The organism is Arcobacter sp. L, from assembly GCF_000284235.1.
Taxonomy (GTDB): domain Bacteria; phylum Campylobacterota; class Campylobacteria; order Campylobacterales; family Arcobacteraceae; genus Aliarcobacter; species Aliarcobacter defluvii.
This window is the reverse complement of the sequence record NC_017192.1, coordinates 2,537,545-2,595,215: the sequence shown is the minus strand read 5'-3', so window position 1 is coordinate 2,595,215 and position 57,671 is coordinate 2,537,545. Positions and strand designations below refer to the sequence as shown.

The window sequence follows — 57,671 nt, the reverse complement described above, 5'->3', positions numbered from 1 at the left end:
CAAAATAATTTTTGTTTTATTTAATATAATTGAATTAGTATCAAATTTATTATTATCTTTATTTAATCCTAAAAAGGTATAAATCTTTTTTATTTCATCTATTTTTTCAGCTGAAATATCTCCTAATAAACCTTCATTATATTTTGATAGCTTTTTTAAAATTTTACCTTCATATATTAAATCTTCTAAACTTTTATTTTGAGTATTATATTTTTCAAAAATTATTTTTGCTGTTTCTTCAATATTTTCAAAAGCATATTTCCATCCTTTTAAAGAGGCTTCATTAAAATCTTGAACTCTAATTGAATTGTTTAATAATTCTTTTTTTGATGTAAATAAAATACCTTCATAAAAATTAAAATTATATTCATTTGGATCAATAATATTATATTCTATATTTCTTTTTTCCAAAATATGTGGTTCATTTGAAAGATAACAAGCCATAACATCAGTTTTTCCATTTATTAAATCTTCAATATTAAAAGTATGTTTTTGAATTTTTATATCATTTAAATTTAGATTTTGAGATGTAATCATTGATTTTATTGATGTAGCTTCAATTGCATCATTTGTAATCATTATTTTTTTATTTTTTAAATCTTTTATAGTTTTTATATTAAGACTTTTTAGACTTAATAGAACTAAAGGAGAACTTTGATAAATACTAGATAATAAAATAATATCTTTTCCACTTAATGTATCTAGTATAAGTGATGATTTCCCAATACCATAGCTATTTTCATTATTAATTACTTTATCTAAAATATTTATATCTTTATTTGATTCTTTTATTTCAACATTTAAGCCTATATTCTCATAATAGCCTTTTTCTTTTGCAATATAATAACCTGCAAATTGGAATTGATTTCCCCAATCTAAATAGAGAGTTATATTTTGATTTGCATTAATTTGAGCATTAAAGATAAACAATAATAAAATAATAAGTAATTTTTTAATAATCATAAAATGATTTTACTATATAAAAAATAAATTTATTATTTTATAATTATTAAAATTTTAGGATTTCACCATTGAATTTATATTTTATTTTTTGTCCTATCTTCAAATTATCATCAAAACTATGAACTAATAATTCTTTTTTATTTGAAATAATTAGAACCTCGTAAAAACTTCCATAAAAAGTTATTTCTTTAATAATAGCTTCAAATTCACCATCAAAACAAATCTCTATATGTTCAGGTCTTATATATGAATTAGTTTCAATTTGAGTCATCTTACCTAAAAAGTTTGCACAATATAAATCATTTGGATGGTGATAAATCTCTTTTGCTGTTCCAACTTGTAAAATATTACCGCCATGCATAATAGCAATTCTATCAGATAAATAAAAGGCATCTTCTTTATCATGAGTTATAAATAAAGCTGTAATATTAAAAGCTTTAATCATCTCTTTTAATTCAACTCTTAAATGACTTCGTAATTCTGTATCGATATTACTTAAAGGTTCATCTAGAAGTAAGATTTTTGGTTTATTGATAATTGCACGAGCTAGCGCAACTCTTTGTTGTTGACCTCCACTTAATTCGTGAGGAAATTTATTTTCTTGTCCTTTTAATTTTGTTTTTTCTAAAACTTCATCTAAATCTTTTTTTGAAGCTTTGCTTCCAAAAGTAATATTTGAAGCAATTGTAAGATGTGGTAAAAGAGCATAGTTTTGAAATACAACAGCAACTTCTCTATCTTTTGGCTCTAAATTTTTATTTTTTGAAAAAACTGTATTATTGTCTATAATAATTTCACCATCATCAGGAGTTTCAAGTCCAGCAATCATTCTTAAAAAAGTAGTTTTTCCACTTCCACTTTTTCCAAGAATTGTGAATATTTCACCTTCTTGGATTGACAAATTTATATTATTTGCAATACAAATATTTCCTTTACAAAATATTTTTTGTAATTTTTTTATTTGAACTATATCATTCATATTTTTCTTCTCACAAATTTAGAGTTTAAAAGTAAAACTGCAATAGCAGTTGTTAAAACAAGTACCAGTGAAGGAAAACCTGTTTTATAAAGCATTTCATTACTTGCAAGGTGGCTAATTTGAATTGCAAGTGTATCAAAATTAAATGGTCTTAAAATAAGAGTTGCGGGTAATTCTTTTGCAATATCTATATATAAAATTAAAAAACCACTTAAAATATAAGGTTTCATTAGAGGTAAATAAACTTTTATAATATTACTTATTTCACTTTTTCCAAAAATTTTACTAGCATCATCAATACTTGAATCAATTTTGCTAAAACCATTTTCTATTGAACCAATACTTGAGGCAAAATATCTAGTTGTATATGCTAAGACTAAAAGTAAAAAAGTTCCACTAAGCAAAACATGATTTAAAGCTTTATCAATAAAGTTACTTATAACTAATAATCCAATACCAACAATTGCTCCAGGAATTGAATATCCTAAAATTGATAGTTTATGTGTAAAGTTACCAATTTTAGATGGATAAAATCTAAGCATATAAACAACAAAAAATGATAAAAGAATAATCACTATTGAAGAGATAAAATTTAATGTTAAAGTATTTGATAAAAATTGAAAAGTTTCAAAATCAAGTGTGTGAATATCAAGAATAAACCAATAAACTAATATTGTTGTTGGAATAAATAGAGTTATTAGTGAAATAACAAAAGATATAAAAAATGCTATAAAATTATATTTTCCAGTAAGTTTTATTTTTGGTGCTTTTTTCCCACTAAATGTAGAACTTACAAATCTATATTTTTTTCTTATTAAACTCTCAACCCATAAAATTGCAAATACAAAAATTAATAACATAATTGCAACATTTATTGATTGTAAAAAATCTCCATATCCAAACCAACTTTTAAATATTCCAATACTAAAAGTATCTATTCCAAAATATAAAACAGTTCCATAATCACTTAAAGTTTCTAAGATTGCTAAAAGACAACCTGCAAAAATAGCTGGATATGCTAAAGGAAGATATACTTTGAAAAAAGCTTTTATAGGATTTATTTTGTGTAAAGAGATAAGTTCAGTTACAGTTGATGAAATTGAACCAAAAGATACTTTCCCTAAAATATATACATAAGGAAACATTGCAATTCCAAAGATAAAAATCGCTCCATACATATTTAATATATCAAGTCTAACACTTTTACTTCCAACAATCTCAGATAATATTCCTCGAAATTCAAAAAAACCTACATAAGTATAACCTAAAATATATGCAGGATAAGCAAGAGGTAAGATAAAACAGATTGCAAAAAATTTGCTTCCAAAGTATTCAAATCTAGCACTTAAATATGAAGTAATTGTTCCAATAACTAAAACAGAAAAAAAAGTTCCAATAACTAATATTGTAGTATTAGTTATATATTGTTTCATTAATTTTCCAAATAGAAAATCAAAGTCAAACTCATTTTTAAAAATAAAATATAATAAAAGAGCTAATATTGGTGAAGCGATACAAACTCCAATAAATGGAGCAATATATCGTTTAAATTTATTTATTTCCAATCTGCTTCCGTCGCTATTTCAACAGCTTTTTTAGTATATTTCCCAACTTCATTTAATGAAATTGTATCTTCTTTAAATGCTCCCCAAGATTGTACAATTTGTGAGGCTTTTGCATTTGGATTTACTGGGAATTCTTGATTTGCTTCTGCAAATACTTCTTGTGCTTCTATTGAACTTAGATATTCAATAAATTTGATAGCATTTTCTTTGTTTGAAGCAAAATTTGTAACACCAGCACCTGTAATATTCATATGAGTTCCTGTTGTCTCTTGAGCTGGAAAAAAGATTTTTAAACTTTTTGCAATTTCTTGGTCTTTTTTATCTTTACTTATTAACATTACACCTAAGTAATAAGTATTTACAATTGCAATATCAGCATCACCAGCACCAACTGCAATAATTTGGTCTTTATCGGCACCTTTTGGATTATAAGGCATATTTGAAACTAAACCTTTTGCAAAAGCTAAAGCTTTTTCTTCTCCATAGTTTGCAATAATTGAAGCTAATAAAGATTTATTATAACCACTTGTTGAAGAACGTGTTACAACTTTATCTTTAAATTTTGGATCAGCAAGGCTTAAATAATCACTTAAATCAGCTGGATTTACTGTTTTTGGATTATAAACAAAAACTCTTGCTCTTTTTGTAAGTGCAAACCAATTATTGTCTGGATCTCTTAAATTTTCAGGAATATTTTCGTTTAATACTTTTGATTCGATTGGTTGTAAAAGATGTCTTTTTTTTGCTTGATATAAATTTCCAATATCTGCTGTTATTAAAACATCAGCTGGTGTATTTGCACCTTCAATTGCTAGTTTTGCAACAAGCTCTTCAGCTTGTGCTGTTATTACATTTACCTTAATACCTGTTTCTTCTTCAAATTTTTTATAAATTATCTTATCTGAATCATAATGTCTTTGAGAATATACATTTACTTCATTTGAAGCGAACAAAGAACTTGCTAAAACAACTGCACATAAGGCTAATTTTTTTATCATAATTGCACTCACTTTTTCTATATTAATAATTATTATTGAAATGATATAGTTTTAAAACTTTAATCATTCTTATATATTAAGAATGATTATCATAAAATAAAAAATTCTAATTTAACGTAAACAAATTATATTGTTGTTATAATACTTTAACTAAAAAATAGGAATAAATTAAACATGATATTAATGATTGATAATTATGATTCATTTACTTACAATATTGTTCAATATTGTTTAGAATTAGGTGCAAATTTAAAAATTATTAGAAATGATGAATTGAGCATTGAAGAAATTGAAGCTTTAAATCCTGAAAAAATTATAATTTCTCCAGGTCCAGCAACTCCTGATGATGCTGGGGTTTGTTTAGAAGTAATTAAATATTTTGCAGGTAAAAAACCAATATTTGGTATTTGTTTAGGACATCAAGCAATAGGACAAGTTTTTGGAGCAGATGTTGTAAGAGCAAAAAATATGATGCATGGAAAAACTTCATTAATAAAAGTAGATAAAGATACAAAAATTTTTGATGGTCTTCCAAAAGAGTTTACTCAAACAAGATATCACTCTTTAATTGTTTCAAAAGAAAATTTACCAAAAGATATAATCGTAACTTCTCATAGTGAAGATGACAATGAAATTATGTCTTTAGAAATAAAAGATAAACAAATTTATGGTGTGCAATTTCACCCTGAATCAATAATGAGTGAGCATGGATATAAAATCATTGATAATTTTCTAAAATTATAGATTGATATGATTGCTAATTACAAATATAGCTACTATTTTTATACTTTTCTAATTATATTAATTTGTACTTTATTAATAAAAGCAGATTTATCTCTTAGTATTTCTTATAAAGAAGCTTTAAATGTATTTGTAAATAATTCAATTTTAACAATTATTACAAATACATCAATGTATTTTTTTGGTCAAAATGATATAGCTTTAAGACTACCTTTTATACTTTTTTATTTTTTCAGTGTAATTTTAATGTATAAGATAACTGATAATTATTTTAAAAATGAAAAAGATAGATTATTATCAATTATCATTTTTATGTTATTACCTGGAGTTTTAAGTGCATCATTATTAGTTAATAGTGCCATAATAGTTATATTTTGCACACTTTTATATTTATATTACTTTCAGAAATATAATAAACAATCATATTTATTATTGATTCTTTTCCTTTTTGTTGATAATTCATTTGCAATTTTATATTTAGCATTGTTTTTCTTCTCAATAAAAAACAAAGATAAAAAATTATTGTATTTTTCTTCAATATTCTTTATTATCTCAATGTATATATATGGTTTTTCAACAGATGGAAAACCAAAAGGATTTTTAGTCGATACCGTTGCAGTTTATGCAACAATTTTTTCTCCTATTTTATTTTTATATTTTATTTATGCAATTTATAGAGCAGGTATTAAAAATGAAAAGAGTTTAAGTTGGTATATATCATTTACAGCATTATTATTATCTATTATTATATCTTTTAGACAAAAAGTTTATATTGAGGATTTTGCGCCTTATGTTGTGATTTCTATTCCTTTAATGATAAAAACATTTTTACATTCATATAGAGTTAGACTAAGAGAATTTAGGAAAATATATAATATTTTAGCAATATCAATAATATTAATGTTAACTATAAATGTAATGTTAACTTTTGTAAATAAACCTTTATATATGTTTCTACCAAATCCAACAAAACACTTTGTTTATCAATATCATTTTGTAAAAGAATTATCAGAAGAATTGAAAAAAAGAAATATAGATGGAATAATAAGTGAGAACGATGAATTGTTATTAAGATTGAGATTTTACAATATTCATCAAGGCGATAAATATTATATATCAACAAAAGAATTTTATAATTATGATGAGAAAATTACAATAAAATATTACGGAAGAGAACTTTTTGTTGTTTATTTGAAAAAAATAAAATGAAAAAATCTTTTTCATTTTTAGAAATCATTATAGTATTAACATTAATATCTTTTTTATATACACAATTCATCCCCAAAAGTAAAATCAATAAACTTGATGAAATTACAAATAGATTAACTCTTTATTTATCATATACAAGATTAAAAGCATTATTAGATGACAAATATGATGAAAATGATTCTTTATGGCATAAAAAAAAATGGACTATAAAATTCTTTAGATGCAGAGAAGCAGAAGATGGTATTTATTTTACAATATATAGTGATAAAAATAAAACAGGACATCCTAGTATTGAAGATACATTAAAAGATCCATTAACAAATAAAAATATTTATAGTTCAAATTATTGTGAAGAAAATGATAAAAATAGTAAATATACATTATTAACAAAAACATTTGATATAAAAGATGTTAATGTAAGTTGTAATAATACATCGTCTTTAGGTCAAATATCTTTTGGTAATGATGGAAAAATATTTTCAAAACTTTCAGCTTTTGAAAATGAATTTAATGAATATGAAATTGAAAATCCATGTATAATTAAACTAATTAGTAAAAATAATGATAGCAAAGAGATAAAAATTTATCCAAAAAGTGGATATTTAGAAAAAATAAATAATAAATAGAGATATATTTATGGAAAAAAGTACTAAAACACAATTTAAACATAGTGAAAATTTAAAAATTATAAAAAAAATAAAAATTTATACAAAATACTATTGACAAGCTAATAAAAATCTATTATAATTCCCGTCCAATTTGACTGGAACGCTTCAAACGAAAAGTGAGAAGAGAGACGCTTCAATCGAGAGGGAATGATCTTTAAAAATAATTATAAACGTTTGTAAAGTAATCTTTATAAACCGAATATGAGACTCTTATAAAAATCTATGTTTGTTTAGATTAAAAATAAGAATAAATGTTAAATAAAAATATAAAAACAAGAGAATTTGGTAAAACAAATACTTGTCTATAAAATTTGAGTGATAATTTTGTAATTGAAGAGTTATAAAATTTGTCAGTTTCAAAAGCTCTATAATTTATGGAGAGTTTGATCCTGGCTCAGAGTGAACGCTGGCGGCGTGCTTAACACATGCAAGTCGAACGAGAACGGATTATAGCTTGCTATAATTGTCAGCTAAGTGGCGCACGGGTGAGTAATGTATAGATAACCTGCCCTCTAGAAAGGAATAACAGATGGAAACGTCTGCTAATGCCCTATATGCCTTTAATACATAAGTATGCAAGGGAAACGCTTTAGTGCTAGAGGATGGGTCTGTATGGTATCAGCTTGTTGGTGAGGTAATGGCTCACCAAGGCAATGACGCCTAACTGGTTTGAGAGGATGATCAGTCACACTGGAACTGAGACACGGTCCAGACTCCTACGGGAGGCAGCAGTGGGGAATATTGCACAATGGACGAAAGTCTGATGCAGCAACGCCGCGTGGAGGATGACACATTTCGGTGCGTAAACTCCTTTTATATAGGAAGATAATGACGGTACTATATGAATAAGCACCGGCTAACTCCGTGCCAGCAGCCGCGGTAATACGGAGGGTGCAAGCGTTACTCGGAATCACTGGGCGTAAAGAGCGTGTAGGCGGGTATATAAGTCAGAAGTGAAATCCAATAGCTTAACTATTGAACTGCTTTTGAAACTGTATACCTAGAATGTGGGAGAGGTAGATGGAATTTCTGGTGTAGGGGTAAAATCCGTAGAGATCAGAAGGAATACCGATTGCGAAGGCGATCTACTGGAACATTATTGACGCTGAGACGCGAAAGCGTGGGGAGCAAACAGGATTAGATACCCTGGTAGTCCACGCCCTAAACGATGTACACTAGTTGTTGTGAGGCTCGACCTTGCAGTAATGCAGTTAACACATTAAGTGTACCGCCTGGGGAGTACGGTCGCAAGATTAAAACTCAAAGGAATAGACGGGGACCCGCACAAGCGGTGGAGCATGTGGTTTAATTCGACGATACACGAAGAACCTTACCTGGACTTGACATAGTAAGAACTTTCTAGAGATAGATTGGTGTCTGCTTGCAGAAACTTATATACAGGTGCTGCACGGCTGTCGTCAGCTCGTGTCGTGAGATGTTGGGTTAAGTCCCGCAACGAGCGCAACCCTCGTCATTAGTTGCTAACAGTTCGGCTGAGAACTCTAATGAGACTGCCTACGCAAGTAGGAGGAAGGTGAGGACGACGTCAAGTCATCATGGCCCTTACGTCCAGGGCTACACACGTGCTACAATGGGGTATACAAAGAGCAGCAATACAGTGATGTGGAGCAAATCTCAAAAATATCTCCCAGTTCGGATTGTAGTCTGCAACTCGACTACATGAAGTTGGAATCGCTAGTAATCGTAGATCAGCTATGCTACGGTGAATACGTTCCCGGGTCTTGTACTCACCGCCCGTCACACCATGGGAGTTGAACTCATTCGAAGCGGGGATGCTAAAGTAGCTACCTTCCACAGTGGATTCAGCGACTGGGGTGAAGTCGTAACAAGGTAACCGTAGGAGAACCTGCGGTTGGATCACCTCCTTTCAGAGAATTAAGTTAAGATTCGATTCTTAACTTAAAACTAAAAAGAAAGAGTTTTTATATTCGGTTTATAAAGATTATTTAAATAGGTAGTAAAAGGGGCCTATAGCTCAGCTGGCTAGAGCGCTCGACTGATAATCGTGAGGTCTCAGGTTCAAGTCCTGATAGGCCCACCATTAAATAATCTAGAAAGATTAATTTAGGTTGGGGAATTAGCTCAGCTGGGAGAGCGCCTGCTTTGCACGCAGGAGGTCAGCGGTTCGATCCCGCTATTCTCCACCACCTATTAAGAGTAAATGCGTAATAATTAATTTATAGAGTGATAAAGAAGTTAAATATAAGTTCAAAGGATATTGAATTTATATTTGATTTTCGAATCAAAATGATATTTAAAAATATAATGTTAAAGTCTTTAATTTTTTCGTAAGAATTAGATAACAGAAATGTTAAATAATTTAAAACAAAAAAAATTTCATATCTAAGAAATTAGATAGAACACAACATTATTTTATTGGATATATTTTAAATAATATGTTTAATAAGATAGTAGCCAAAGAATATTATCAAAAAGCGATAGAGTTTAACTCTATTTATTAATAAGCTATTAAGGGCTAATGGTGGATGCCTAGACTGTAAGAGGCGATGAAAGACGTATTAGGCTGCGATAAGCCTCGGGGAGCTGCCAAAGAGCTTTGATCCGGGGATTTCTGAATGGGGCAACCCAGTATATAGAGATATATATTACCCTACGGGGAGCTAACCTGGTGAAGTGAAACATCTCAGTAGCCAGAGGAAGAGAAATCAAACGAGATTCCGTCAGTAGCGGCGAGCGAAAGCGGATTAGGACAAACCCAATGCTTGCATTGGGGGTTGTAGGACCATAATGTGAGACTAAAGAGGATAGATGAAATACTTGGAAAAGTGTAGCATAGAAGGTGAAACTCCTGTAATTTAAATTCTCAATAGCTCTAATGGTATCCTGAGTAGGTCGGAACACGTGATATTTTGACTGAAACTGGGGGGACCACCCTCCAATCCTAAATACTACTTACAGATCGATAGTGAACAAGTACCGTGAGGGAAAGGTGAAAAGTACTCCAGCGAGGAGAGTGAAATAGAACCTGAAACCATTAGCTTACAATCATTCAGAGCCCTATGATTTATCAGGGTGATGGACTGCCTTTTGCATAATGAGCCTGCGAGTTGTGGTATCTGGCAAGGTTAAGTCAAGTACGAAGCCGTAGCGAAAGCGAGTCTTAATAGGGCGAATTAGTCAGATGCTGCAGACCCGAAACGAAGTGATCTATCCATGAGCAGGTTGAAGCTGGTGTAAGAGCCAGTGGAGGACCGAACCGATAGGCGTTGAAAAGTCTCCGGATGACTTGTGGATAGGGGTGAAAGGCCAATCAAACTTCGTGATAGCTGGTTCTCTCCGAAATATATTTAGGTATAGCCTTGTGTTGTAGCATATGGGGGTAGAGCACTGAATGGGCTAGGGCTGCTTACCGCGGTACCAAACCCTATCAAACTATGAATACCATATGTGGAATCACAGGAGTCAGGCGGTGGGTGATAAAATCAATCGTCGAGAGGGGAACAACCCAGACTAACAGCTAAGGTCCCTAAGTTACATCTAAGTGGAAAACGATGTGGAGTTACTGTGACAACCAGGAGGTTGGCTTAGAAGCAGCCATCCTTTAAAGAAAGCGTAACAGCTCACTGGTCTAGTGATTCTGCGCGGAAAATATAACGGGGCTAAGATGTACACCGAAGCTTTAGATTCAATTTTAATTGAGTGGTAGGAGAGCGTTCTATTCAGCGTAGAAGATGTACCGGTAAGGAGCGTTGGAGCGGATAGAAGTGAGCATGCAGGCATGAGTAGCGATAATTGAGGTGAGAATCCTCAACGCCGAAAACCCAAGGTTTCCTACGCGATGCTCGTCATCGTAGGGTTAGTCGGGACCTAAGTCGAGTCCGAAAGGGGTAGACGATGGCAAATTGATTAATATTTCAATACCAACATATAAGCGCGATGTGGGGACGCATAGAGTTAATCGAGGTCACTGATGGAATAGTGGCTCGAAGGACGTAGGCTGTTACTTAGGCAAATCCGGGTAACGTTAGGCCGAGATCTTACAGGCTCTTGACACTCTTCGGAGGAGATGGAGAATCGATGATACTGTCGTGCCAAGAAAAGCCACTAAGTATATTATATGTTGCCCGTACCGTAAACCGACACAGGTGGGTGGGATGAGTATTCTAAGGCGCGTGGAAGAACCCTGGTTAAGGAACTCTGCAAACTAGCACCGTATCTTCGGTATAAGGTGTGCCTACTATTGTATATGGACTTGCTCCAAAAAGCGATAGAGGTTGCAACAAAGAGTCCCTCCCGACTGTTTACCAAAAACACAGCACTTTGCTAACACGTAAGTGGATGTATAAGGTGTGACGCCTGCCCGGTGCTCGAAGGTTAACTGATGATGTCAGCGCAAGCGAAGCATTTGATTGAAGCCCGAGTAAACGGCGGCCGTAACTATAACGGTCCTAAGGTAGCGAAATTCCTTGTCGGTTAAATACCGACCTGCATGAATGGCGTAACGAGATGGGAGCTGTCTCAACCAGGGATCCAGTGAAATTGTAGTGGAGGTGAAAATTCCTCCTACCCGCGGAAAGACGGAAAGACCCCGTGCACCTTTACTACAGCTTGACACTGTAGCTTGGATATTCATGTGCAGGATAGGTGGGAGGCTATGATATATGGACGCAAGTACATATGGAGCCATCCTTGAGATACCACCCTTGAATATTTGAGTTACTAACTGCGTACAATTATCTTGTATCAGGACAATGTCTGGTGGGTAGTTTGACTGGGGCGGTCGCCTCCTAAAAAGTAACGGAGGCTTACAAAGGTTAGTTCATGGCGGATGGAAATCGCCAGTTGAGTATAATGGCATAAACTAGCTTGACTGTGAGACATACAAGTCGAACAGAGACGAAAGTCGGTCATAGTGATCCGGTGGTTCTGTGTGGAAGGGCCATCGCTCAAAGGATAAAAGGTACGCCGGGGATAACAGGCTGATCTCCCCCAAGAGCTCACATCGACGGGGAGGTTTGGCACCTCGATGTCGGCTCATCGCATCCTGGGGCTGAAGTAGGTCCCAAGGGTATGGCTGTTCGCCATTTAAAGCGGTACGCGAGCTGGGTTCAGAACGTCGTGAGACAGTTCGGTCCCTATCTTCCGTGGGCGTAGGAAAGTTGAAGAGATTTGTCCCTAGTACGAGAGGACCGGGATGAACGTACCACTGGTGTACCAATTGTTCTGCCAAGAGCATCGTTGGGTAGCTACGTACGGATGTGATAAGAGCTGAAAGCATCTAAGCTCGAAGCCAACTCTAAGATTAACTTTCCCTGAAGTTCCCAGCAAGACTAGCTGGTTGATAGGCTGGATGTGTAAGCGTTGTAAGGCGTTTAGCTGACCAGTACTAATAGAACGTTTGGCTTATTTTAAACAATTCTTTGGTTTACTATCTTATTAAATATATTTCTTATATTTAATATATATTGTGAAAAGACTTTAACATTATTTTTTCTTAACTCCTTTATGAGTTGAGTGTAAAGAGTATTTACATATTGAATCTTTCTTTATGTTTCTTCTTACTTTTTTCACTCAACTTTGCTGGTGGCTATAGAGAAGTGGAAATACCCAGTCCCATTCCGAACCTGGAAGTCAAGCACTTCATCGCCGATAATACTGCCGGGTCCCCTGGTGGAAACGTAGGCCGCTGCCAGCTCTTGAGTTTTTTATTTACCAAGCTTTTACTAATTTGAACTTCTTTACAGTTCTTCTTAGCAAAAGCTTTTTTTTTGCCCCTCTATCCTCTCCCTCTCTTCATCCTTTGTTGGTTTTTATCCTTTTATTTGGTTTGTTTATTTCCTCATTACATAATAGTTATTTCCATTTTATTTATTTTACAATGCATTATTTTTTAGATTTTATTTTATTTAGTTCTAGATGAACTATATTTAGCTTAGAAGGGCATTTCTTCTTTTAGGAGTACTTTTTTATTGAATTATTACTTATTATACTTTTTAGGGATTTATTTATTATTTGGAGGTCTTTTATATTTTTATATTTTTACATAAAAAAAGGGAAGAAATTATTCATTCCTCCCCCTTCTTCTTTACAAATCAAAGTAGTTATTAATTTCTTTTCTCAAAAATTTCAATAGAAACAATTTTATCATTTTGTTTGATTGCATCAAGTGTTGCGAAGCTATCAGAATCATTTTCTTCAATTCCACCAAATACTGTATGATGATTATTTAAATGAGGGCAAGGAACAAAACATATAAAAAATTGACTTCCTCCTGTGTTTCTACCTGCATGAGCCATAGATAAAGAACCTCTATTATGTATTTGTTTTGGTGCATCAATTTCACATTTTATAGACCATCCTGGTCCACCCATTCCAGAACCTTCTGGACAACCACCTTGAGCCATAAATCCTGGAATTACTCTGTGAAAATTTAATCCATTATAAAAACCATCATTAGCTAAAGTTGAAAAATTTGAAACTGCTATAGGTGTTTCTTCATTAAAAAGTTTTACCCAAATTACACCTTTTTCAGTTGTAATTTTTGCATAATTAAATTTTGATAATTCTTCTTTTGAATAATTGTATTCTTTTAATTCTTTTTTGAATCCAAACATTATTAACCTTTATTATTTTTCTGGAATTATACCTTCTTTAGGTGATAAATAGTTTAATTTAACTAGGTTTTGTATGATTTCTTTAAATACAGGTACAGCTGACCAAGAAGCATAATAATAATACCAATGTGTTCCTGTTGAAATCGGATTAATAACAGTTACACCAATTGTATATGAGTTTCCTTTTTCATCATTTACAAATCCAAAAAATGAAGATATATATTTTTTAAGATATTTCCCACCTCTTGCAATTTGTGCTGTACCTGTTTTCCCACCAATTTCTAAACCATCAATTTTTGCTGCTCTTCCTGTTCCATCAGTTACTGTTTTTATTAGCATCTTCTTCATTGCATCAGCAGTTTCTTTTGATAGTATTTTTTCTGCTTTATCATCATATGGTTTATATTTATTATTATCATAAGTAAGTGAAGATACTATTCTTGGGGTAATCATTTCTCCATCATTATTAAATACAGAATAAGCTTTTAAAAGTTGAATAAAAGTTGCTGTCATACCTTGTCCAAAAGAAACTGTTGCTTTAAAAACATTATCTTTTTTTTCTTTATCTCCAGCAGAAAATTGCCAAACCTTTGGCATTACACCTTTTTTTTCATATGGCAAATCAATTCCTGTTTTTCTTGTAAAACCAAATCTTTTCATACCTTCAAAAAATTCAGGACCTGTTAATCTTTGAGCAATTTGTAAAGTTCCTATATTAGAAGAAAACATAACTATCTCATCTAATGTTAAATAATGCTTATCAAATTTATGGTCATCTTTTATATTAAATCTTCCAATTTTATATGAACCTTTTCCTCCATTTGTATTATATGCAGGAAAATTTTCATTTTTTTTAATTAATCCTTTATCCATTGCAATAGATATAGAAAGAGGTTTTACAACAGAACCTGGTTCAAATTGATATTCTACTGCATTAACATTTAACGAACCTATATCTTCTTTTCTAATTTTTTCTGGATTGAATCTGTTTGATGAAGCCATTGTTAGGATTTTTCCTGTTTTATTTTCCATTATTGCAACAATAATTTCATCAGCACCTAATTTTTCTTTATATAAATCTAAAGTTGTTTCATTGTTTTTTTGTAATTTTAATGGAATATTTAGATTTAATGTAGCGCCATCAATTCGTTTTCTAATGATAGAATTTTTATCAAAAGATATATAAGATAATACATCTCTATCACCTTGTAAAACACCATCTTTTGATTGATTTAAAACTTTATTATAATGTTTTTCTAAACCTTTAATTCCATTAACTTTAGTTTTCCCAAATTCTGATTCATACTTTGAAATATATCCAACTACAGGTGTTAAAGTATCATTATATGAAAAAGTTCTTTTTTCACCACTTTCACTAATGGTCAAACCTCTTAATATTTTGCTTCCATTTACTTGACGGCTAATGAATACATCTAGCTGAACAAGTTTAAAAGCTAATTCTTTTAGATTTTTTGCCGATCTTGAATCTATTCCATAAGATAAAACTAAATTTCCAGGACTTTTTTTCCCTTCATCTAATCTATCTTTTAATATTTTATAATCAATATTACTATAAATTGAAAATAACCTAAGAAATAACTCTTCTTTTGTAGGATCAAGATGTCTTGTATCTATTGCAGCTTTATAAAGTTTTTTAGATGATGCAATTTTAAAGTTATCTGCACTTATAATATCACCTCTTACTGCAAGTTCATTTTTTTCACCTTTGAGTGAAGGTAAATGTCTCTTTTCAGTTATCGTTCTAAAAACAGAAATCATAAGAATAGTTAAGAATAAGAAAATTAGTAAAAATAGAATAACTATTTTTTTTGTTTTATCGACTTTTTCAATTTTATTTGAAGACATATTTATCCATATTATTATATAATGAGAAATGAATTTTAACAAAAGTAAGATTAAATCAATTAATAATAATTTGAATAATACAGAAGCCGATTATACATTGTTTATATTAGTGTCATTATTGATAATAATAAGTATAATTTTCTCATATTCTTTAACAATATATACTGTAGAATTTTTTGGTTATGACCAATTCCATTTTTTTATAAGACAAGGATTAGTTGGAATAGTTTCTATTTTTATAATGTGGTATTTTTCTATGAAAGATCCCGATAAATTGATAGAAAAAGTTGGGATGACACTATTTATAGTGTTTTTTTTATTAATGTTAGCAATGCCATTTTTGCCAGCAGCATTAGTTACAGCATCAGGAGGAGCTAATAGATGGATTAGGCTTCCTGGTTTTTCTTTGTCTCCTGTTGAGTTTTTTAAAATAGGATTTATTTATTTTCTATCTTGGTCTTTTCATAGAAAAGTTATATTTCAACCCAAAAAGATTGGATTAAAAGATGAAGTATTACTTCTTGCTCCGTATTTTTTAACTTTTTTTGTAGTTGTTTTTATAATTGCATTTTTACAAAAAGATTTAGGACAAGTTGTTCTTCTTGGATTAATTTTAGTTGTTTTATTGATTTTTGCAAATAGATCTTTTAAAATTTTCTTAGCATTAGGTGCAATAGCCTTAGTTGGATTAGTAGGTTTAATTATTGCAGCACCTCATAGAATTAAAAGAATTCATTCTTGGTGGGCAATGGTTCAAGATGGAATTCTATCTGTTTTACCTTCTTGGGCAGAACCATATCTTAGAATTGATGAATTACCTGAACCATATCAAGTTTCTCACTCATTAAATGCTATTCATAATGGTGGTTTTTTTGGTCAAGGAGTTGCATTGGGTGATATTAAAGTTGGTTTTTTATCTGAAGTTCATACAGACTTTGTTCTTGCTGGAATAACAGAAGAGGTTGGATTATTTGGATTGATGGCTTTTACAACTATTTTATTTATTGTTATTTGGAGAATTTTCAGAATAAGTCGAAGAGTTGAAAATCCAATTTATCATCTATTTACTCTTGGAATCGCATTAATGATTATTATTGCATTTTTGATAAATTCTTATGGAATTTCTGGAATGATACCAATAAAAGGTATTGCTGTTCCATTTTTATCTTATGGAGGTTCATCAATGCTTGCAATGGCGGTATCCATGGGATTAGTATTATCTATTAGTAGAGTAGTAAAAGATGAAGATGTTAAGAAAAAGGTAAAAATTAAATGATTGAAACAGTTGTTGTTACTGGTGGTGGAACAGGTGGGCATTTAAAAGTTGCAGATGCTTTTATTGAAGAGTTTCATAATAGAGGAATAAATGTAATTTTTATTGGTTCCTCTAATGGTCAAGATAAAGCTTGGTTTGAACATGATAGAAGATTAAAAAAAGCAATTTTTTTAGATACTAAAGGCGTAGTAAATAAAAAAGGTTTTGGTAAATTTATCTCTTTATTTAATATTTTTTCAAAAACATTATATTGTTTGAGTTTGTATTCAAAATACAAAATTAAAACAGTTATTAGTGTTGGAGGATTTTCTGCTGCTGCTGCAACTTTTGCTTCAATTTTAAAAATGAATTGTAAATTATATATTCATGAACAAAATTCTAAAATGGGTAAATTAAATCAAATTACATCAAAATTTGCAACTGAGATTTTTTCATCTTTTGATGAAAATTCTTTAGTTAGAGACTATCCTGTATCAAATGAATTTTTTAATTGTGCAAGAGTTAGAGAAAAAATTAAAACAATAGCTTTTTTTGGTGGTTCACAAGGAGCTATTTGTATAAATGATTTCGCTTTAAAAGTTGCTCCTAAACTTAATGAAATGGGAATTAGTATTATTCATCAAACAGGGAAAAGTGATTTTGAAAGAGTAAAAAAAGAGTATGAAAAATTAAATATAAATGCTGATGTTTTTGATTTCTCAAAAGAAATACCTTCAAAAATGTCAAAAGCTGATTTTGCAGTAAGTAGGGCAGGAGCTTCAACTCTTTGGGAATTATGTGCAAATTCATTACCAACTTTTTTTATACCTTATAAACATGCAGCAGGTGATCATCAATATTATAATGCAAAGTTTTTAAAAGATAAAGGTTTGTGTTTTTTACAAAGAGAAGATGAATTGAGTGAAGAGTATTTTTTTGAGGTTTTAAAATCAGATATTCATAAAATTAGCATTGAACTTATAAGTTCTATAAGTCCAAATGCTATTGCTTTAATAGTAAATATTATTTTAGAAAATAATAAGAAGTAAGATTCCAAAAACTATTCTATAAATTCCAAAAGCAACAAATGTAAAGTTTTCAAGGAATTTTAGAAATAGTTTTATTGCAAGAAATGCAATAATAAAAGATACAACAAATCCAGTTGCTAAATTTAAAAAATTTCCTCCAACTAAAATTTCATCATGATGTTTTAATAAATCATAGGCTGTTGTTGCGCACATAACTGGAAAGGCGAGTAAAAAAGAAAATTCAGCACTTGTTTTCCTATTTAATCCAACAAGCATAGCTCCAATGATACTTGAACCAGCTCTAGAAGTTCCTGGAATTAATGCAAATATTTGCGCAAATCCAATCCAAGTTGCTTGTTTATATGTAATATTCTCAACATCTAAAGTGTGAGTTGCTTTTTCATCATAGAATTTTTCAACAATTAAAAATACAATTCCTCCTATGATAAACATCCATGCAACGATTTCTATAGAAAATAATTCTTTGACTTGTTTTGAAAAAATAAAACCAATAATTGCAATAGGTAAAAAAGCAATTAAAACTTTTGTCCATAAATTTATATGTGAAAATGTAAATTTTGATGGATAGCTTAGAATAACTGCTAATATTGCAGCAAATTGAATGATTACTTCAAAAGCTTTATTTATATTTGTTTGTTCTAAACCTAAAAATTCACTTGCAACAATCAAATGTCCAGTTGAAGATATTGGTAAAAATTCTGTTATACCTTCAATTATTCCCAAAATTAGAGAATCAAATAATGTCATTTATATCCTTTTTTCTTTAGTTAAATTTAGAAAAAGTTTTAAAGCTCGTTTTTCTTTATAACCCAAATCATAGTCGATTTTTTCTAAGTATTTTAAAATATTTTCTTTTGATACACCACTTCTTTTTGAATATTGTTCTAAAATGTATTGAGGTATTTTTATATATTTTTTATTGAAATTTTTTGTCAATTTTTTTAATCTTTTTTCATGTTTGTTATAACATAAAACAGCAAATACAAAGGGAAGATTATATTTTTTTTGCCACTCTTTGGCTAAATCTAATTTTAAACTATTTGGGTTATCGTGATAAAACTTTAAAGCTTTATCTCCAATAATTACTTCACCTTTTAAATTTAAAACATCTGCAAGTGCATTTGAAGTTTTTGATTGATAATCTTTTGCTTCAATTCCTGGAATTAAAAGAACAGATAAAACTTCATTTCGTGCAACAATTCCAAAATCTAAAAATTTCTCATTTCTTGATGCAATTGAAGAAATAAACGCACTATCTACTTTTCTTTTTTTAAATTTATTACTAATATATGAAGGATAAGATTTTTTATATTCTATTATTGATTTTAATTGAGATGATTTAATAGTCTTTTTTATAAAAATATGAAAAGGCAATAAATTTATAAAATCTATTTTTGAAAATATCATAAAGTTTTTGTCCTTATTATGTTAAAATGAAGCCAGTATAATAATATAAATATCATAAGAAGGGATTAAAATGGTTAAAGTAGAATTTTTAGGACCAATTAATAAAGAAGATATGAATTTAGAAATTAATAATCTTAAACAATTGAGTGAAATTTTAAAAAATGATAGTTCAGTTTCTACTTGGCTTGAAACTTGTGCTGTTGCAGTGAATGATACATTAATTAATTCAAAAGATATAATTTTAAATGATGGTGATAAAATTTCACTATTACCTCCTGTTTGTGGTGGATGATATGGAAAATAGAAAAGAGTTTTTAGAACTATTTGATGGGAGTTTGCCTGTTGAAGAGATTACAAATAAATGGTATAAAAAATACAAAAACTCAAATTATGGAGCTATTATAACTTTTGTTGGAGTTGTAAGAGATGAAAATCAAATAGAAGGTTTAAGTTTTGATATATATGAACCAATCTTAAATAATTGGTTTGATGAATGGCAAAAAAAAGCAAATAAAAAAGATGCAATAGTTTTAATGGCTCATAGTCGTGGTGATGTTTTAAATCATGAAAGTTCTTATATTGCAGCTGTTTGTAGTCCTAAAAGAAGAGTTGCATTAGAATTGATAGATGAATTTGTTGAAGATTTTAAAGCTCAAGCTCCAATATGGAAATATGATATTATAAATAATCAAAGAGTTTATGCAAAAGATAGAAGTACAACAATAAAAGGTTCTGGAATCTTATTATGAAATATAAAGTTTTAATAGTTGATGATAGTATATCTGTTTGTAATACTTTAAAAAGTCTCATTGAAAGTGATTTTGATATAGATATTTTTATTGCAAAAAGTATGAAAGAAAGTGCAAATCTACTTCTACAAGAAAAAGGGAAATTTGATATTGTTTTAGCTGATTTAGGTTTACCTGATGCTCCAGATGGTGAGATTATTGATTTTCTTTCAAAATTTAAAATTCCAATTGTAATTCTAACAGGAACTGAAAGTATAGATATTGAAGAAAAATTCAGAGATAAAAATATTGTTGATTATATAATTAAAGATGGACTTTCAGCATTAACTTATGCTACATCAATTGTTAAAAGAATTATGCACAATAAGGATATAAAAGTTTTGGTTGTTGATGATTCAAAATTATTTGTTGATAAATCAATAGAATTATTAAGTAGATATAAAATTGTTGCTTTAAGTGCTTATGATGGAGATGAAGCATTTGAAACTTTAAAACAAAATAGTGATATAAAAATTGTTTTAACTGATTATTTAATGCCAAAAATGAATGGTTTAGAATTGACTAAAAGAATTAGAAAAGATTATAGTAAAGATGAATTATCAATAATCGTTACTTCAAATGATTCAAGTAAAAAAATACCTGCAAAATTTTTAAAATACGGAGCAAATGATTTTTTATATAAAGGTTTTTCAAATGAAGAATTTTTTGCAAGAATAAATTCAAATATAGAAATTTTGGAGTTATTTGATGAGATTAAAAATAAAGCAAACAAAGATTACTTAACTGGATTATATAATAGAAGATATTTATTTGATATAGGAAATAAATTATATGAAGATTGTAAACTTAATAATAAAACTTTTGCAATTGCAATTATTGATATTGATAATTTTAAAAATATAAATGATACATATGGACATGATATTGGTGATATTGCTTTAAAAGAAGTTTCTAAAGTTTTGAATAATAATATTAGTTCAAATGCATTGATTAGTAGATTAGGTGGAGAAGAATTTTGTATATGTTTCTACAATAGAAGTGAAAGTGAAATTACTGAGCTTTTAGAATATATAAGAAAAGAATTTGAAAATAATGTTATTAAAATTGGAAAATTAAATATACAATATACAATATCAATTGGTTATAGTTTAGAATTTGGGAAAAATATTGATTGTATGATACAAAATGCAGATAAATATTTATATTTAGCAAAAAAAGAAGGAAGGAATAGAGTAAGAAGAGATGAGAGTAGATTTACATAATCACACAATTTTATGTAATCATGCAACAGGAAGTGTTGATGATTATATACAAAAAGCAATAGAAATAGGTATCGATGAATATGGTTTTTCTGATCATGCTCCAATGAATTATGATCCAAAATATAGAATGGATATAACACAAAAAAATCTTTATGAAAGATGGATACTTGATGCAAAAGAAAAATATAAAAATCAAATAAAGATTCTCTTAGGATATGAAGTTGATTATTTGGATGGATATTTATTGGATGAAATAGTAAATGCTAAAGTTGATTATCTTATAGGTTCTGTTCATTTTTTAAAAAATAAAGATGATATGTGGGGATTTGATAATCCAGAATTTATTGGCGTGTATAAATCAAAAGATATAGATACCATTTGGATTGAATATTTTGATGCAATAGAATCAATGGCAAAAACAGGTTTATTTGATATTGTAGGGCATTTTGATTTGATAAAAGTATTTAAGTTTTTACCTAAAAAAGATATTAGAATTTTGGCAAAAAATGCATTAAATCAAATTAAAAAATCAAATATGGTTTTAGAAATTAATCCAGCAGGACTTAGAAAACCAATAAATGAATCTTATCCTTCAAAACAGTTATTAGAAATTGCTTATGAATTAGGAATTGATATTACTTTTGGTTCTGATGCACATAATCTTGAACAAATTGGATTTAAATATGATGAAGTTACAAGCTTGGCAAAGGAAATAGGATATGCTAAATGTGTAACTTTTGAGTGTCGAGATAAAAAAAATATTGAATTTTAATTAGTTATATTATTTTGAATATAATTGTATAAAAAATATACAGCTGTTTTATTTTAATTTTTATATTTTTGGATACAATTATTGAAATAATTTGAAGGAGTTAAACCTATGGGTAAGTTCGTTAATAGTATCGAAGAATTTTTTGAGTATAGTAAAGCAAATGAAGTTAATTTTGTAGATTTTAGATTTACAGATATGAAAGGTATGTGGCATCATGTTACATATAAATTTAATGCAGTAAGTGCTTCTAGTTTAGAAAATGGTATGCCATTTGATGGTTCATCAATTGAAGCTTGGCAACCAATTCACAGATCAGATATGCTTTTAAAACCAGATGTACAAACTGCATTTTTAGATCCATTTACAGCTGATTCAACAATCATTGTTATTTGTGATGTTTATGATATTTACAAAAATGAAATGTATGAAAAATGTCCAAGATCAATCGCTAAAAAAGCGTTAAAACATTTATCAGAATCTGGATTAGGAGATGTTGCATACTTTGGACCTGAAAATGAGTTCTTTGTATTTGAAGATGTAAAAATTAAAGATACAATTAATGAGTCTTATTATAGAGTTGATTCAGAAGATGGTGAATGGAATGATTCAACAGATTATGAAGGTGGAAATATGGGTCATAGACCAAGAACTAAAGGTGGATATTTCCCTGTAGCTCCAATTGATAATGGTGTAGATTTAAGAGCTGAAATGATGCAAGTATTAGAGCAAGTTGGATTAGAAGTTGTTTTAGGTCACCACGAAGTTGCACAAGGTCAACATGAAATCGGTATTGTATTTGGAGATTTAATTGAAGCTTCTGATAACGTACAAAAATTAAAATATGTTATCAAAATGGTAGCTCACTTAAATGGTAAATCAGCTACATTTATGCCAAAACCATTATATGGTGATAATGGAAATGGAATGCACGTACACCAATCAATCTGGAAAGAAGGTAAAAACTTATTTTACAAACAAGGTGAATATGGTAATTTAAGTGAAACTGCTAGACATTATGTTGGTGGAGTATTTAAACACGCTAGAGCTGTTGCAGCATTTACTAATGCATCAACTAACTCATATAAAAGATTAATTCCAGGATTTGAAGCTCCTTCAATCTTAACTTATTCATCACAAAATAGATCTGCATCTTGTAGAATTCCTTACGGTGCTGGTGAAAAAGCAACTAGAATTGAAATGAGATTCCCAGATTCAACTTCTTGTCCATACTTAGCATTTGCTGCTATGCTAATGGCTGGATTAGACGGTATTAAAAATAAATATGAGCCAGTAGGTCCAATGGATGACGATTTATTTGAATTATCTTTAGATGAAATTAGAGAAAGACAAATTCCTCAAATGCCTCATACATTAAGAGGAGCTTTAGAAGCTTTAATTAGAGATTGTGATTTCTTAAAACCTGTGTTCTCTCAAGATATGATTGATACATACCAACACTATAAATTTGAAACTCAAGTTTGGCCTTATGAAGCAAGACCAACTGCATTTGAATTTAAAACAACTTATTCTTGTTAATAAGAATTTAGTTATATAAAAAGGGGCAAGTTCTTATGAACTTGCCCCTTTTTTAATGGAAAAAATATTTATTAAGTTAGATTAGAAATTAATATAAACAAATAGAAGTTTTAGAATTCTAAAACTTCTTCATTTGGATTTATTGGTTGTTGAATAATTTGTGTATCAATTTCAGGAAGAGGTGATTTTTCAGTATAAAGTTCTTCCTTTCCATTTATATTTGTTGTATAAACATTTTCAGGTCTAATAAAAGTTCTTGGAATTTCTGGATGCAATTCTAAATATTTTTTAAAGAAATAAGAAAATACAGGTGCTGCAATTTTTCCACCACCTTCAGTTCTTCTCATTGGCATATTATTATCATTACCAAACCAAATAATTGTTTGAATTGAAGGTGAATATCCACAAAACCAAGCATCAACATTGTTATTTGTTGTTCCTGTTTTTCCTGCTAATTCAATACCTTCAACTTTTGCAGCTTTTCCTGTTCCTCTATTTACCACATCAGTTAAAATTGATGTCATGAGATAATTTTGTTCAGGTGTGTTAATCTCTTTTGTTTGTGGTCCAAAATTAACACTTTCACCATTTTTATTTACAATTTGTTCGATGATATATGGTTTAACTTGTATACCATTATTTGCAAAAGCACTATATGCTTCGCTAAATTCAACTAAAGAAACACTCATTGATCCTAAAGTAATAGATAAATTATCAACTAAATCTTTAAATCCATATTTTTTTAATTCTTCCATTACTATGGGTACACCAACATCTGTTACCAAGTTTAATGTTGATAAATTTCTTGATGCAACTAATGAATCTCTTAAACTTACAATTCCTTGGAAATTCCCACTATAATTTTTTGGTTGCCATTTTTTCTGAACACCACCAACTGTGTAGTTATATGTTCTTGAAATATCAAATAATTGAGAAGCTGGATTATATCCTTCATTCAAGGCAGTTTGATATAAAAATGGCTTAATTGCACTTCCTGCTTGTCTTTTTGATTGAAATGCTCTATTAAATACAGATTGATTATAATCAACTCCTCCAACAAAGGCTAGAATTTTACCCGTATTACTTTCAAGAGAAATCATTGCTCCATTTAATTCTTTAACATAAGAATCATCATCTGGATTTTTAGAAGATTTTCTAAAATTTAAATCTCTCTTAATAGCTTCGTCATAAGAAGCTTTTAGAGCTTCTTTCGCTATTTCTTGTGCATCTATGTCAATAGTTAAATAAATTTTATATCCACCATATAGAATATCAGGAATATCATTTATTAATTGACTTATTGCATAATCAACAGCATAAGGTGCTTTATTTTTTGTCAAAGTCTGATTATAAATAATAGGAGTTTCTTTCATTGATTCTTCGTATTGTTCTTTATTAATCCATCCAAGAGTATTTAATCTTGTGATAACTTGATTTGCACGAGCTAGTGAGATTTTAAGATTTTTTGTTGGGTCATAAAAACTTGGAGCTCTTGGAAGTCCAACAAGAATAGCCATCTCTTTTAAAGATAATTCATATAAATCTTTATTAAAATATCCTTTTGCAGCTGTTTTTATTCCGTAATATCCATGTCCAAAATATACATGATTTAAATATCGCTCAAGTATTTCTTCTTTTGTAAGAACAGTTTCTAACCTAATAGCTAGTAGTGCTTCTTTTACTTTTCTCATCAATTTTTTTTCTCTTGTCAAAACAAGCATTTTTATTAATTGTTGAGTTAATGTACTTGCTCCTTCAACATATCCACCTGCTTTAATATTTTTTATCATTGCACGGCTAATAGCATCGGGATTAATACCTGAGTGTTCAAAAAATTGTGTATCTTCAATGGCAACTAATCCTTCGATTATTCTTGCAGGAATGTCATCATATTTTACATATTCTCTGTTTTCATCTTTAAATGTATTTGCAATAAGCTTTCCATCTTTATCAAAAAATTGAGTACTTTGTTTTGGTGAATAATTTACAACAGCATCAACATCATGTTTAATTTCATCATATAAATTGTATAACCAGCCACAAACTACTAATCCTACAATAACAAAAAGACCAAAAATATATTTCATCATATTTAATTCCTAAAATCTTTATTTTTAAAAGTTGAGTTAATCAATTTTTTAGTGTAATCTTCCTTTGGTGAAGATAAAATATCTTTCGTCGAACCTTTTTCAACTATAATTCCATCTTTTATAATAACAATATTTTTACAAATTTCTTTAATTGAATTTATATCATGAGTTACAAAAAGAATTAATATATTTAAACGTTTTTTTAAATCATTAATAATATTGATAATATTATTTTTATTTTCCTCATCAAGTGCAGTTGTAGGTTCATCTAACAAAAGTAGTTTTATATTTCTACTTATTGCAATTGCAATTACAACTCTTTGAATTTGTCCTCCACTTAATTGTGTAGGGAATTTATTTAATATTGACTCATCTAAAGCTAATAATTTTAAAACTTCTTCTTTTTTTTCATCTGAACAAAAAAATTGGTTTTTTATTTTTGTCATTGATGATAAAGAAGTAAAAGGATTTTGTGGTATAAACCCAATAGTGTCATAATTTAATTTAAAATTAGAGTCTATAACTTTTTCTGTTTTCATAAAAGATGGAAGAAGATTTAATAAAGATTTCAATGTTAAAGATTTTCCACTTCCACTTTCTCCAATTAGAGCTGTTGAATCAGTGATATCAAATGAAATATTAACTAAAGTTTTTTCATTTGCATCAATTATTAATTTATTAATTTTTATATATAGCACAAATTATCTTTTATATTAATGGTTTGTCCATCTCTTTAGGAATCTCTATATTCATCAATTTTAAAACTGTAGGAGCGATATTATTTAAACTTCCAGTTTTAACCTCTTTTACACCATTTGCATAAACAAAACAATAAACATCTCCAACAGTATGATTTGTTAGAATATTTCCATCTTCATCTTTCATCATTTCACAATTTCCATGATCAGATGTTAATATAATATTGTAATTTTGTTTTTTTGCAAGTTCAAAAATTAAACCTAATTCAAAATCAACAGCTTCAACAGCTTTTACAGCTGCATCAAATACACCTGTATGTCCAACCATATCACCATTTGCAAAGTTAACAACGATAAAATCTATATTGTTATTCATAGCTGTTCTAACAGCATCTCCCACTTGAGGTGCAGACATTTCAGGTTGTAAATCATATGTTGCAACTTGAGGTGAAGGAATTAAAACTCTTGTTTCATTTAACATAGGTTCTTCAACTCCGCCATTAAAGAAAAATGTAACGTGAGCGTATTTTTCTGTTTCAGCTGTATGAAGTTGAGATAAACCAGCATTTGAAATCACTTCAGCTAAAGTATTTTTTGGAGATTCTTTTGGAAATAAAATAGCAATAGGTGTATTTTTATCATATTGTGTCATAGTTGCAAGATTTAGTGAACCTTTAAACGTATCAAATTCATTAAAGTTTTTATTTGCAAAAACAGAAGAAATTTCTCTCATTCTATCACTTCTAAAATTACAGAAAATTATTCCATCATTCTCTTTTATTCCTTCATATCCACTAAATGCAGTTGGAAGAATAAATTCATCAAAGATTTGGTTCTCATATGAATCTTTTAAATAAGATGAAATGTCACTTGTAGTTGATGGAGTTGCAAAAGTTATCGCATCATAACCTTTTTTTACTCTATCCCATCTATTATCTCTATCCATTATGTAGTATCTTCCTGCAATTGTTGCAATTTTTATATCTTTATCACAAATCTCTAAAATTTGATTTATATATTTTTGTGCACAATCAGGAGCTACATCTCTACCATCTGTAATAATATGTATAAATACTTTTTTATTAGATTGTTTTGCAATTGTTGCCATTGCAATAATATGGTCAATATGAGAATGAACTCCTCCATCACTTAATAATCCTAATAAATGAATATTATTTGATACTTCGATAATATTTTTTAAAACTTCATTATCTTTTAAAGTATTGTTTTCAATTGCAATATTTATTTTTACTAAATCTTGATATAAAATTCTACCACTACCAATAGTCATATGTCCCACTTCACTATTTCCCATTTGTCCATCTGGTAATCCAACAAATTTACCATAAGTATGAATTAATGAATAAGGAACGTTTTTAAATAAATAATCATAAGTTGGAGTATTTGCACTAGAAAAAGCATTAAATTTATCTGAAGGATTGTATCCTATTCCATCAGTTATTATAAGTAGTGTTTTATTTGTCATTATTTAAACCTTTTAAAAAGTATTATATATTATAATCGCGCAATTATATCAAAATCAAGGTTCAAGTTTGTTTTATTGGTTTTATAGACACCTAGAGATTAACATCTTTCAATATATTTCAGTGAGAGCTGGAATGAGTTTTTTTATAGCTTTTGTTTTAACAATGTATTTAATGCCAAAGTTTATTAGTTGGGCGAAAAAAAAGAAAGCATCGCAGCCAATTTATGAACTTGCGCCTGAAAGTCATCAAACAAAAGTTGGAACCCCAACTATGGGTGGAGTAGTTTTTATTTTTTCAACAATAATTGCTACAGTTCTTACTGCAAAATTAAGTAATTATTATGTTGCAGGTGGTTTATTATGCTTAGCTCTTTTTTCATTAATTGGTATGCAAGATGATTATTCTAAAATATCAAAAGATAAAAATTCAGCAGGTTTGAGTGCAAGAGCAAAACTAATATTACAATTTCTTTGTGCTGCAATTATTGCTTTTATAGCTTATCATTATGGACATTCAAGTGAATTATATACACCTTTTTATAAATACCCTTTATTTAATATGGGAATTTTAGCAGTAGTTTTTTGGATGTTTATTATTGTAGGGTCTTCCAATGCTGTTAATCTAACTGATGGATTAGATGGTTTAGCAACAGTTCCTTCTATAATGGCATTTTTTACTTTATCAGTATTAGCATATGTTACTGGACATGCAGTTTTTTCAACATATTTATTGTTACCAAATATTCAAACTGTAGGTGAATTAGCGATTATGGGAAGTGCAATATGTGGAGCTTTGATTGGATTCTTATGGTTTAACTCTCATCCAGCAGAGATATTTATGGGTGATTCAGGTTCTTTACCTTTAGGGGCATTTATGGGCTATATGGCAATTGTTGCGAAATCAGAAATATTATTATTAGCAATTGGATTTATTTTTGTTTTAGAAACAGTATCTGTAATATTACAAGTTGGTTCTTATAAGTTAAGACAAAAAAGAATATTTTTAATGGCACCTATTCATCACCATTTTGAGAAAAAAGGTTGGAAAGAAAATAAAATTATAGTAAGATTTTGGATTATTGCATTTATGACAAATTTAGTAGCTTTATTAAGTTTAAAAATCAGATAAAGAAAAAGTAATGAAAATAAATAACAAAAAAATAAGAATTTTAGGCAAAGGTATCACTGCATTAGCTTTAAAAGATAAATTTCCTAACGCTACATTATATGACGACAAAGATTTTGATACTTATGATAAAAGTAGTGATGAATTAACTGTTGTAAGTCCTGGAATTCCACCTTATAATAAAATGGTTTTAAATTCAAATAATGTAATTAGTGACTATGATTTATTTCAAGATATTATGCCTTTTTCTATTTGGATATCTGGAACAAATGGAAAAACAACTACAACACAAATGTGTCAACACTTATTAAATGAATATGATTCGGTTTGTGGTGGAAATATTGGAATACCATTAAGTCATTTAGATGAAAATAAAAAGATATGGATTTTAGAAACTTCATCTTTTACTTTACATTATACTTATAAGTCAAAACCTAATATTTATTTATTATTGCCAATAACAGAAGATCATATAACTTGGCATGGTTGTTTTGAAGAGTATAAAAATGCAAAATTAAAACCTCTTGAGTTAATGAATGAGAACGATGTAGCAATAATTCCTTCTGAATTTAAAGATTTTAAAACAGATGCTTTTGTTATAACATATAATAATAGTGATGATTTATGTAATCATTTTGGTTTTGATAAATCTAAAATTAATTTTAAAGAGCCATTTCTTTTAGATGCAATTTTAGCAATGGTTACAAGAAAAATTATATTTGATGAAATTAATTATGATTTAATAAACCAATTTAAAATAGATAAACATAAAGTCGAAGAATTTTTTGATAAAAAAAATAGATTATGGATTGATGATAGCAAAGCAACAAATGTTGATGCGACTATAAATGGTTTAACTCCATATAGAAAAGATAATTTACATCTTATATTAGGTGGAGATGATAAAGGTGCAAATTTAAAACCTTTGTTTGAAAATATAAACAATCTAGATTTAATTGTTTATGCAATTGGAAGTAACACAGATAAAATAGTTGATTATTGTAATGAATATTCAATAAAAGTAGAAAAATGTAATTATTTATATATTGCAGTAGAAAAAATGAGTAATAATATGAAAGAAAAAAGTATAGGTATTTTATCTCCAGCTGCTGCATCATTGGATCAATTTAAGTCTTATGCACATCGCGGTAATGAATTTAAAGAATTAGTAAATAGTTTAAGCTAATATTAATAAAATTACTTGTATAATCTCACTCCAATTTGCATTGGTTCGATAGCTCAGTCGGTAGAGCAAAGGATTGAAAATCCTTGTGTCGACAGTTCGATTCTGTCTCGAACCACCATTTTATTTTTGGTGCTGGTGTAGCTCAGTTGGCTAGAGCAGCTGATTTGTAATCAGCAGGTCGGGGGTTCGACTCCCTTCACCAGCTCCATTTTTATGTCGTGCGTAATCTAAAAGACAGCGCTTGACCAGAACAATAATATTTTTCAACGGTGAGGTTGGAGAGTGGTCAAATCCTGCGGACTGTAAATCCGCCGCCTTAGGCTTCGAAGGTTCGAATCCTTCTCTCACCACCACGCAATGTTGCGGGAGTAGCTCAGTTGGCTAGAGCTTCTGCCTTCCAAGCAGACTGTCGCGAGTTCGAGTCTCGTCTCCCGCTCCATATTTTATTGATTACTGGGAGCTGAGTTATAAGCACAATTTTTTTATAACTCTTTATTTATTTAACTCCCATTAAAGTTTTTTTTAGTATTTATTAAATATAATACGCAACGCAATTTTAAATTGCAAAAATTAATAATAAAATCCCCTCTGAATAGAGAAGCCTAGTGGGCTTATCTACTCAGAGGGCAATAACCAAAAATTTAGAAGGGGAATTCTATGGCAAAAGAAAAATTTTCAAGAAATAAGCCACACGTTAACATCGGTACAATTGGACACGTTGACCACGGTAAAACTACTTTAACAGCTGCTATTTCTGCTGTTCTTGCAGTAAAATATGGTGGAGAAATGAAAGATTATGATCAAATCGACAATGCTCCAGAAGAAAGAGAAAGAGGTATTACAATTGCTACTTCTCATATCGAGTATGAAACTGATAAAAGACACTATGCACACGTTGATTGTCCAGGACACGCGGATTATGTTAAAAACATGATTACTGGTGCTGCACAAATGGATGGAGCAATCTTAGTTATTGCTGCAACTGATGGACCAATGGCTCAAACAAGAGAGCATATCTTATTATCAAAACAAGTTGGAGTTCCATATATCGTTGTATTTATGAACAAAGAAGATCAACTTGATGAGCAAGATAAAGACGAAATGTTAGAACTTGTTGAAATGGAAATTAGAGAATTATTATCTACATATGATTTCCCAGGTGATGACACTCCAATTATTGCAGGTTCTGCATTTCAAGCATTAGAAGAAGCTAAAGCTGGAACTGTTGGCCCATGGGGAGAAAAAGTTGTAGCTTTAATGGATGCAGTTGATTCTTATATTCCAACTCCAGAAAGAGATGTTGATCAAGATTTCTTAATGCCAGTTGAAGATGTATTCTCTATCTCAGGAAGAGGAACAGTTGTTACTGGAAGAATTGAAAAAGGAACAATTAAAGTAGGTGAGACTATTGAAATCGTTGGATTCTCTGATACTAAAACAACTACTGTAACTGGTGTTGAAATGTTTAGAAAAGAAATGGAACAAGGTCAAGCTGGAGATAACTGCGGTATTCTTTTAAGAGGTATCAAAAAAGAAGAAGTAGAAAGAGGACAAGTTTTATGTAAACCTAAAACAATTACTCCACATACAAAATTCAGATGTGAAGTGTATATCCTTTCTAAAGAGGAAGGTGGTAGACATACTCCATTCTTCTCAGGATATAGACCACAATTTTATGTAAGAACAACAGACGTAACTGGTTCTTGTACATTACCAGAAGGTACAGAAATGGTTATGCCAGGTGATAATGTAGAAATGACAGTTGAATTAGTTGCTCCAATTGCTCTAGACAAAGGTACTAAATTTGCTATTAGAGAAGGTGGTAGAACTGTAGGTGCTGGAGTTGTTGCTGAAATCATTGAATAAGGATTGTTATGGCAAATGCAGTAAGAATTAAAATAGGATTAAAATGTCAAGAAAGTGGAGATATTAACTACACTACTTGGAAAAATCCAAAAACTCACACTGAAAAGTTTGAGGTAAAAAAATATAGTCCAAGATTAAAAAAACATACTTTACACAAAGAAGTAAAATTAAAATCTTAAAACAATTGAACTTGTAGTTTTTAACTACAAGTTCAAAATTATAGGTCAGTAGCTCCAATGGTAGAGCGCCGGATTCCAAATCCGATGGTTGTGGGTTCGAGTCCCTCCTGGCCTGCCACTTAAATTTTTTTAAAAGAAGTGTTTCTCTTTTTTTGAAAGAATTTAAAGCTTAATGAAGCAATCAAAAACGGAGTTAATGGTGAATAGATTAAAAAATTATTATGCTAACGCGAAATCTGAATTACTAAAAGTAATTTTTCCTATTAAAGAACAAATTAGATCAGCATATTTATCTGTTTTTATAGTTGTTACTGTTATAACACTATTTCTAGCTCTTATTGATGGAATAATGTCATTAAGTTTATCTTCGATAATCAATTAAGGAATTAAAATGGCACATAAATGGTATGCAATACAAACTTATTCTGGTAGTGAATTATCTGTAAAAAAAGCTTTAATTAAATTAGCAGAAGAAATGGCAGATGATAGAATAGCAGAAGTTTTAGTTCCAACTGAAGATTTAATTGAAATAAAAAAAGGTAAAAAGTCGATTGTAGAAAGACCATTATATCCTGCTTATGCATTTGCAAAAATTGATTTAGATACAGGTTTATGGCATAGAATTCAATCAATGCCAAAAGTTGGAAGATTTATTGGTGAATCGAAAAAACCAACTGCACTTTCAGAAAAAGATATAAATCTAATTTTAGAAAAAGTTAAAAATAGAGCAGCAGCTAAGCCAAAAGTTTCATTTGATGAAGGTGAAATGGTAAGAATTAATGAAGGTCCTTTTGCTAATTTTAATGGCTTAGTTGAAGATTTTGATATGGTTTCTGGATTGTTGAAACTAAATGTATCAATTTTTGGAAGAAATACACCTGTTGAAATATCTTATACTCAAGTTGAAAGAGTAATTTGATATTTTTATTATAGGCATTAGGCAAAAAAACTAGCTTCTTAACATATAGTTTTCTTGCCTAATGTCTAATCATTAAAATTTTTTTAAAGGAATAGCATGGCTAAAAAAATTCAAGGGCTACTAAAATTACAGATACCTGCGGGTGCTGCAAATCCATCACCACCAGTTGGACCAGCTTTAGGTCAAAGAGGTGTTAATATTATGGAATTTTGTAAAGCTTTTAATGAAAAAACAAAAGATAAAGCAGGATATAGAATTCCTGTAGTTATCACTGTTTATACAGATAAAAGTTTTACATTCGAAGTAAAACAACCACCAATGACAGATTTAATTAAAAAAATCTCAGGTGTTAAAACAGGTTCAAGTAATCCACTTAAAAATAAAGTTGGAAAACTTTCAAAAGAACAAATTATGGAAATAGTTGATTTAAAAATCAAAGATTTAAATACAGATGATAGAGAAGTTGCTGCAAAAATTGTTGCGGGTTCTGCTAGATCAATTGGTATTGAAACAGAATTATAAAAATCTGTTTTGAGAAAGTCTTACCACCGGACTTATAATGGCGGTAGCAAAATAATAAACTTGCGGAGAAAATAATGGCAAAAATTTCAAAAAGATATAAAGCATTAGCTGAAAAAATAGAAAATAAAAAATACTCTTTAGCTGAAGCTTGTGATACAGTTAAAGAATTAAAATCAGCTAAATTTGATGAGAGCGTTGAAATCGCACTTAATTTAAATGTAGATCCAAGACATGCTGACCAAATGATTAGAGGTGCGGTTGTACTTCCAAATGGAACTGGTAAAACTGTAAGAGTTGCAGTATTTGCAAAAGGTTTAAAATTGGATGAAGCAAAAGCAGCAGGTGCAGATATTGTTGGTAATGATGATTTAGCTGAAGCTATCCAAGCTGGAAATATCAATTTTGATGTTTTAATTGCAACTCCTGATTGTATGGGAATTGTAGGAAAAGTTGGAAGAATCTTAGGACCAAAAGGTTTAATGCCAAATCCTAAAACTGGAACAGTAACTATGGATGTTACAAAAGCTGTAAATGATGCTAAAGGTGGTCAAGTTACATATAGAGTTGATAAAAAAGGTAATATGCAAGCAGCAGTTGGGAAAGTTTCTTTTTCATCAGAAGCAATTAGAGAAAATATTGCAGCATTTGTAGCGGCAATTAATAAGGCAAAACCATCAACTGCAAAAGGTAGATATATTACTAATGCAGCTGTATCATTAACTATGAGTCCATCAATTGTTTTAGATAATATGGAATTAATGGAAATTAGATAAGGTAAACCTTATCTAATTTTTTTAACATTCAATAATAAAGATAGAATCTTTATTATTGAGTGTTATTCAAAGCACTGAAATAAAACTGAAGACAGCTGGTAAGAGACACCTCCGTTTCTTGTAAGTCCCGCCTAAGTCGATGTTTTGAAGGGAGGAGAAAAAATGACTAGACAAGAAAAATCAGAAATTATTAATTTTTTAACAGAAGAGTTTAAATCTTCTTTAGCAGTTGTTGTTTGTGATTACAAAGGACTAACTCACAAAGAATTAGAATCTTTAAGAAAAGAAGCAAGAGCAAATAATACAAAAGTTCAAGTTGCTAAAAATACTTTAGTTACTGTTGCTGTTAAAAATGCAGAGCTTGGTGATGTTGAATTAAGTGGTACAAATATTTTCTTATGGTCTGAAGATCAAATTTCAGCTTGTAAAGTAGCTGATAAATTTGCATCTACTAACAAAGAAAAATTTGCTATTAAATCAGGTATCATTGAAGGTAAAATTGCTGACTTTGCTACTGTTAATGCATTTGCTAAATTACCATCTAGAGAAGAACTTCTTGGTATGCTTGCATCTGTATGGATGGGGCCAGTTAGAAACTTTACTATTGGTCTTGATGCACTTAGAAGAAAAAAAGAAGAAGAGGCAGCTTAATTATTTAAGCTATTAATATTAAAATAAAAAAATAATAAGGAAAATGAAATGGCAATTTCTAAAGAAGACGTTTTAGAATTTATCTCTGGTTTATCTGTATTAGAATTATCAGAATTAGTTAAAGAATTTGAAGAAAAATTTGGTGTATCTGCTCAACCTGTAGCAGTTGCTGGTGGTGCTGTAGCTGCTGTTGAAGCTGCTGAAGAAAAAACTGAGTTTGATGTTGTTATCTTAGATTCAGGTGATAAAAAAATTAATGTAATTAAAGAAATTAGAGCATTAACTGGTTTAGGATTAAAAGAAGCTAAAGATGCAGCTGAGCAAACTCCTTCTACAATCAAAGAAGGAATTTCAAAAGCGGATGCTGAAGCAGCTAAAGCAGCTTTAGAAGCAGCTGGTGCTAAAGTAGAAATTAAATAATTACTTTGTAATTATTGACTGTTATACAGGGATTTCCCTGTATATAGTTAGGCATCTTTGAGGGCTAAGGTTAAAATTTAATAGAAATTTTAACCCTATCCTTTATGGATGCTTTTGTGCTTTATATAAATAAAAGCAAACTTAACCAAATTTTATAACAAGGCCGACAATGTTAAACTCTTTAAAATCTGGTAATAGACTTAGAGTTGATTTTGCAAAAAATCCACAACAAATTGAAATTCCAAACTTATTACAACTACAACAAACTTCGTATGATACTTTCTTGATGATAGGTCAAGAAGAGAGATCTGCTGCTGGAATTGAAAAAGTATTTAAATCTATTTTCCCTATACATGACGTTCAAAACAGAATTACACTAGATTACTTAGGTTCAGAAGTAGGTAAACCTAAATATGATGTAAGAGAATCAATGGTTAGAGGATTAACATACTCTATTCCTCTAAAAATCAATATTAGATTAACTTTATGGGATTTAGACGAAAAAACTGGTGAAAAAATCGGTGTTAAAGATATGAAAGAACAATCTTTATTTATTAGAGAAATTCCTTTAATGACTGATAGAACTTCTTTTATAGTTAATGGTGTTGAAAGGGTAGTTGTTAATCAATTACATAGATCACCTGGTGTAATTTTTAAAGAAGAAGAATCAAATACAGCTGACAATAAACTTATTTATACTGGTCAAATTATTCCAGACAGAGGTTCATGGTTATATTTTGAATATGATGCAAAAGATGTATTATATGTAAGAATTAATAAAAGAAGAAAAGTACCAGTTACTATTTTATTTAGAGCATTAGGTTATTCAAAAGAAGATATTGTTAAATTATTCTATCCAATTGTAAATATTAAAGTTAAAAATAATAAATTTTTAACAGAATTTAACCCTGATGATTTTATGGGAAGAATTGAATATGATGTAAAAGATGATAAAGGTAATTTAGTTATTGCTGCTGGAAAAAGATTAACACTTAGAAAAGCAAAAGCTTTAATTGAAGGTGGTTTAAAATTAATTGAATATCCATTGGAACAATTAATGGATAGAAGTACAGCTAATACTATTTATGATCCAGAATCAGGAGAAGTATTATTTGATGCACTAACAAATTTAGATGAATTAAAATTAAAAAAACTTTTAGATTTAGGTTTTGATAATTTTGATATTGCAAATGATTTAGCTCCAGGTATTGATAATTCTATTATTAATGCATTTAAAGCAGATGCAGAATCTTTAAAACTTTTAAAACAAACTGAGCAAATTGATGATGAAAATGATTTATCAGCAATAAGAATCTACAAAGTTATGAGACCAGGTGAACCTGTTACTAAAGAAGCTGCTAAAGATTTCGTTAAAAAATTATTCTTTGATCCAGAAAGATACGACTTAACAAAAGTTGGAAGAATGAAAATGAATCATAAACTTGGTGTTAATGTACCTGAATATGTTACTACTTTAACTTATGAAGATGTTATTAAAACAGTTCAATATTTAGTAAAAGTTAAATCTGGACATGGTCATATTGATGATAGAGATCACTTAGGTAATAGAAGAATTAGAGCAATTGGTGAATTATTAGCAAATGAATTACATGCTGGTTTAATCAAAATGCAAAAAGCAATTAGAGATAAAATGACTACTTTATCTGGTACTTTAGAAGATATTATGCCACATGATTTAGTTAACTCTAAAATGATTACTTCAACAATTACTGAATTCTTTACATCTGGGCAATTATCACAATTTATGGATCAAACTAATCCATTATCTGAAGTTACTCATAAAAGAAGACTATCAGCACTTGGAGAAGGTGGTCTTGTAAAAGAGAGAGCTGGATTTGAAGTAAGGGACGTTCACCCAACTCACTATGGAAGAATTTGTCCTGTTGAAACTCCAGAGGGACAAAATATCGGTCTTATCAATACTTTATCAACTTTCTCTAAAGTTAATGAGTTAGGATTTATCGAAGCTCCATATAAAACAGTTGTTGATGGTGTAGTAACTAATGAAATTAAATACTATACAGCAACTCAAGAAGAGGGATTAGTTATTGCTCCTGGTTCAACAAAAGTTGATGAAAATGGAAAAATTGTTGAATCACTAATTGAAGCTAGAAAAGATGGTGAAATCTTACTAATGGAAAGAAGTAGTGTCGATTTAATTGATATTTCTTCTCAAATGGTTATGGGGGTTGCTGCTTCTTTAATTCCATTCTTAGAACATGATGATGCCAATAGAGCACTTATGGGATCAAACATGATGCGACAAGCTGTTCCATTATTAAGACCAAATGCACCTGTCGTAGGTACTGGTTTAGAAAAAACAGTTGCAAGAGATGCATGGGAAGCTATTAAAGCAAATAGAGCTGGACTTGTTGAAAAAGCTGATGCTAAAAACATTTATGTTAGAGGTGAAGATGAAAATGGTGCTTTCATTGATCATTATATTGTAAATAAAAATGTAAGAACAAATAATAATACATCATTTGGACAAAGAATAGCTGTAACTGAAGGTCAATTTGTTGAAAAAGGTCAAGTTATTGCTGATGGTCCATCTATGGATAAAGGTGAATTAGCTGTTGGTGTTAATGCAATGGTTGCATTCATGCCATGGAATGGATATAACTATGAGGATGCTATTATCTTATCTGAAAGATTAATAGAAGAAGATGCATTTACATCAGTTCACATTTATGAAAAAGAAGTTGAATGTAGAGAATTAAAACATGGTAATGAAGAAATCACAAGAGATTTACCAGGTGTTAAAGAAGAATCAATTGTTCATTTAGATAATTCAGGTATCGTAAAAATTGGAACTTTTGTTAAACCAGGAATGATTTTAGTTGGAAAAGTTACACCAAAAGGTGAAATTAAGCCAACTCCAGAAGAAAGATTATTAAGAGCAATTTTTGGTGAAAAAGCAGGTCATGTTATTAATAAATCATTAGTATGCCCTACATCAATGGAAGGTACGGTTGTTGATGTTAAAGTATTTACTAAAAAAGGTTATGAAAAAGACGAAAGAGCAATAGCTGAAATTGAAGCAGAAAAAGCAGAATTAGATTTAAAACATCATGATAAATTATTAATGCTTGATAGAGAAGAAATTTTAAAAATAAATGATTTATTATTAAAATCAACTTTAATAAAAGATGTTGAACTTGATGATATCACATATAAAAAAGGTGAAACAATTCCTGTTGATGTATTAAATAATGTTAATAGATTTGCGATGAAAAAAGTTGTTTCATCTTATTCAAAAGAGATTGAAAAAGCTTATAATGATATTAAAGAACATTTTATTAAACAGAAAGCTCATTTAAGAGATGAACACGAAGAAAAACTTCAAATTTTAGAACATGATGATATTTTACCTAGTGGTGTTATTAAACAAGTAAAAGTTTATATTGCAACTAAAAGAAAAATTAAAGTTGGGGATAAAATGGCTGGACGTCATGGAAACAAAGGTATCGTTTCTAATATCGTTCCAAAAGTTGATATGCCTTATTTAGAAGATGGATCTACAGTTGATGTTATTCTAAATCCTCTAGGGGTTCCATCTAGGATGAATATTGGACAAATTCTTGAAGTTCATTTAGGTTTAGCTGGTAAAAAATTGGGAGCTCAAATTCAAGATATTTTTGATGCTAAAAAAGCTGATTTTATTGCTGAATTAAGAACTAAAATGAGCGAAATTGCTTCTGTTGCAAAATTAATGAATGGAAAAGCATTTATGGATTCATTAAGTGATGATGAATTAATTCAATATGGTCAAGACTGGGCAAAAGGTGTAAGATTTGCTACACAAATTTTTGATGGTGTTAAAGCAGAAGAATTTGCAAAACTGTTTGAATTAGCAAAAATTGATAGTGATGGTAAATGTGTTCTTTACGATGGAAAAACTGGTGATAAAATGAAAGAAAGAGTAAATGTTGGTTATATGTATATGCTTAAACTTCACCACTTAGTTGATGAAAAAGTTCATGCAAGATCTACTGGACCATACTCTTTAGTTACGCAACAACCAGTTGGAGGAAAAGCTCTATTTGGTGGACAAAGATTTGGAGAGATGGAAGTTTGGGCATTAGAAGCTTATGGTGCAACAAATGTACTTAAAGAAATGCTTACAACGAAATCTGATGATGTTGAAGGAAGAACTAAAGCTTATAGAGCAATAGCAAATGGTGAAAATGTTCCAAATTCAGGTGTACCTGAAACATTCTTCGTATTAACAAAAGAGTTAAAAGCTCTAGCTTTAGATGTAGAGATTTTTGGAGAGGTAGAAAACGATGAGTAATAATGAAAAAATATTGTCACCAATTGAAATTAAAGAATTAGAAAGACCGCAAGATTTTGCGGCTTTTCAATTAAGATTAGCAAGTCCAGAAAAAATTTTATCTTGGTCTTGTGGAGAAGTAAAAAAACCTGAAACTATCAATTATAGAACATTAAAGCCAGAAAGAGATGGATTATTTTGTGCTAAAATTTTTGGACCAGTAAAAGATTATGAATGTCTTTGTGGTAAATACAAAAAAATGAGATATAAAGGTGTTGTTTGTGAAAAATGTGGAGTTGAAGTAACTTCATCAAAAGTAAGAAGACACAGAATGGGACATATTGAACTTGTATCTCCTGTTGCTCATATTTGGATGGTTTCATCATTACCTACAAGAATTGGTACGTTATTAGGTGTAAAACTTAAAGATTTAGAAAGAGTATTATATTATGAAGCATATATTGTAAGTGAAGCTGGTGAAGCTTATTATGATAATGAAAAGACTAAAAAAGTTGAAAAATATGATATTTTGAATGAAGAACAATATAGAACTATCTCTGATTTATTTGAACATACTGGTTTTGAAGCAAACATGGGTGGACAAGTTGTAAGAGATTTATTAGAAAATATTGATTTATTCCAATTGCTTACTGTTTTAAAAGAAGATATGGAATCTACAAAATCTGAAGCAAAAAGAAAAACTATAATCAAAAGATTAAAAGTTGTTGAGAACTTCTTAAATTCTGGAAATAGACCAGAATGGATGATGTTAACTCAACTTCCTGTTCTTCCTCCAGATTTAAGACCACTTGTATCACTTGATGGTGGAAAATTTGCTGTTTCAGATGTTAATGATTTATATAGAAGAGTTATCAACAGAAATAACAGATTAAAAAGATTAACAGAACTTGATGCACCTGAAATCATTATTAGAAATGAAAAAAGAATGCTTCAAGAAGCAGTAGATGCTTTATTTGATAATGGAAAAACTGCAAATGCAGTTAAAGGTGCAAATAAAAGACCTTTAAAATCTTTATCAGAAATTATTAAAGGTAAACAAGGGCGATTCAGACAAAACTTACTTGGTAAAAGGGTTGACTTCTCTGGAAGATCTGTTATTGTTGTTGGACCTACTTTAAATATGGATCAATGTGGTATTCCTAAAAAAATGGCTTTAGAGTTATTTAAACCACACTTAATGGCTAAATTAGAAGAAAAAGGTTATGCAACAACATTAAAAGCTGCAAAAAGATTAATTGAATCAGAAGCAAATGAAGTATGGGAATGTCTAAACGAAATCGTTGATGAATATCCAATTATGTTAAATAGAGCTCCAACTCTACATAAACTTTCTATTCAAGCTTTCCATCCAGTATTAATTGATGGAAAAGCAATTAGATTACATCCATTAGTTTGTGCTGCTTTTAATGCGGACTTCGATGGGGATCAAATGGCAGTTCACGTGCCTTTATCACAAGAAGCAGTTGCTGAAGCAAAAATTTTAATGATGTCATCTATGAATATTCTTTTACCAGCATCAGGAAGAGCAATTGCAGTTCCTTCTCAAGATATGATTTTAGGTATTTATTACCTATCATTAGAAAAAGATGGGGTAAGAGGTGAACATAAATTATTTACTGATGTAAATGAAGTTAAGATTGCATTAGATATGAATAAAATAGATTTACATGCAAAAATTAGAACAAAATTAAATAATAAAGTTATTCATACAACTGTTGGAAGATTAATTATTCATGAAATTTTACCAAGTTTTGTACCTGTAAATTTATGGAATAAAATTTTAAAGAAAAAAGATATTGGTTCTTTAGTTGATTATATTTATAAACATGGTGGTTATGAAGTAACTCCAAGATTTTTAGATAACCTTAAAAACTTAGGTTTTAAATATGCTACAGCTGCTGGTATATCTATTTCTATTGATGATATTAGAGTTCCTGAAACAAAAGTTGGTCATATTAGTAAATCTAAAAAAGAAGTTATTGAAGTTCAAAAACAATTCTCTCAAGGTTTATTAACTGAGCAAGAAAGATATAATAAAATTATCGATATTTGGACAGAAGTTAACAATAAACTTGGTTCTGAAATGATGGAATTAGTTAAAACTGATAAAAATGGATTTAATTCTATTTATATGATGGCAGACTCAGGAGCTAGGGGTTCTGCAGCTCAAATTAGACAGTTATCAGGTATGAGGGGACTTATGGCTAAGCCAGATGGTTCTATTATTGAAACTCCAATTATTTCGAACTTTAGAGAAGGTCTAAACGTTCTTGAATACTTTATTTCTACTCACGGAGCAAGAAAAGGACTAGCAGATACAGCGTTAAAAACTGCAAATGCAGGGTACTTAACAAGAAAACTTATTGACGTTTCTCAAAATGTAAGAATCACGATGGAAGATTGTGGTACTCACGAAGGTATAGAAATTACTGATATTACATCAGGAAATGAGTTAATTGAATCTTTAGAAGAGAGAATTACAGGAAGAGTAATTGCAGAAGATATTATTGACCCGATTTCAAATGAAATATTATTTGCAGAAGGTACACTAATAACTGAAGAAGATGCAAAAATTGTAACTGAAGCAGAAGTTAAATCAGTAGTAATTAGAACTCCATTAACTTGTAAAGCAGAAAATGGATTATGTTCAAAATGTTATGGATTAAATCTTGGAGAGCAAAGAAAAGCAAAACCAGGTGAAGCTGTAGGAGTTGTTGCAGCTCAATCTATTGGAGAACCAGGAACTCAGCTGACACTTAGAACTTTCCACGTTGGAGGAACTGCAAGTGCAACTCAAACAGAAAGAGAATTAAAAGCTGATAAAGAAGGATTTATTAGATATTATAATATTAAAAAATATGTAAAATCTGATGGAAAAATTATTGTTGCAAATAGAAGAAATGCTGGATTATTACTGGTTGAACCAAAAATCAATGCACCATTTAAAGGTAAAGTAACAGTTGAAACTTTACATGAAGAGACAATTTTAACTATCTCAAATGGTACTGAAACTAAAAAATATTATTTAAGAAAAAATGATGTTGCAAAAGCAAATGAATTAGCTGGAGTTTCAGGAAAAATTGAAGGTAAATTATATTTACCATATAGAGACGGTGAAGAAGTTAATCAAAATGAATCTATAGTTGAAATGATTAAAGATGGATGGAATATTCCAAATAGGATTCCATTTGCTTCTGAATTAAAAGTTGAAGATGGTGCTCCAATTACATCAAAAATTATTTCTGGTGCAAAAGGATTTGTTAAATACTACAAATTAACTGGTGATTATTTAGAAAGAAGACATGATATAAAAGCAGGTGATACAGTAACTGAAAAAGGTGTATTTGCTGTTATTGTTGATGGTGATGATAGAGAAGCTTTAAGACATTATATTTCAAGAGGTTCTCATATTCAATTAAATGATAATGTTGAAGTAGAAAAAGATTCAGTTATTTCTGCACCAATTACAAATGAACAAGTTGTAATTGCTGAATGGGATCCTTATGCAAACCCAACAATTGCAGAAAAAGCCGGTATTATTTCATTTGAAGATATTATTCCTGGACTTACTGTTTCTGAGCAATTTGATGAATTAACTGGGACATCTAAATTAGTTGTTAATGAATATATTCCTAGTGGATATAAACCAACAGTAATATTAGCAACTGATGATAAAGAAATTATTAGATACTCTTTAGATCCAAAAACATCGTTAAATATTGCAGAAGGTAAAAGAGTAGAAGTTGCAGATATTATTGGTAAAACACCAAAAGCTACACAAAAATCTAAAGATATTACTGGAGGTCTTCCAAGAGTATCTGAATTATTTGAAGCTAGACGTCCAAAAAATATTGCACAATTAGCATCATTTGATGGTGTAGTATCATTTGGAAAATCATTAAGAAATAAACAAAAAATTGTTATTTCAGATGAATCTGGAAATAATGTTGAGTATTTAGTTGAAAAATCTAAACAAATTTTAGTTCATGAAGGTGAGTTTGTTCATGCTGGTGAAGCATTAACTGACGGTCAAGTTTCTCCACATGATATTTTGAGAATTCTTGGAGAAAAAGCATTGCATTACTTTATTGTATCTGAAGTACAACAAGTATATAGATCTCAAGGAGTAAATATTGCAGATAAACATATTGAGGTTATTACATCTCAAATGTTAAGACAAGTATCTATCTTAGATGGTGGAGATACTAAATTTATTGTTGGAGATATGATTTCTAAAAAGAAATTTAAATTAGAAAATGAGAAAATTATAAAATTAGGTGGAAATCCTGCAATTGCTGAACCTTTATTATTAGGTATCACAAGAGCAGCTGTTACATCTGATTCTATTATCTCTGCTGCTTCTTTCCAAGAAACTACAAAAGTTTTAACAGAAGCTGCAATCAGTGCTAAAATGGATATGTTAGAAGATTTAAAAGAAAATGTTGTAATTGGTAGAACAATTCCAGTTGGAACAGGTTTATATAAAAACCAAAAAATTAAATTTTCTGGTAATGAATAAAAAACAATAAGGCAATTATTGCCTTATTGAAACTTCACTAATTATAAAATGGAAATCATTTCTTTATTTTTTATTTTTATTGCAATTGAGTTTTTTGAATCAAATTGGCAGAAATCTGATACTTTATTTGGTTTGGTAAAAAATAATTTTTCAATTTTTAAAAAAAATATATTTTTATATTTTATATTACACCCTTCTTTTTTCTATACAATATTTTTATCATTTTATTTGAATAATTTTGGTTTTTTAATGAGTTCAATATTAATTCTTAAATTTTTAGATATTAGTTTTAAATTAATATTGATGAAAAATTTATTAGATGGTAGAGAAATAGATGAATTACTCCAATTTAATATACAAATTACACCTTTATTTCGATATATGAATGTAATAATTTATCCAATAACATTCATATTTGCAACCACTTTGTAATAATTTAATTTTGTCATTTTATTTTTATGATAGAATGCTAAAATTAAATAAAAAGGATTTATATGCAATATTTAGTAATTGCTTATGACAATGATAATGCACTTGAAAGAAGACTTGAATCAAGAGCCGCTCATGTTGAAGGTACAAGAAAACTAATGTCTGATGGTAAAATAATCAATGCTGGAGCATTAGTTGAAGATGATGTTATGGTTGGTTCAACTTTATTAGTTGATTTTGATACTGATGAAGAAATTGATGAATGGTTAGAAAACGAACCTTATGTAAAAAATAATGTTTGGAATATGGATGAATTCCAGATAGTTCCAATTAAATTACTACCAAAAAACTAAATATCTAATCAAATAAGCTATCAAGAGCTTATTTGATTTATATATTATATATATTTATATAGAAAAAACTATCTACTTACGTATTTAACAATGACATCGCCCATAGCAGAAGTATTTAAAACTTCTTTTGCATCATATGCTGCTAAATCTTTTGTTCTATATCCATCTTTTAATACAGCTTTTATTGATTCTTCTATTAAATCTGCTGCTTTCTCTTCATTTAAAGAATATCTTAGCATCATTGCTGCACTTACTATTGTTGCCAATGGATTTGCTATTCCCATCCCTGCTATATCTGGTGCTGAACCATGTATTGGTTCATATATTGCTGTTTTATCCCCTGTTGATGCTGATGGAAGTAATCCAATCGAACCAACTACCATTGATGCTGTATCTGATAGAATATCTCCAAAAATATTTCCTGTTACAATAACATCAAATTGTTTTGGGTTTCTTACAAGTTGCATTGCTGCGTTATCTACATACATATGACTTAAAGTTACTTCTGGGTAATCTTTTGATAATTCATTCATAGTATCTCTCCAAAGTTGAGAAACTTCTAAAACATTTGCTTTATCTACTGAACAAACTCTTTTATCTCTTTTCATTGCAAGTTCAAATGCTGTTTTACCAATTCTTACAATTTCTGGTTTTGTATATACCATTGTATTAAATGCTTTAAATCCATCATTCTCTCTTGGTTTACCAAAGTAAATACCACCAATTAACTCTCTTACAATCATAATATCTACGCCAGTAATTACTTCAGGTTTTAAAGTAGAGGCATTTACTAATTCATCATAGATAATTGCAGGTCTTAAGTTAGCATAAACACCCATTTCTTCTCTAAATTTTAATAATCCAGTTTCAGGTCTTAATTCTCTTGGTAATGTATCCCATTTTTCTCCACCAATTGCACCAAACAAACAAGCATCAGAATTTAAAACTCCATCAACTGTCTCTTGTGGTAATGGAACACCAGTAGTATCAATAGCAATACCACCCATTAGATACTCTTTATAATTTAATTCAAAATTACATTTTTTTGCTGCTGCATTTAATACTTTTATTGCCTCATCAACGATTTCTGGTCCTATCCCATCACCTTTGATTATTGATATTTTATAATTTCTCATTTATTTCCTTTATTTAAAATGCTGATTGAACAACTCCCCCATCAGCTCTTAAAATTGCTCCATTAGTTGCACTTGATAAGGCACTTGCTATATAAACAATCATATTTGCATCTTCTTCAACTTGGGCAAATCTTTGAATCAGTGAAGTTGGTCTTACATTTTTAAAAAAATCTTTTTCAACTTCTTCAAATGTTATATTATTTTGTTTAGCAAAATCTTCTATGAATTGTACTACACCTTCTGATTTTGAAGGTCCTAAAATGATTGAATTAGAAGTTACATTTGTTCCTTTAGTTAATTCAGCAATTCCTCTTGAAACAGAGATTTGTGCAGTTTTTGTCATCCCATAATGAATCATTTCTTTTGGAATTTGAATAGCTGATTCACTAGAAATAAATATAATTCTTCCCCAATTTTGGTCAATCATTGAAGAGAGATAATGTTGAGCTAATCTTACTCCACTCATAACATTTACATTAAACATATGCAACCACTCTTGTTCTGTAATATCTTTAAACTCTTTTGGTTCAAAGATTCCTAAATTGTTTATTAAGATATCAATATGTGGAATTTTAGAAATTAGTTTGTTACAACCAATATTATCTTTTAAATCAGCGGTTATTCCAATGATTCTTGTTTTTGGAAATTCAGCTTTTAGTTTTAAAACAGCATCATTTACTTTTTTCTCATTTCTTCCATTTATAATAACATTAACACCTTCTTGTGATAATTTTCTAGCAGTTTCAAATCCAATTCCTTGTGTTGAACCAGTAATTAAGGCTGTCTTATTAGCTATTTTTAAATCCATTTTATAATCCTTTATGATTTCTTAGTTAAATATATATGAAAAAAATCGCATTGTTATCGCTTTTTATTATTTTTTTTATACTGCGAATTTTGTGCGATTATAATTAAATAAGATTACATTCTTGGAACAATCTAAAAAAGTGTCTAGTTGCTAATTTAGAAAATAATTAGCAAATATAAAAAAAGGTAAAAAGAATGAATAAAATAAATGATTTAAGTATTAATACAAAAATAATTTTTGGATTTTCAATACTTATATTTATGATAATTTTTATAAGTAGTTACTCTATTTTTAAAATACGGGATTTAGCATCAATTACTTCAAGATTTTATAATTATCCTTATCAAGTAAGTAATACAACAAAATTAATTAGTTTTAAGATAACAAAAGTGATAAGCTCAGTAAAAGATATTGCCTTGACTACTTCAAATGAAGAGAAACAAGTAAGTTTAAAAAATATAGATGAAATAGATAAAGAAATTTATGAATTATTTAATTTATTGGAAAAATCTTATTTAGGTGATAAGACAAAACTTAATGATGCAAAAAAACAGTTTACAACTTGGATTCCCATAAGAACAGAAGTTGTAGAAGCAATGATAAGTGGAAATATGCAACTTGCAGGAAAACTTATAAAAGAAAAAGCAATGCCTCATGACATTATTTTATATAAACAAATGGATGATTTGACAAAGTTAGCAGAAAAAAATGGAAAAGATTTTTATGAAAATTCAAAAAAAATAAAAGAAAATATTTTAAATATCATAGTTACAATTTTTGTAATTAGTGTAGTTTTAGCAGTTTTAATAACTTATATGGTTTTTGTTGATATTAAACGTTCTTTAAAAACTTTTCAAGAAGGTTTACTCTCATTTTTTAGGTATTTATCAAATGAATCAAAAGATATTAAATTTATGAAAGAGAGTGATAGAAATGAGTTTGGCAAAATGTCAAAAATTATAAATGAAAATATATATAAAATAAAAAATGGTATACAAAAAGATAATGAAACAGTTGAAAATGTTTTGGATGTAGTATCTCAAATTAATAAAGGTTATTTGAATGTTAAAGTAGAAAAAGTTCCAAATAATCCACAATTGAAGAGTTTATGTGAAGCTTTTAATTTGATGATAAATGAACTTAGATTAAATATAGAATCAATATCGGTTGTACTAAAAGAGTTTAGTAGTTACAAGTTTATAAATAAAGTAGAAATAAGGAATCAAAAAGGAGAAATTGCAGAGTTTATTGAAAATATTAATTTTCTAACAGAAGAGATTTCTGAGTTATTAAAACAATCGTTATTAAGAGGAATTACATTAGATAGTGCATCAAATAAATTAATAGAGTATATAAATACTTTAAATAATTCAACGAAAGAAAGTGTAGTCTCTTTAGATAAAACAAATGATTCTTTAAAAAATATCACAGATGTTATTGTTCAAAGTAATGGAAATATTTCAGAACTAAGTAAATATGCACAAGAATTAAATATTTCTGCAAAAGAGGGGCAAAAATTAGCTTTAAATACTTCACATTCAATGGATGAAATTACAAATCAAGTTAATTTAATAAATGAAGCAATAATGATAATAGATCAAATTTCATTTCAAACTAATATTTTATCTTTAAACGCAGCTGTTGAATCTGCAACTGCTGGAGAAGCTGGACGTGGATTTGCCGTTGTTGCAGGAGAAGTGCGAAATCTTGCAAGTAGAAGTGCAGAAGCAGCTAAAGAGATAAAACAACTAGTTGAAAATGCAACAAACAAAGCAAATGAAGGTAAAAATATTTCAAGTACAATGATAAAAGGTTATGATGAACTTTTAGAAAATATAAACAAATCCACAATTATGATAGAAACAATAACAAATCTAAGTTCAAAACAAGAAAAAGGAATATTGGAAGTTAATAGTATTATTGATGATTTAGATTCTCAAACAAAACTTAATGGTTCAATAATGAATCAAACTTTTGATATAGCTATTCAAACTGATAAAATAGCAAAAAATATCTTTTCAGAAGCAAATAACAAAACTTTTATAGGAAAAGAAGAAATTATGAAAATAGATAGGTAAAACCTATCTAAAAAAGTTCTATTTTATAGCCTGTGTTATTTTGATTTGTAATTAAATCTTTATGAATTTTATTTCTAAGTCTAAATAATACAGATCTAAAAGCTGCATAACCTGCTGGTTCATCTTGCCAAATAGCGTATTCTAATTGTTCTTGAGAAACATTATGACCTGGGCTATCACAAAGATATTTTATAATTTTTGTCTCTTTTGTAGTTAATTTTACAGGTTCATCTCCATAATATAAAATCTCCTTTTCCTTATCAAATAAATATCCATATTTTAGTTGAATAGTACGAGATCTTTGCTCATTGTTTAATTCAAGTTGATGAATTAAAGTTTTGTTTACATTTTCAACCGCTTCAAGTTTTTTTGTTTTTGTATTATCTTGAGCAGATTTTTTTAAAGCTATTTCTATTGCTGCATGTAAATTTGATTTTTTATAAGGTTTTAAAATATAACCATAAGCAAAAGTTTCAGAAGCTTTTTTTATAGTTGCGACTTCAGAATTTGCTGTTAAAAATACAACTGGAGTTGAAGGAATTATATTTTTTAATTCTTTTGCAAGTTCAATTCCTGTCGTAGGTCCTTTTAGATAAATATCCATTAAAATTAAATCAGGAACAATACCTTTTTCCAATATTTTCATAGTTTTACATTTATTTGGTGCAACTCCACAAGGTTCATAACCTAAATCAAGAAGAGTTTCTTTTAAGTTTAATGCAATAATTGATTCATCTTCAACTATTAATATTTTGATTTTATTCATTATTCTTCCTCATCTTTTGAAAATATAATATTACATTCTAAGCCATTATTATTTCTAAATTCAATAATCGCATCTAATTGATCTTCTACTATAGAATGGATTAATTGCATTCCTATTGATTCGCTTTTATACAAACAATTTATATCTTTTAATCCTTCTCCATTATCTCTAATCTTTACATGAATTTTATCTCCTATTTTTTTCATATGAATACAAAGTAGATTTTCTCTATCTTCTTTAAAGGCGTATTTTAGAGCATTTACGCAAAGTTCATGTATTACCATTCCTATTTGAATACATCTATTTGTTGAAAAAATAAGTTTATCTATATGCAAATCAACTTTTAGTTTTGTATTTTGAGAAATATATAATTCTTTTATATCTTGAACTAATCTTTTTATATAATCTTGAAGATTTATATAAGCTAAATTTTCTCCTAAATACAAAAATTCATGTACTAATGCCATTGTGTTGATTCTACTTTTACTTTGTTTTAAAATATATTTTACTTCATCATCTTTTGCACGTCTTAATTGCATAGCTAATAAAGAAGAAATAATCTCCATATTGTTTTTTACTCTATGATGAATCTCTTTTAATAAAATCTCTTTTTCATCTAGGGATTTTTGGAGTTCAATATTCATATCTTTAAATTTTTTATTTATTTCTTGTCTTTGTGAAATATCTCTTCCAAATGCACAAATATAATCTTGATTTCCATATGTAAATCCATGTCCTGAAACTTCAACTGGAAAAATCTCTCCATTTTTTTTCCTTTGACTCGTTTCCAAAATCCAATTCTCTGTATTTTTTATTTTATGCATTATTTCAATAGCAGTTTGTCTGTTAAAATTTATATCCATAACTTCAAGATATTTTCCTAATAACTCTTCTTTTTCATAACCCAACATCTTACAAGCTGCATCATTTATATATACTATTTTTGCATCGATTGTAAACCAATAAATACCATCAACTGAATTATTTAATGCAAATTCATAAGGCATAAGTCTTTCTTTATCTTTCTCTTTTAAATCTTTGTATGATTTATCAATTTTTGAAATTACTTTTTGCATATGATTTAAAATTATAAAAAGTATTAAAACACTAAAAAATAAGAATAAAAATAAAAAATTAAAGAATGAATTATTATTTGTTTGTCCATAAGTAAAATATATATTAAAAAATCTATCAATTGATATTATCCCTATTACTCCTGTTATTAAATAGAAAATAGAAAACTTTACAGGTATGTTTTTATTATTAAATAAATGTTTTTTCATTGAACTCATATATCTATCCTTTTATTTAAATGTATTTTATCAAATTTTAATTTTTTTGCTTTTTTTTGCGAATAATTTGCGATTTAATTTACATAGTATTCCTTTGTTTTAAAAACCAAATTAAGTAATTTAACTAGGAGTTTTTTATGTATGAACTGATGCCAAATGAAAAAAAATTTGTACAAATCATAAATATAAAAGATGATGGATTTGTTGAATTTAATTTTGCAGTAGGTGAAGCTGTGATGAATGTTGAATTACTTTTACCATACAAAGCTTTTATTGAGTTTTGTCAAAACAATAGAGTTTCATTTTTTACAAAAGAGCAAGAAACTGAACTATTAATTGACAATCAAAATTGGAAATATGGGTTAAATTAAACTAAGGAGAAATTATGGAATTAAATATAGCTAGTGTTGAAATAGAACCAAAAAGACATACTTTTGGTCATGTTGCTCAAAGGTTAGGTGAAGATAGACCAGCTTCAAGATATGAAGAAGCTATGTATGATGCACAACCAACTGAAAATTTTCATTATAGACCTCAATGGGAGCCTGAATTTGAAATTTATGATAAAAATAGAACAAAAATCAAAATGAATGATTGGTATGATTTATTAGATCCTAGAAAGTTTCATTATATGTCTTATGTATCAACAAGAGCTTCTCAAAATGCAGCAAATGAACAAAGTTTTGAATTTGTCGAGAAAAGAGGTTTAGTTAATTTTATTAAAAAAGATAATTTACAAAAAGTATATGATTTTTTAACTCCATTAAGACACTATGAGTATGGTGCAAATATGAATAATCTTGCAATTGTAGATAGAGTTTATGGAACAGCTATGATGAGTGCTTGTTTGTTTCAGGCTGAAGATAGACTTGGAATGGCTCAACATATAACAAAAATAATTTTATTACTTAGTGATAATGATGTTTCAAAATTAGATGCAGGAAAAGATGCTTGGCTAAATTGCCCTAATTGGCAAGGTTTAAGAAAAGCAGTTGAGGATTCATTTGTAGAAAAAGATCCAATTAGATTATTTGTAAAGCAAAATGTTGTTTTTGATGCTTTTGTAATTCCTTTGATGATTAATGAATTTTCAAAAGAGTTAGCGCAAAATGATGAGATGACAGTTTCAATGTTAAATGAATTTATAGTTTCTTGGTATGAAGAAACAGTTAAATGGTTAGATAGTGTTATAAAAGTTATGGTTAAAGAATCAGATGAAAATAGAGATTTATTAACTACTTGGGTAAAAGAAGATATTGAAATTATAGAAAATGCAATGGAACATTTATCGACATTTTCAAATAATCCTAAAGAATTAATATCAAGTGTTAAAGCAGAGTTAATAGCTAGATTAAAAAGCTGTGGAATAAATTTATAAAAATAAAAGGGAAAAGTATGTCATCAAGTATAGCATTATTATGTCTTCAAGCAACAGAAGATGGAAGAGCAATAGCAGAAGCAATAAAAGAAGACAATGAGGGTGTAATAATTACAAATAAACCAGCAATGATTCAAATCGAACGACCTGAAAAAATTACTGTAAAAGCTTCTACAGTATCACAAGCTTTAGGAAGAGATTGGGATCCAGAAGAGTTACAGTTAGTACTTATTTCTTTAGGTGGTCAAGTTGAAGAAACAGATGATGAGTTTATCGTTTATTGGAATAATTAATAGATAATTTATATAACAAAGGGAGATATTATGAGTGTAGAACCTAGAAAAAAAAGATTAAATAAAAAAGATGCATATAAATATATGACTAGACTTGGTTGGGATCCAACTTATCAAAAAGAAGAAGATGTTTTTCCTTTTTTAGAAATGGAAGGATTAAAAATTCATGATTGGGAAGCTTGGGAAGATCCATTTAGAATGACAATGGATTCTTATTGGAAATTACAAGCTGAAAAAGATAAAAAACTTTATTCAATCATAGATGCCTTTGCACAAAATAATGCACAAAAAAATATTTCAGATGCAAGATATGTAAATGCATTAAAACTATTTTTAACAGGTGTAACACCACTTGAATATAAAGTTGTTCAAGGTTTCTCTCATGCTGCACGAGCTTTTAGAGGTGAGGGTGCTTCAATTGCTTGTCAAATGCAAGCTATTGATGAGTTAAGACATTTTCAAACTCAAGTTCATACTATGAGTCATTATAATAAATATTTTGATGGTTTCCATGATTATAGTACTATGCATGATAGAGTTTGGTATTTATCTGTTCCCAAATCATTTGGAGATGATGCAAGTACGGCTGGGCCTTTTGAATATTTAACAGCTATTTCGTTCTCTTTTGAGTTTGTATTAACAAGTCTATTATTTGTGCCATTTATGAGTGGAGCTGCTTATAATGGAGATATGGCAACTGTAACATTTGGGTTTTCAGCACAAAGTGATGAATCAAGACATATGACACTTGGGCTTTCTGCTATTAAATTTATGTTAGAACAAGATGCAGGAAATGTTGAAATTGTTCAAAAATGGATGGATAAATGGTTATGGAGAGGTTATAGAATGTTGGGGCTTGTAGCTATGATGATGGATTATATGTTACCTAATTCTCCAACTTCATGGGGTGAAGCAGTTGAGTTATATATTGAACAAAACTGCATGGCACTTTATAAAGATTTAGAAAAATATGGAATTAAACTACCAACAGATTTGATAAATACAATAGTTGCTGAAAAAGGACATTTATCACATCAAGTATGGAATATTTTTTATAACCATACAAATGCAGCTGCATTTCATACATGGATGCCTGATGAAGAAAAAATGAATTGGTTAAGCTTAAAATATCCAGATACTTTTGATAAATATTATAGACCAATGTTTGAAAGATATACAGCTTTAGAGAAAAATGGTGAAAGATTTTATTCAGAAGTTTTACCGCTTGTTTGCCAAACTTGTCAAATTCCATTAGGGTTTACAGATGTTGAAGGCGGAAATCCACATGTTTATACACATGAAACATCTGAATATAATGGTGAGATTTTTCATACTTGTTCAAAAGGTTGTAAACATATATTTGAGGCTCAACCTGAAAAATATATTCAAGCTTGGTTACCGCCTCATCAAATTTTCCAAGGAAATTGTGGGGGAGCTACAATACCAGAAGTATTAAAATGGTACAAAATTGAACACGGCGTTGATAATTTGGATTATGTAGGTTCACCTGATGAAGCTATGTGGAATAAATTAAAAAATAAATAAAAGGAGAAAAAATGGCAATTCAATCAATTGGAGAATATCCAATCATAATGAAAGATAGTGTAGATAAATTTCATGGAAATCAATTAGTGTTCATTTATTGGCATGGGCATAGAGTTGTTTGTTCTCCTAGAGCATTCCCTCTTCCACCTGATATGCCTTTTGGTGCATTAATATCAGATATTATTCCTTTGACATATAAAATTGAACCAGATTTTAAAGATTTAGATTTTGATAAAACAGAAGTTATTTGGGAGATTGATGGAAAAATTGTTACTCCTGATTTCTCAAAAAGTTTAAAAGAAAATGGTGTTGGACATAAATCATTTATTACATTTATAACACCATCTTTAATAGGTAAAGTAGGAGCATAAATTGGCTTGTAAATTAGAAATAGAACCAACAGGTGATGTAGTAGAAGTTCAAGAAGGACAAACCCTTCTTGATGCAGCTTTGCGACAAGGAGTTTATCTTCCTTATGCTTGTAATCACGGACTTTGCGGGACTTGTAAAGTTGAGGTTTTAGAAGGAGAGGTTGATTTAGGTGATGCTTCATATTTTGCTTTGATGGAGAGTGAACGTGAAGATGGATATTGTTTAGCTTGTACAGCAACAGTAGTTGATGATGTTGTTATTGAAGCTGATATTGATGTTGATGTTGATGCTAGAAGTATCAAAGTAAAAGATGTTTGGGGAACAGTTATCAAAAGAGAGATGTTAACTCCAAGAATCTTAGGTCTTTGGATTGAACTTGATGAGGAGTTAGATTTTCAAGCTGGACAATATATAAATTATCATGTTCCAGGATTTGATGAACCAAGAGCATTTTCACTAGCAAATCAACCAAGTACTGGAAAAATAATTGAGTTAAATATTGGAATTATTCCTGATGGTGAAGCAACACCATGGATTCATCAAAATGTAAAAGTTGGTGATAGAAGAAAAATAACAGGACCTTTTGGAAGATTTTTTGTAAAAAGAAGTGCTCAAAAACCAATGATATTTTTTGCAGGTGGTTCAGGACTTTCAAGTCCAAAATCTATGATTTTAGATGAATTAGAAAATGGATGTATCCTACCAATTACTCTATTTCATGGAGCAAGAAATGAAGAAGAGTTATATTATGCGGATATGTTTAGAGATTTAGAAGAAAAATATCCAAATTTTAAATATGTACCTGTCTTATCGAATAATGAAAATTCATTATGGAGTGGAGAAGTTGGATTTACAAATGATGTTGCAAAGAAATTGTATGATAATCAATTTGCTGGAAATAAAGCATATTTATGTGGACCTCCAATGATGAGTGAAGCTTGTATTACAGCCCTTATGCAAGGAAGATTATTTGAAAAAGATATACATACTGAAAAATTCTTCTCAAAAGCTGATTTACACAGTGATAAAGTAAAAAGTCCTCTTTTTAAATCTATATAAAAGATACAATTTTTTTAAATTGTATCTTTCTTCATTTTCTTATTTTGCGTAAAATTTGCGAATTTAATTCTGTATTATTCAATCAAAAACTATAAGGTTGATTTATGTTAGATATGCAAACTATATTTTATTTTTTAGCGCTAGGTTCTTTTGTTGGAGTTGTTTCAGGACTTTTTGGAATAGGTGGAGGAGGAATTATAGTTCCTGTTTTAACAGCTATTTTCTTAGTTCATGGAATTGATGAACACAATGTTGTTCATATGGCGTTAGGAACATCTATGGCTATTATAATTATAACTTCAATTTCAAGTATAAAAGCTCAACAAAAGAAAAAAGCAATTGTTTGGGATGTAGTTAAGATGATGGTTCCAGGAATTTTTGTAGGAACTTTTTTAGCAACATTTATTGCTTCAAAACTTGATTCATTTTATTTATCTATAATCTTTGCTTGTTTTATGTTGTATTCTGCAATTATGATGTTTATAGGTAAAAAACCAAAACCTGAAAATAAAATCTTTACTACAAAAACTCATATATTATCAGGTGGATTAATTGGAGCTTTATCTTCACTTGTTTCTATTGGTGGAGGAATTATGAGTGTTCCTTACTTGTTAGTTCAAAATATAGATATAAAAAAAGCAATTGCAACTTCATCTGCTATAGGCTTACCCATAGCTATTTCTGGAACATTAGGATATATTGTAAATGGTTGGAGTCATACTTCAATGCAGACTTATACTTTAGGTTTTGTATCACTTCCAGCTCTTGTTTGTGTTGCGAGTGCAAGTTATTTAACTGCTCCAATTGGTGTTGCTTTAGTACATAAAATAAATGTAGATTTGATGAAAAAACTTTTTTCTTTGTTACCTTTAGCTTTAAGTATTAAGATGTTGATTTCAGTGTTTTAAAATATACAAATCATTGATTTTAGCTGAAAAATTATAAAATATCTAAATAAAAAGTGCCATTTTTATGGCAAAAAATGTATTCAAATCTAATTATAATATGTCCAAATTAAATAAGGGAGTGATTATGTTAGAAAATATGAAAAATGAAATTTCTATTGGAATATCAAAAATGTGTAAAACTGGAGAAGAAAATACTCAGGAGTTGAAAAATATTATTGAAACAGCTGTTTCAAAAGCTGCAATAAGTACAAAAAAAAATTTAGCAGATATTACTAAGATAATGGAAGAAATTATTCAAGTATCTATAAAAGAATTGGAAAAACAAAATAGCTTAACGAAAAAAAGTATTGACACTATTATAAATGCTACAGTAACTGCTTTTAATGAAAATACACAAGAATTAATAAGTGAAATTGATATGGAACTTTTAAAAACAAAATATAGCTTCCAAGAAAAGCAAGACATTTTATCTATGAAATTAAAAGATAGTATAGATGATGCAATTAAAACTCAAGAAAATATATATGAAAAGATTGTCGAAGCTGTAAAAATTAATACAGAGAAAGCCCTAGAAAAAGGGAAATTAAATGTACAAAAAGTTAAAGAACTATCTGAAGCAACTATTTTAACAGTAATCGAAAGAGCTGAAAGTAATAAAAGTGATATTGAAAAAAGTATAGAAGGTGCAATTGATGGTTTAAAAGAGGGAATAATAAATAGTGTAGAAAATACAAAAATAGAAATCTTAAATGCAAAAGAAAAATCTAATACTTTTATAGAAGAAGAGATAAAAGAAGTTATTTTAAACTTGGAATCTTTAGATAAATCATTTAAAGAATCATTAATAAATACTTCAAATAAAGTAAATAACCTAGCAAAAGAATCTATT

The 57,671-nt window shown here is 29.1% G+C and carries 48 protein-coding genes, 7 tRNA genes and 3 rRNA genes (2 of these 58 only partly in view); 43 read left to right on the top strand and 15 right to left on the bottom strand.

Features of this window, described 5'->3' with window-relative positions; translation table 11 throughout:
• The 4 genes in view from ABLL_RS12785 to ABLL_RS12770 are tightly spaced (at most 46 nt apart) and all read right to left on the bottom strand, a layout consistent with a single transcriptional unit that may run on beyond the window.
• Nucleotides 1–963: the beginning of an ABC transporter substrate-binding protein gene (locus ABLL_RS12785; protein WP_014475204.1), read on the bottom strand. Its footprint begins 1,323 nt before the window's first position; 963 of the gene's 2,286 nt are visible here — the first part of the coding sequence; it begins with the start codon at nt 961–963; the stop codon falls past the left edge of the window.
• Nucleotides 964–1,009: 46 nt separating this feature from the next.
• Complete coding sequence (locus tag ABLL_RS12780) at nt 1,010–1,942, bottom strand: ABC transporter ATP-binding protein (protein ID WP_014475203.1); 933 nt, start codon at nt 1,940–1,942, stop codon at nt 1,010–1,012.
• The gene (locus tag ABLL_RS12775; RefSeq protein WP_014475202.1) at nt 1,939–3,507 is read right to left on the bottom strand and encodes an iron ABC transporter permease; all 1,569 of its coding nucleotides are present in this window, start codon (nt 3,505–3,507) and stop codon (nt 1,939–1,941) included. The genes ABLL_RS12780 and ABLL_RS12775 overlap by 4 nt, the downstream gene beginning before the upstream one ends.
• Nucleotides 3,498–4,505 (bottom strand): Fe(3+) ABC transporter substrate-binding protein, encoded by a 1,008-nt coding sequence (locus ABLL_RS12770; RefSeq protein WP_014475201.1) that lies wholly within the window; start codon nt 4,503–4,505, stop codon nt 3,498–3,500. Before ABLL_RS12770 ends, ABLL_RS12775 begins: the two co-directional genes overlap by 10 nt.
• Before the next feature lie 174 nt (nt 4,506–4,679).
• On the opposite strand from ABLL_RS12770, the gene ABLL_RS12765 reads away from it, so the two are divergent.
• The 8 genes from ABLL_RS12765 to rrf all read left to right on the top strand — a co-directional run bounded on the left by ABLL_RS12765 (nt 4,680) and on the right by rrf (nt 12,800).
• On the top strand, nt 4,680–5,249 hold the full coding sequence (locus tag ABLL_RS12765) for an aminodeoxychorismate/anthranilate synthase component II (RefSeq protein WP_014475200.1): 570 nt from the start codon (nt 4,680–4,682) through the stop codon (nt 5,247–5,249).
• 6 nt (nt 5,250–5,255) lie between these two features.
• Nucleotides 5,256–6,455: a glycosyltransferase family 39 protein gene (locus ABLL_RS12760; RefSeq protein ID WP_014475199.1), complete on the top strand. Its 1,200-nt coding sequence runs from the start codon at nt 5,256–5,258 to the stop codon at nt 6,453–6,455.
• Nucleotides 6,452–7,081 (top strand): type II secretion system protein, encoded by a 630-nt coding sequence (locus ABLL_RS12755; protein ID WP_014475198.1) that lies wholly within the window; start codon nt 6,452–6,454, stop codon nt 7,079–7,081. Before ABLL_RS12760 ends, ABLL_RS12755 begins: the two co-directional genes overlap by 4 nt.
• A gap of 413 nt (nt 7,082–7,494) precedes the next feature.
• A 16S ribosomal RNA gene (locus ABLL_RS12750) occupies nt 7,495–9,012 on the top strand.
• Between the two features lie 96 nt (nt 9,013–9,108).
• Nucleotides 9,109–9,185, top strand: a tRNA-Ile gene (locus ABLL_RS12745).
• A 30-nt stretch (nt 9,186–9,215) separates the two neighbouring features.
• Nucleotides 9,216–9,291: transfer RNA gene (locus ABLL_RS12740), tRNA-Ala, on the top strand.
• 312 nt (nt 9,292–9,603) lie between these two features.
• Nucleotides 9,604–12,516 (top strand): 23S ribosomal RNA (locus tag ABLL_RS12735).
• Between the two features lie 168 nt (nt 12,517–12,684).
• Nucleotides 12,685–12,800: ribosomal RNA gene (gene rrf, locus ABLL_RS12730) — 5S ribosomal RNA — on the top strand.
• Together the 16S, 23S and 5S rRNA genes with 2 tRNA genes alongside form the textbook arrangement of a ribosomal RNA operon.
• 409 nt (nt 12,801–13,209) lie before the next feature.
• On the opposite strand, the gene ABLL_RS12725 is transcribed toward rrf, so the two are convergent.
• Both ABLL_RS12725 and ABLL_RS12720 read right to left on the bottom strand, forming a co-directional pair.
• Complete coding sequence (locus tag ABLL_RS12725; protein WP_014475197.1) at nt 13,210–13,719, bottom strand: peptidylprolyl isomerase; 510 nt, start codon at nt 13,717–13,719, stop codon at nt 13,210–13,212.
• Nucleotides 13,720–13,731: 12 nt separating this feature from the next.
• Nucleotides 13,732–15,585, bottom strand: a complete 1,854-nt coding sequence (locus tag ABLL_RS12720; protein WP_014475196.1) for a penicillin-binding protein 2 — start codon at nt 15,583–15,585, stop codon at nt 13,732–13,734.
• 28 nt (nt 15,586–15,613) lie between these two features.
• Here ABLL_RS12720 and ABLL_RS12715 point away from each other — a divergent pair, with 28 nt between their 5' ends.
• Nucleotides 15,614–16,861: an FtsW/RodA/SpoVE family cell cycle protein gene (locus tag ABLL_RS12715; RefSeq protein WP_014475195.1), complete on the top strand. Its 1,248-nt coding sequence runs from the start codon at nt 15,614–15,616 to the stop codon at nt 16,859–16,861.
• A complete protein-coding gene (gene murG / locus ABLL_RS12710) occupies nt 16,858–17,889 on the top strand; it encodes an undecaprenyldiphospho-muramoylpentapeptide beta-N-acetylglucosaminyltransferase (RefSeq protein ID WP_014475194.1) in 1,032 nt (343 codons plus the stop codon). The genes ABLL_RS12715 and murG overlap by 4 nt, the downstream gene beginning before the upstream one ends.
• Here the strand turns inward: murG and ABLL_RS12705 are convergent.
• Nucleotides 17,869–18,636, bottom strand: a complete 768-nt coding sequence (locus ABLL_RS12705) for an undecaprenyl-diphosphate phosphatase (protein WP_014475193.1) — start codon at nt 18,634–18,636, stop codon at nt 17,869–17,871. The genes murG and ABLL_RS12705 overlap by 21 nt on opposite strands.
• The gene (locus ABLL_RS12700; RefSeq protein WP_014475192.1) at nt 18,637–19,296 is read right to left on the bottom strand and encodes an MqnA/MqnD/SBP family protein; all 660 of its coding nucleotides are present in this window, start codon (nt 19,294–19,296) and stop codon (nt 18,637–18,639) included.
• A gap of 70 nt (nt 19,297–19,366) precedes the next feature.
• Here ABLL_RS12700 and ABLL_RS12695 point away from each other — a divergent pair, with 70 nt between their 5' ends.
• The 5 genes from ABLL_RS12695 (at nt 19,367) to glnA (ending at nt 23,615) form a co-directional block, all read left to right on the top strand.
• Nucleotides 19,367–19,588, top strand: coding sequence for a MoaD/ThiS family protein (locus tag ABLL_RS12695; RefSeq protein WP_014475191.1), 222 nt, complete (start codon nt 19,367–19,369; stop codon nt 19,586–19,588).
• A 1-nt stretch (nt 19,589) separates the two neighbouring features.
• On the top strand, nt 19,590–20,045 hold the full coding sequence (locus tag ABLL_RS12690) for a molybdenum cofactor biosynthesis protein MoaE (protein WP_014475190.1): 456 nt from the start codon (nt 19,590–19,592) through the stop codon (nt 20,043–20,045).
• Nucleotides 20,042–21,307, top strand: a complete 1,266-nt coding sequence (locus ABLL_RS12685; RefSeq protein ID WP_014475189.1) for a diguanylate cyclase — start codon at nt 20,042–20,044, stop codon at nt 21,305–21,307. The genes ABLL_RS12690 and ABLL_RS12685 overlap by 4 nt, the downstream gene beginning before the upstream one ends.
• Nucleotides 21,288–22,079 carry a histidinol-phosphatase HisJ gene (hisJ, locus tag ABLL_RS12680; RefSeq protein WP_014475188.1) on the top strand — a complete coding sequence of 264 codons (792 nt, stop codon included), beginning with the start codon at nt 21,288–21,290 and terminating at the stop codon, nt 22,077–22,079. Before ABLL_RS12685 ends, hisJ begins: the two co-directional genes overlap by 20 nt.
• Nucleotides 22,080–22,187: 108 nt before the next feature.
• Complete coding sequence (glnA, locus tag ABLL_RS12675) at nt 22,188–23,615, top strand: type I glutamate--ammonia ligase (protein ID WP_014475187.1); 1,428 nt, start codon at nt 22,188–22,190, stop codon at nt 23,613–23,615.
• A 110-nt stretch (nt 23,616–23,725) separates the two neighbouring features.
• Here the strand turns inward: glnA and ABLL_RS12670 are convergent, their stop codons facing one another.
• From ABLL_RS12670 to gpmI, 3 genes are read right to left on the bottom strand one after another with little or no spacing between them, the layout of a single operon-like run.
• On the bottom strand, nt 23,726–25,705 hold the full coding sequence (locus ABLL_RS12670; protein ID WP_083840948.1) for a transglycosylase domain-containing protein: 1,980 nt from the start codon (nt 25,703–25,705) through the stop codon (nt 23,726–23,728).
• Between the two features lie 2 nt (nt 25,706–25,707).
• Nucleotides 25,708–26,403: an ATP-binding cassette domain-containing protein gene (locus tag ABLL_RS12665; RefSeq protein WP_014475185.1), complete on the bottom strand. Its 696-nt coding sequence runs from the start codon at nt 26,401–26,403 to the stop codon at nt 25,708–25,710.
• Between the two features lie 10 nt (nt 26,404–26,413).
• On the bottom strand, nt 26,414–27,889 hold the full coding sequence (gene gpmI / locus ABLL_RS12660) for a 2,3-bisphosphoglycerate-independent phosphoglycerate mutase (protein ID WP_014475184.1): 1,476 nt from the start codon (nt 27,887–27,889) through the stop codon (nt 26,414–26,416).
• A gap of 67 nt (nt 27,890–27,956) precedes the next feature.
• Between gpmI and mraY the strand changes: the two genes are divergently transcribed.
• The 19 genes from mraY to ABLL_RS12565 all read left to right on the top strand — a co-directional run bounded on the left by mraY (nt 27,957) and on the right by ABLL_RS12565 (nt 45,147).
• Nucleotides 27,957–29,018, top strand: coding sequence for a phospho-N-acetylmuramoyl-pentapeptide-transferase (mraY, locus tag ABLL_RS12655; RefSeq protein ID WP_041654902.1), 1,062 nt, complete (start codon nt 27,957–27,959; stop codon nt 29,016–29,018).
• 10 nt (nt 29,019–29,028) lie between these two features.
• Nucleotides 29,029–30,201 (top strand): UDP-N-acetylmuramoyl-L-alanine--D-glutamate ligase, encoded by a 1,173-nt coding sequence (murD, locus tag ABLL_RS12650; protein WP_014475182.1) that lies wholly within the window; start codon nt 29,029–29,031, stop codon nt 30,199–30,201.
• 42 nt (nt 30,202–30,243) lie between these two features.
• Nucleotides 30,244–30,319 (top strand) — tRNA-Phe (locus ABLL_RS12645).
• Nucleotides 30,320–30,332: 13 nt separating this feature from the next.
• A tRNA-Thr gene (locus tag ABLL_RS12640) sits at nt 30,333–30,409 on the top strand.
• Nucleotides 30,410–30,469: 60 nt separating this feature from the next.
• A tRNA-Tyr gene (locus tag ABLL_RS12635) sits at nt 30,470–30,554 on the top strand.
• A 9-nt stretch (nt 30,555–30,563) separates the two neighbouring features.
• Nucleotides 30,564–30,640: transfer RNA gene (locus ABLL_RS12630), tRNA-Gly, on the top strand.
• Between the two features lie 218 nt (nt 30,641–30,858).
• Nucleotides 30,859–32,067, top strand: coding sequence for an elongation factor Tu (gene tuf, locus ABLL_RS12625; protein ID WP_014475181.1), 1,209 nt, complete (start codon nt 30,859–30,861; stop codon nt 32,065–32,067).
• Nucleotides 32,068–32,075: 8 nt separating this feature from the next.
• Nucleotides 32,076–32,246 carry a 50S ribosomal protein L33 gene (gene rpmG / locus ABLL_RS12620; protein WP_014475180.1) on the top strand — a complete coding sequence of 57 codons (171 nt, stop codon included), beginning with the start codon at nt 32,076–32,078 and terminating at the stop codon, nt 32,244–32,246.
• A 42-nt stretch (nt 32,247–32,288) separates the two neighbouring features.
• Nucleotides 32,289–32,364, top strand: a tRNA-Trp gene (locus ABLL_RS12615).
• Between the two features lie 78 nt (nt 32,365–32,442).
• Nucleotides 32,443–32,628 (top strand): preprotein translocase subunit SecE, encoded by a 186-nt coding sequence (gene secE / locus ABLL_RS12610; protein ID WP_371325622.1) that lies wholly within the window; start codon nt 32,443–32,445, stop codon nt 32,626–32,628.
• A 9-nt stretch (nt 32,629–32,637) separates the two neighbouring features.
• Entirely contained in the window at nt 32,638–33,165 is a 528-nt protein-coding gene (gene nusG, locus ABLL_RS12605; RefSeq protein WP_014475178.1) for a transcription termination/antitermination protein NusG, read from the top strand.
• A 96-nt stretch (nt 33,166–33,261) separates the two neighbouring features.
• Complete coding sequence (gene rplK, locus ABLL_RS12600; RefSeq protein WP_014475177.1) at nt 33,262–33,687, top strand: 50S ribosomal protein L11; 426 nt, start codon at nt 33,262–33,264, stop codon at nt 33,685–33,687.
• Nucleotides 33,688–33,761: 74 nt separating this feature from the next.
• Nucleotides 33,762–34,460, top strand: a complete 699-nt coding sequence (gene rplA / locus ABLL_RS12595; RefSeq protein ID WP_014475176.1) for a 50S ribosomal protein L1 — start codon at nt 33,762–33,764, stop codon at nt 34,458–34,460.
• 162 nt (nt 34,461–34,622) lie between these two features.
• A complete protein-coding gene (gene rplJ, locus ABLL_RS12590) occupies nt 34,623–35,111 on the top strand; it encodes a 50S ribosomal protein L10 (RefSeq protein ID WP_014475175.1) in 489 nt (162 codons plus the stop codon).
• A 48-nt stretch (nt 35,112–35,159) separates the two neighbouring features.
• Nucleotides 35,160–35,531, top strand: coding sequence for a 50S ribosomal protein L7/L12 (rplL, locus tag ABLL_RS12585; RefSeq protein WP_014475174.1), 372 nt, complete (start codon nt 35,160–35,162; stop codon nt 35,529–35,531).
• Nucleotides 35,532–35,700: 169 nt separating this feature from the next.
• Nucleotides 35,701–39,846: a DNA-directed RNA polymerase subunit beta gene (gene rpoB / locus ABLL_RS12580; protein ID WP_014475173.1), complete on the top strand. Its 4,146-nt coding sequence runs from the start codon at nt 35,701–35,703 to the stop codon at nt 39,844–39,846.
• Complete coding sequence (gene rpoC / locus ABLL_RS12575; protein ID WP_014475172.1) at nt 39,839–44,365, top strand: DNA-directed RNA polymerase subunit beta'; 4,527 nt, start codon at nt 39,839–39,841, stop codon at nt 44,363–44,365. Before rpoB ends, rpoC begins: the two co-directional genes overlap by 8 nt.
• Nucleotides 44,366–44,614: 249 nt before the next feature.
• Nucleotides 44,615–44,797, top strand: coding sequence for a hypothetical protein (locus ABLL_RS15230; protein ID WP_258239356.1), 183 nt, complete (start codon nt 44,615–44,617; stop codon nt 44,795–44,797).
• Nucleotides 44,798–44,859: 62 nt separating this feature from the next.
• Nucleotides 44,860–45,147, top strand: coding sequence for a YciI family protein (locus ABLL_RS12565; protein WP_014475170.1), 288 nt, complete (start codon nt 44,860–44,862; stop codon nt 45,145–45,147).
• 68 nt (nt 45,148–45,215) lie between these two features.
• Here ABLL_RS12565 and leuB read toward each other — a convergent pair whose 3' ends face one another.
• Together leuB and ABLL_RS12555 are read right to left on the bottom strand one after the other, a co-directional pair.
• On the bottom strand, nt 45,216–46,283 hold the full coding sequence (gene leuB / locus ABLL_RS12560; RefSeq protein WP_014475169.1) for a 3-isopropylmalate dehydrogenase: 1,068 nt from the start codon (nt 46,281–46,283) through the stop codon (nt 45,216–45,218).
• A 13-nt stretch (nt 46,284–46,296) separates the two neighbouring features.
• Complete coding sequence (locus tag ABLL_RS12555; protein WP_014475168.1) at nt 46,297–47,091, bottom strand: SDR family NAD(P)-dependent oxidoreductase; 795 nt, start codon at nt 47,089–47,091, stop codon at nt 46,297–46,299.
• A gap of 194 nt (nt 47,092–47,285) precedes the next feature.
• Here ABLL_RS12555 and ABLL_RS12550 point away from each other — a divergent pair, with 194 nt between their 5' ends.
• Entirely contained in the window at nt 47,286–49,169 is a 1,884-nt protein-coding gene (locus ABLL_RS12550; RefSeq protein WP_014475167.1) for a methyl-accepting chemotaxis protein, read from the top strand.
• Nucleotides 49,170–49,176: 7 nt separating this feature from the next.
• On the opposite strand, the gene ABLL_RS12545 is transcribed toward ABLL_RS12550, so the two are convergent.
• Together ABLL_RS12545 and ABLL_RS12540 are read right to left on the bottom strand one after the other, a co-directional pair.
• Nucleotides 49,177–49,935, bottom strand: coding sequence for a response regulator (locus ABLL_RS12545; protein ID WP_014475166.1), 759 nt, complete (start codon nt 49,933–49,935; stop codon nt 49,177–49,179).
• Nucleotides 49,935–51,227 carry a sensor histidine kinase gene (locus tag ABLL_RS12540; protein ID WP_014475165.1) on the bottom strand — a complete coding sequence of 431 codons (1,293 nt, stop codon included), beginning with the start codon at nt 51,225–51,227 and terminating at the stop codon, nt 49,935–49,937. Before ABLL_RS12540 ends, ABLL_RS12545 begins: the two co-directional genes overlap by 1 nt.
• A 137-nt stretch (nt 51,228–51,364) precedes the next feature.
• On the opposite strand from ABLL_RS12540, the gene ABLL_RS12535 reads away from it, so the two are divergent.
• From ABLL_RS12535 to ABLL_RS12500, 8 genes are all read left to right on the top strand, one after another.
• On the top strand, nt 51,365–51,598 hold the full coding sequence (locus tag ABLL_RS12535; protein ID WP_014475164.1) for a phenol hydroxylase subunit: 234 nt from the start codon (nt 51,365–51,367) through the stop codon (nt 51,596–51,598).
• A 14-nt stretch (nt 51,599–51,612) separates the two neighbouring features.
• A complete protein-coding gene (locus ABLL_RS12530; protein WP_014475163.1) occupies nt 51,613–52,605 on the top strand; it encodes a phenol hydroxylase in 993 nt (330 codons plus the stop codon).
• Nucleotides 52,606–52,622: 17 nt separating this feature from the next.
• Complete coding sequence (locus tag ABLL_RS12525; RefSeq protein WP_014475162.1) at nt 52,623–52,898, top strand: MmoB/DmpM family protein; 276 nt, start codon at nt 52,623–52,625, stop codon at nt 52,896–52,898.
• Between the two features lie 30 nt (nt 52,899–52,928).
• Nucleotides 52,929–54,443 carry a YHS domain-containing protein gene (locus ABLL_RS12520; protein ID WP_014475161.1) on the top strand — a complete coding sequence of 505 codons (1,515 nt, stop codon included), beginning with the start codon at nt 52,929–52,931 and terminating at the stop codon, nt 54,441–54,443.
• Nucleotides 54,444–54,454: 11 nt separating this feature from the next.
• Nucleotides 54,455–54,814, top strand: coding sequence for a phenol hydroxylase subunit P4 (locus ABLL_RS12515; protein WP_014475160.1), 360 nt, complete (start codon nt 54,455–54,457; stop codon nt 54,812–54,814).
• A 1-nt stretch (nt 54,815) separates the two neighbouring features.
• Nucleotides 54,816–55,874: an NADH:ubiquinone reductase (Na(+)-transporting) subunit F gene (locus tag ABLL_RS12510; RefSeq protein WP_014475159.1), complete on the top strand. Its 1,059-nt coding sequence runs from the start codon at nt 54,816–54,818 to the stop codon at nt 55,872–55,874.
• 104 nt (nt 55,875–55,978) lie between these two features.
• Nucleotides 55,979–56,782: a sulfite exporter TauE/SafE family protein gene (locus ABLL_RS12505; RefSeq protein WP_014475158.1), complete on the top strand. Its 804-nt coding sequence runs from the start codon at nt 55,979–55,981 to the stop codon at nt 56,780–56,782.
• Nucleotides 56,783–56,906: 124 nt separating this feature from the next.
• On the top strand, nt 56,907–57,671 hold the 5' portion of the coding sequence (locus tag ABLL_RS12500; protein ID WP_014475157.1) for a DUF6781 family protein. 126 nt of this gene lie beyond the right edge of the window; the window shows 765 of its 891 coding nt (coding positions 1–765); it begins with the start codon at nt 56,907–56,909; its stop codon lies beyond the right edge, outside the window.

Bases quoted from the DNA above. Each gene is read 5' to 3' on its own strand.
- ABLL_RS12550 (WP_014475167.1), top strand. From the start codon at position 47,286: ATGAATAAAATAAATGATTTAAGTATTAATACAAAAATAATTTTTGGA.
- ABLL_RS12720 (WP_014475196.1), bottom strand. From the start codon at position 15,585: ATGTCTTCAAATAAAATTGAAAAAGTCGATAAAACAAAAAAAATAGTT.
- ABLL_RS12765 (WP_014475200.1), top strand. From the start codon at position 4,680: ATGATATTAATGATTGATAATTATGATTCATTTACTTACAATATTGTT.
- ABLL_RS12540 (WP_014475165.1), bottom strand. From the start codon at position 51,227: ATGAGTTCAATGAAAAAACATTTATTTAATAATAAAAACATACCTGTA.
- murD (WP_014475182.1), top strand. From the start codon at position 29,029: ATGAAAATAAATAACAAAAAAATAAGAATTTTAGGCAAAGGTATCACT.
- ABLL_RS12715 (WP_014475195.1), top strand. From the start codon at position 15,614: ATGAATTTTAACAAAAGTAAGATTAAATCAATTAATAATAATTTGAAT.
- ABLL_RS12530 (WP_014475163.1), top strand. From the start codon at position 51,613: ATGGAATTAAATATAGCTAGTGTTGAAATAGAACCAAAAAGACATACT.
- ABLL_RS12565 (WP_014475170.1), top strand. From the start codon at position 44,860: ATGCAATATTTAGTAATTGCTTATGACAATGATAATGCACTTGAAAGA.
- ABLL_RS12670 (WP_083840948.1), bottom strand. From the start codon at position 25,705: ATGATGAAATATATTTTTGGTCTTTTTGTTATTGTAGGATTAGTAGTT.
- murG (WP_014475194.1), top strand. From the start codon at position 16,858: ATGATTGAAACAGTTGTTGTTACTGGTGGTGGAACAGGTGGGCATTTA.
- ABLL_RS12705 (WP_014475193.1), bottom strand. From the start codon at position 18,636: ATGACATTATTTGATTCTCTAATTTTGGGAATAATTGAAGGTATAACA.
- ABLL_RS12535 (WP_014475164.1), top strand. From the start codon at position 51,365: ATGTATGAACTGATGCCAAATGAAAAAAAATTTGTACAAATCATAAAT.
- ABLL_RS12515 (WP_014475160.1), top strand. From the start codon at position 54,455: ATGGCAATTCAATCAATTGGAGAATATCCAATCATAATGAAAGATAGT.
- ABLL_RS12695 (WP_014475191.1), top strand. From the start codon at position 19,367: ATGGTTAAAGTAGAATTTTTAGGACCAATTAATAAAGAAGATATGAAT.
- leuB (WP_014475169.1), bottom strand. From the start codon at position 46,283: ATGAGAAATTATAAAATATCAATAATCAAAGGTGATGGGATAGGACCA.
- gpmI (WP_014475184.1), bottom strand. From the start codon at position 27,889: ATGACAAATAAAACACTACTTATAATAACTGATGGAATAGGATACAAT.
- ABLL_RS12690 (WP_014475190.1), top strand. From the start codon at position 19,590: ATGGAAAATAGAAAAGAGTTTTTAGAACTATTTGATGGGAGTTTGCCT.
- nusG (WP_014475178.1), top strand. From the start codon at position 32,638: ATGGCACATAAATGGTATGCAATACAAACTTATTCTGGTAGTGAATTA.
- rplA (WP_014475176.1), top strand. From the start codon at position 33,762: ATGGCAAAAATTTCAAAAAGATATAAAGCATTAGCTGAAAAAATAGAA.
- ABLL_RS12525 (WP_014475162.1), top strand. From the start codon at position 52,623: ATGTCATCAAGTATAGCATTATTATGTCTTCAAGCAACAGAAGATGGA.
- secE (WP_371325622.1), top strand. From the start codon at position 32,443: ATGGTGAATAGATTAAAAAATTATTATGCTAACGCGAAATCTGAATTA.
- ABLL_RS15230 (WP_258239356.1), top strand. From the start codon at position 44,615: ATGAGTTCAATATTAATTCTTAAATTTTTAGATATTAGTTTTAAATTA.
- ABLL_RS12555 (WP_014475168.1), bottom strand. From the start codon at position 47,091: ATGGATTTAAAAATAGCTAATAAGACAGCCTTAATTACTGGTTCAACA.
- ABLL_RS12770 (WP_014475201.1), bottom strand. From the start codon at position 4,505: ATGATAAAAAAATTAGCCTTATGTGCAGTTGTTTTAGCAAGTTCTTTG.
- rplJ (WP_014475175.1), top strand. From the start codon at position 34,623: ATGACTAGACAAGAAAAATCAGAAATTATTAATTTTTTAACAGAAGAG.
- ABLL_RS12780 (WP_014475203.1), bottom strand. From the start codon at position 1,942: ATGAATGATATAGTTCAAATAAAAAAATTACAAAAAATATTTTGTAAA.
- ABLL_RS12520 (WP_014475161.1), top strand. From the start codon at position 52,929: ATGAGTGTAGAACCTAGAAAAAAAAGATTAAATAAAAAAGATGCATAT.
- ABLL_RS12760 (WP_014475199.1), top strand. From the start codon at position 5,256: ATGATTGCTAATTACAAATATAGCTACTATTTTTATACTTTTCTAATT.
- ABLL_RS12505 (WP_014475158.1), top strand. From the start codon at position 55,979: ATGTTAGATATGCAAACTATATTTTATTTTTTAGCGCTAGGTTCTTTT.
- ABLL_RS12755 (WP_014475198.1), top strand. From the start codon at position 6,452: ATGAAAAAATCTTTTTCATTTTTAGAAATCATTATAGTATTAACATTA.
- rpmG (WP_014475180.1), top strand. From the start codon at position 32,076: ATGGCAAATGCAGTAAGAATTAAAATAGGATTAAAATGTCAAGAAAGT.
- glnA (WP_014475187.1), top strand. From the start codon at position 22,188: ATGGGTAAGTTCGTTAATAGTATCGAAGAATTTTTTGAGTATAGTAAA.
- ABLL_RS12545 (WP_014475166.1), bottom strand. From the start codon at position 49,935: ATGAATAAAATCAAAATATTAATAGTTGAAGATGAATCAATTATTGCA.
- rpoC (WP_014475172.1), top strand. From the start codon at position 39,839: ATGAGTAATAATGAAAAAATATTGTCACCAATTGAAATTAAAGAATTA.
- rplL (WP_014475174.1), top strand. From the start codon at position 35,160: ATGGCAATTTCTAAAGAAGACGTTTTAGAATTTATCTCTGGTTTATCT.
- ABLL_RS12700 (WP_014475192.1), bottom strand. From the start codon at position 19,296: ATGATATTTTCAAAAATAGATTTTATAAATTTATTGCCTTTTCATATT.
- rplK (WP_014475177.1), top strand. From the start codon at position 33,262: ATGGCTAAAAAAATTCAAGGGCTACTAAAATTACAGATACCTGCGGGT.
- tuf (WP_014475181.1), top strand. From the start codon at position 30,859: ATGGCAAAAGAAAAATTTTCAAGAAATAAGCCACACGTTAACATCGGT.
- ABLL_RS12725 (WP_014475197.1), bottom strand. From the start codon at position 13,719: ATGTTTGGATTCAAAAAAGAATTAAAAGAATACAATTATTCAAAAGAA.
- rpoB (WP_014475173.1), top strand. From the start codon at position 35,701: ATGTTAAACTCTTTAAAATCTGGTAATAGACTTAGAGTTGATTTTGCA.
- ABLL_RS12685 (WP_014475189.1), top strand. From the start codon at position 20,042: ATGAAATATAAAGTTTTAATAGTTGATGATAGTATATCTGTTTGTAAT.
- hisJ (WP_014475188.1), top strand. From the start codon at position 21,288: ATGAGAGTAGATTTACATAATCACACAATTTTATGTAATCATGCAACA.